This window comes from Salegentibacter salarius, assembly GCF_900168265.1.
GTDB lineage: Bacteria > Bacteroidota > Bacteroidia > Flavobacteriales > Flavobacteriaceae > Salegentibacter > Salegentibacter salarius.
On sequence record NZ_FVZF01000005.1, the window covers coordinates 57,672 to 115,342 of the forward strand.

General features: G+C 36.9%; 56 protein-coding genes (2 of these 56 cut by a window edge). 19 read left to right on the forward strand and 37 right to left on the reverse strand.

Going from position 1 to position 57,671, the window contains the following annotated elements:
- Positions 1-317, reverse strand: partial view of a S9 family peptidase gene (locus tag B5440_RS04600; protein WP_070055168.1) — the start only. Its footprint begins 1,555 nt before the window's first position; the window shows 317 of its 1,872 coding nt (coding positions 1-317); the start codon lies at positions 315-317; its stop codon lies off the left edge, out of view.
- A 143-nt stretch (positions 318-460) separates the two neighbouring features.
- Here B5440_RS04600 and B5440_RS04605 point away from each other — a divergent pair, with 143 nt between their 5' ends.
- On the forward strand, positions 461-871 hold the full coding sequence (locus B5440_RS04605) for a VOC family protein (RefSeq protein WP_232756045.1): 411 nt from the start codon (positions 461-463) through the stop codon (positions 869-871).
- Here B5440_RS04605 and B5440_RS04610 read toward each other — a convergent pair.
- The gene (locus tag B5440_RS04610) at positions 868-1,680 is read right to left on the reverse strand and encodes an HAD family hydrolase (RefSeq protein ID WP_070055170.1); all 813 of its coding nucleotides are present in this window, start codon (positions 1,678-1,680) and stop codon (positions 868-870) included. The genes B5440_RS04605 and B5440_RS04610 overlap by 4 nt on opposite strands.
- 232 nt (positions 1,681-1,912) lie before the next feature.
- Between B5440_RS04610 and B5440_RS04615 the strand changes: the two genes are divergently transcribed.
- Together B5440_RS04615 and B5440_RS04620 are read left to right on the forward strand one after the other, a co-directional pair.
- Positions 1,913-4,393 carry a TonB-dependent receptor gene (locus B5440_RS04615; protein WP_070055171.1) on the forward strand — a complete coding sequence of 827 codons (2,481 nt, stop codon included), beginning with the start codon at positions 1,913-1,915 and terminating at the stop codon, positions 4,391-4,393.
- 158 nt (positions 4,394-4,551) lie between these two features.
- Positions 4,552-5,676, forward strand: coding sequence for a PepSY-associated TM helix domain-containing protein (locus B5440_RS04620; protein WP_070055172.1), 1,125 nt, complete (start codon positions 4,552-4,554; stop codon positions 5,674-5,676).
- A gap of 93 nt (positions 5,677-5,769) precedes the next feature.
- Here the strand turns inward: B5440_RS04620 and B5440_RS04625 are convergent, their stop codons facing one another.
- From B5440_RS04625 to B5440_RS04675, 10 genes are all read right to left on the reverse strand, one after another.
- Positions 5,770-6,573 (reverse strand): DUF481 domain-containing protein, encoded by an 804-nt coding sequence (locus B5440_RS04625; RefSeq protein WP_070055173.1) that lies wholly within the window; start codon positions 6,571-6,573, stop codon positions 5,770-5,772.
- 59 nt (positions 6,574-6,632) lie between these two features.
- Positions 6,633-6,917 carry a sll1863 family stress response protein gene (locus B5440_RS04630; protein WP_070055174.1) on the reverse strand — a complete coding sequence of 95 codons (285 nt, stop codon included), beginning with the start codon at positions 6,915-6,917 and terminating at the stop codon, positions 6,633-6,635.
- 67 nt (positions 6,918-6,984) lie between these two features.
- Positions 6,985-7,398, reverse strand: coding sequence for a hypothetical protein (locus tag B5440_RS04635; RefSeq protein WP_141728146.1), 414 nt, complete (start codon positions 7,396-7,398; stop codon positions 6,985-6,987).
- 75 nt (positions 7,399-7,473) lie between these two features.
- A complete protein-coding gene (locus B5440_RS04640) occupies positions 7,474-8,358 on the reverse strand; it encodes a mechanosensitive ion channel family protein (protein WP_070055176.1) in 885 nt (294 codons plus the stop codon).
- A gap of 1 nt (position 8,359) precedes the next feature.
- On the reverse strand, positions 8,360-9,130 hold the full coding sequence (locus B5440_RS04645) for a transporter (protein ID WP_070055177.1): 771 nt from the start codon (positions 9,128-9,130) through the stop codon (positions 8,360-8,362).
- A gap of 71 nt (positions 9,131-9,201) precedes the next feature.
- The gene (locus B5440_RS04650) at positions 9,202-10,461 is read right to left on the reverse strand and encodes a hypothetical protein (protein ID WP_070055178.1); all 1,260 of its coding nucleotides are present in this window, start codon (positions 10,459-10,461) and stop codon (positions 9,202-9,204) included.
- Positions 10,440-11,606 (reverse strand): hypothetical protein, encoded by a 1,167-nt coding sequence (locus tag B5440_RS04655; protein WP_070055179.1) that lies wholly within the window; start codon positions 11,604-11,606, stop codon positions 10,440-10,442. Before B5440_RS04655 ends, B5440_RS04650 begins: the two co-directional genes overlap by 22 nt.
- A gap of 495 nt (positions 11,607-12,101) precedes the next feature.
- A complete protein-coding gene (locus tag B5440_RS04665) occupies positions 12,102-13,103 on the reverse strand; it encodes a helix-turn-helix transcriptional regulator (protein ID WP_070055181.1) in 1,002 nt (333 codons plus the stop codon).
- A gap of 12 nt (positions 13,104-13,115) precedes the next feature.
- Positions 13,116-13,472 (reverse strand): phage holin family protein, encoded by a 357-nt coding sequence (locus B5440_RS04670; RefSeq protein WP_070055182.1) that lies wholly within the window; start codon positions 13,470-13,472, stop codon positions 13,116-13,118.
- A 66-nt stretch (positions 13,473-13,538) separates the two neighbouring features.
- Positions 13,539-14,171 (reverse strand): SanA/YdcF family protein, encoded by a 633-nt coding sequence (locus B5440_RS04675; RefSeq protein WP_070055183.1) that lies wholly within the window; start codon positions 14,169-14,171, stop codon positions 13,539-13,541.
- A gap of 126 nt (positions 14,172-14,297) precedes the next feature.
- Here B5440_RS04675 and B5440_RS04680 point away from each other — a divergent pair, with 126 nt between their 5' ends.
- Entirely contained in the window at positions 14,298-14,930 is a 633-nt protein-coding gene (locus B5440_RS04680; protein WP_070055184.1) for an NAD(P)H-dependent oxidoreductase, read from the forward strand.
- On the opposite strand, the gene ribB is transcribed toward B5440_RS04680, so the two are convergent.
- The 12 genes from ribB to B5440_RS04740 form a co-directional block, all read right to left on the reverse strand.
- Positions 14,927-16,075 carry a 3,4-dihydroxy-2-butanone-4-phosphate synthase gene (ribB, locus tag B5440_RS04685; RefSeq protein ID WP_070055185.1) on the reverse strand — a complete coding sequence of 383 codons (1,149 nt, stop codon included), beginning with the start codon at positions 16,073-16,075 and terminating at the stop codon, positions 14,927-14,929. The two genes, B5440_RS04680 and ribB, sit on opposite strands and share 4 nt — an antisense overlap.
- A 30-nt stretch (positions 16,076-16,105) precedes the next feature.
- Positions 16,106-17,554 (reverse strand): LptF/LptG family permease, encoded by a 1,449-nt coding sequence (locus tag B5440_RS04690; protein ID WP_079711072.1) that lies wholly within the window; start codon positions 17,552-17,554, stop codon positions 16,106-16,108.
- 1 nt (position 17,555) lies between these two features.
- Positions 17,556-18,197: an outer membrane lipoprotein periplasmic chaperone LolA1 gene (locus B5440_RS04695; protein ID WP_070055230.1), complete on the reverse strand. Its 642-nt coding sequence runs from the start codon at positions 18,195-18,197 to the stop codon at positions 17,556-17,558.
- 16 nt (positions 18,198-18,213) lie between these two features.
- Entirely contained in the window at positions 18,214-20,586 is a 2,373-nt protein-coding gene (locus B5440_RS04700) for a DNA translocase FtsK (protein ID WP_070055187.1), read from the reverse strand.
- 193 nt (positions 20,587-20,779) lie between these two features.
- Positions 20,780-21,142: a diacylglycerol kinase gene (locus B5440_RS04705; RefSeq protein ID WP_070055188.1), complete on the reverse strand. Its 363-nt coding sequence runs from the start codon at positions 21,140-21,142 to the stop codon at positions 20,780-20,782.
- Positions 21,142-21,642: a thiol peroxidase gene (gene tpx / locus B5440_RS04710; protein WP_070055189.1), complete on the reverse strand. Its 501-nt coding sequence runs from the start codon at positions 21,640-21,642 to the stop codon at positions 21,142-21,144. The genes B5440_RS04705 and tpx overlap by 1 nt, the downstream gene beginning before the upstream one ends.
- 132 nt (positions 21,643-21,774) lie before the next feature.
- Entirely contained in the window at positions 21,775-22,023 is a 249-nt protein-coding gene (locus B5440_RS04715; protein WP_057480713.1) for a DUF6952 family protein, read from the reverse strand.
- Positions 22,004-22,318: a thioredoxin family protein gene (locus B5440_RS04720; protein WP_057480714.1), complete on the reverse strand. Its 315-nt coding sequence runs from the start codon at positions 22,316-22,318 to the stop codon at positions 22,004-22,006. The genes B5440_RS04715 and B5440_RS04720 overlap by 20 nt, the downstream gene beginning before the upstream one ends.
- Before the next feature lie 22 nt (positions 22,319-22,340).
- Entirely contained in the window at positions 22,341-22,979 is a 639-nt protein-coding gene (locus tag B5440_RS04725) for a peroxiredoxin (RefSeq protein WP_070055190.1), read from the reverse strand.
- 185 nt (positions 22,980-23,164) lie between these two features.
- A complete protein-coding gene (nhaC, locus tag B5440_RS04730; RefSeq protein ID WP_070055191.1) occupies positions 23,165-24,652 on the reverse strand; it encodes a Na+/H+ antiporter NhaC in 1,488 nt (495 codons plus the stop codon).
- 134 nt (positions 24,653-24,786) lie between these two features.
- The gene (locus B5440_RS04735; protein ID WP_070055192.1) at positions 24,787-25,368 is read right to left on the reverse strand and encodes an outer membrane beta-barrel protein; all 582 of its coding nucleotides are present in this window, start codon (positions 25,366-25,368) and stop codon (positions 24,787-24,789) included.
- A 103-nt stretch (positions 25,369-25,471) separates the two neighbouring features.
- Positions 25,472-26,674: an aminotransferase class I/II-fold pyridoxal phosphate-dependent enzyme gene (locus B5440_RS04740; RefSeq protein WP_070055193.1), complete on the reverse strand. Its 1,203-nt coding sequence runs from the start codon at positions 26,672-26,674 to the stop codon at positions 25,472-25,474.
- 157 nt (positions 26,675-26,831) lie between these two features.
- Here B5440_RS04740 and B5440_RS04745 point away from each other — a divergent pair, with 157 nt between their 5' ends.
- From B5440_RS04745 to lpdA, 9 genes are all read left to right on the forward strand, one after another.
- A complete protein-coding gene (locus B5440_RS04745) occupies positions 26,832-27,290 on the forward strand; it encodes an Lrp/AsnC family transcriptional regulator (RefSeq protein WP_070055194.1) in 459 nt (152 codons plus the stop codon).
- 415 nt (positions 27,291-27,705) lie between these two features.
- Positions 27,706-29,013: an aspartate aminotransferase family protein gene (locus tag B5440_RS04750; protein ID WP_070055195.1), complete on the forward strand. Its 1,308-nt coding sequence runs from the start codon at positions 27,706-27,708 to the stop codon at positions 29,011-29,013.
- A 171-nt stretch (positions 29,014-29,184) separates the two neighbouring features.
- Positions 29,185-30,117 carry a carbon-nitrogen hydrolase family protein gene (locus B5440_RS04755; RefSeq protein ID WP_070055196.1) on the forward strand — a complete coding sequence of 311 codons (933 nt, stop codon included), beginning with the start codon at positions 29,185-29,187 and terminating at the stop codon, positions 30,115-30,117.
- 14 nt (positions 30,118-30,131) lie between these two features.
- On the forward strand, positions 30,132-30,539 hold the full coding sequence (locus B5440_RS04760) for a VOC family protein (RefSeq protein WP_070055197.1): 408 nt from the start codon (positions 30,132-30,134) through the stop codon (positions 30,537-30,539).
- Positions 30,540-30,541: 2 nt separating this feature from the next.
- On the forward strand, positions 30,542-33,289 hold the full coding sequence (locus B5440_RS04765; RefSeq protein WP_070055198.1) for an aminotransferase class I/II-fold pyridoxal phosphate-dependent enzyme: 2,748 nt from the start codon (positions 30,542-30,544) through the stop codon (positions 33,287-33,289).
- An 11-nt stretch (positions 33,290-33,300) separates the two neighbouring features.
- The gene (locus B5440_RS04770; protein ID WP_070055199.1) at positions 33,301-35,007 is read left to right on the forward strand and encodes a biotin carboxylase; all 1,707 of its coding nucleotides are present in this window, start codon (positions 33,301-33,303) and stop codon (positions 35,005-35,007) included.
- Positions 35,008-35,093: 86 nt separating this feature from the next.
- Positions 35,094-36,344: a C45 family autoproteolytic acyltransferase/hydrolase gene (locus tag B5440_RS04775; protein WP_070055231.1), complete on the forward strand. Its 1,251-nt coding sequence runs from the start codon at positions 35,094-35,096 to the stop codon at positions 36,342-36,344.
- Positions 36,345-36,509: 165 nt separating this feature from the next.
- Positions 36,510-37,868 carry an NAD-dependent succinate-semialdehyde dehydrogenase gene (locus B5440_RS04785; protein ID WP_070055201.1) on the forward strand — a complete coding sequence of 453 codons (1,359 nt, stop codon included), beginning with the start codon at positions 36,510-36,512 and terminating at the stop codon, positions 37,866-37,868.
- An 88-nt stretch (positions 37,869-37,956) separates the two neighbouring features.
- Entirely contained in the window at positions 37,957-39,363 is a 1,407-nt protein-coding gene (gene lpdA / locus B5440_RS04790) for a dihydrolipoyl dehydrogenase (RefSeq protein WP_070055202.1), read from the forward strand.
- Between the two features lie 89 nt (positions 39,364-39,452).
- On the opposite strand, the gene B5440_RS04795 is transcribed toward lpdA, so the two are convergent.
- Positions 39,453-40,091, reverse strand: coding sequence for a hypothetical protein (locus B5440_RS04795; RefSeq protein WP_070055203.1), 639 nt, complete (start codon positions 40,089-40,091; stop codon positions 39,453-39,455).
- Positions 40,092-40,097: 6 nt separating this feature from the next.
- Positions 40,098-40,592, reverse strand: a complete 495-nt coding sequence (locus B5440_RS04800; protein ID WP_070055204.1) for an RNA polymerase sigma factor — start codon at positions 40,590-40,592, stop codon at positions 40,098-40,100.
- A 218-nt stretch (positions 40,593-40,810) separates the two neighbouring features.
- Here B5440_RS04800 and B5440_RS04805 point away from each other — a divergent pair, with 218 nt between their 5' ends.
- Positions 40,811-42,118 (forward strand): NAD(P)/FAD-dependent oxidoreductase, encoded by a 1,308-nt coding sequence (locus B5440_RS04805; RefSeq protein ID WP_070055205.1) that lies wholly within the window; start codon positions 40,811-40,813, stop codon positions 42,116-42,118.
- Positions 42,119-42,416: 298 nt separating this feature from the next.
- Here B5440_RS04805 and B5440_RS04810 read toward each other — a convergent pair whose 3' ends face one another.
- A complete protein-coding gene (locus B5440_RS04810) occupies positions 42,417-42,851 on the reverse strand; it encodes a hemerythrin domain-containing protein (RefSeq protein WP_057480724.1) in 435 nt (144 codons plus the stop codon).
- 191 nt (positions 42,852-43,042) lie between these two features.
- Between B5440_RS04810 and B5440_RS04815 the strand changes: the two genes are divergently transcribed.
- The 3 genes from B5440_RS04815 to B5440_RS04825 are packed head-to-tail and all read left to right on the forward strand — an operon-like array spanning position 43,043 to position 45,416.
- The gene (locus B5440_RS04815) at positions 43,043-44,368 is read left to right on the forward strand and encodes a 2TM domain-containing protein (protein ID WP_070055206.1); all 1,326 of its coding nucleotides are present in this window, start codon (positions 43,043-43,045) and stop codon (positions 44,366-44,368) included.
- A 2-nt stretch (positions 44,369-44,370) separates the two neighbouring features.
- Positions 44,371-44,664, forward strand: a complete 294-nt coding sequence (locus tag B5440_RS04820; protein ID WP_070055207.1) for a 2TM domain-containing protein — start codon at positions 44,371-44,373, stop codon at positions 44,662-44,664.
- Complete coding sequence (locus B5440_RS04825) at positions 44,664-45,416, forward strand: LytR/AlgR family response regulator transcription factor (RefSeq protein ID WP_070055232.1); 753 nt, start codon at positions 44,664-44,666, stop codon at positions 45,414-45,416. The genes B5440_RS04820 and B5440_RS04825 overlap by 1 nt, the downstream gene beginning before the upstream one ends.
- 334 nt (positions 45,417-45,750) lie before the next feature.
- Here the strand turns inward: B5440_RS04825 and B5440_RS04830 are convergent, their stop codons facing one another.
- From B5440_RS04830 to B5440_RS04870, 9 genes are all read right to left on the reverse strand, one after another.
- Positions 45,751-46,554 carry an anti-sigma factor gene (locus tag B5440_RS04830; protein ID WP_070055208.1) on the reverse strand — a complete coding sequence of 268 codons (804 nt, stop codon included), beginning with the start codon at positions 46,552-46,554 and terminating at the stop codon, positions 45,751-45,753.
- Entirely contained in the window at positions 46,554-47,084 is a 531-nt protein-coding gene (locus tag B5440_RS04835) for an RNA polymerase sigma factor (protein ID WP_070055233.1), read from the reverse strand. The genes B5440_RS04830 and B5440_RS04835 overlap by 1 nt, the downstream gene beginning before the upstream one ends.
- A gap of 101 nt (positions 47,085-47,185) precedes the next feature.
- Complete coding sequence (locus B5440_RS04840; RefSeq protein ID WP_070055209.1) at positions 47,186-47,785, reverse strand: superoxide dismutase family protein; 600 nt, start codon at positions 47,783-47,785, stop codon at positions 47,186-47,188.
- Positions 47,786-47,884: 99 nt separating this feature from the next.
- Positions 47,885-49,096, reverse strand: coding sequence for a bifunctional alpha/beta hydrolase/OsmC family protein (locus tag B5440_RS04845; protein ID WP_070055210.1), 1,212 nt, complete (start codon positions 49,094-49,096; stop codon positions 47,885-47,887).
- A gap of 225 nt (positions 49,097-49,321) precedes the next feature.
- Positions 49,322-50,080, reverse strand: coding sequence for a DUF1080 domain-containing protein (locus B5440_RS04850; RefSeq protein ID WP_070055211.1), 759 nt, complete (start codon positions 50,078-50,080; stop codon positions 49,322-49,324).
- Positions 50,081-50,276: 196 nt separating this feature from the next.
- The gene (locus B5440_RS04855; RefSeq protein WP_070055212.1) at positions 50,277-51,332 is read right to left on the reverse strand and encodes a sugar phosphate isomerase/epimerase family protein; all 1,056 of its coding nucleotides are present in this window, start codon (positions 51,330-51,332) and stop codon (positions 50,277-50,279) included.
- 12 nt (positions 51,333-51,344) lie between these two features.
- Positions 51,345-52,484, reverse strand: a complete 1,140-nt coding sequence (locus B5440_RS04860) for a Gfo/Idh/MocA family protein (RefSeq protein ID WP_070055213.1) — start codon at positions 52,482-52,484, stop codon at positions 51,345-51,347.
- Between the two features lie 22 nt (positions 52,485-52,506).
- Positions 52,507-53,742, reverse strand: a complete 1,236-nt coding sequence (locus tag B5440_RS04865) for a nucleoside permease (protein WP_070055214.1) — start codon at positions 53,740-53,742, stop codon at positions 52,507-52,509.
- Between the two features lie 18 nt (positions 53,743-53,760).
- Complete coding sequence (locus B5440_RS04870) at positions 53,761-54,774, reverse strand: sugar phosphate isomerase/epimerase family protein (protein WP_070055215.1); 1,014 nt, start codon at positions 54,772-54,774, stop codon at positions 53,761-53,763.
- A gap of 147 nt (positions 54,775-54,921) precedes the next feature.
- Here B5440_RS04870 and B5440_RS04875 point away from each other — a divergent pair, with 147 nt between their 5' ends.
- A complete protein-coding gene (locus B5440_RS04875) occupies positions 54,922-56,625 on the forward strand; it encodes a GMC oxidoreductase (RefSeq protein WP_070055216.1) in 1,704 nt (567 codons plus the stop codon).
- A 10-nt stretch (positions 56,626-56,635) separates the two neighbouring features.
- Positions 56,636-57,280 (forward strand): gluconate 2-dehydrogenase subunit 3 family protein, encoded by a 645-nt coding sequence (locus B5440_RS04880; RefSeq protein ID WP_070055217.1) that lies wholly within the window; start codon positions 56,636-56,638, stop codon positions 57,278-57,280.
- Between the two features lie 112 nt (positions 57,281-57,392).
- On the opposite strand, the gene B5440_RS04885 is transcribed toward B5440_RS04880, so the two are convergent.
- Positions 57,393-57,671: the 3' end of a GyrI-like domain-containing protein gene (locus tag B5440_RS04885; RefSeq protein WP_070055218.1), read on the reverse strand. It continues 624 nt past the right edge of the window; 279 of the gene's 903 nt are visible here — the last part of the coding sequence; the start codon falls outside the window, past its right edge; it ends in the stop codon at positions 57,393-57,395.

Below are 57,671 nucleotides of genomic sequence, written 5' to 3' on the forward strand. Positions count from 1 at the left end.
TTGATCTCGTTACCGCCTTTATCTGCGGAATAAAGCATATTCTCTGAATTGGGAACATAATCTATAGCGAAGTAAGAATCTTCTTTAGAGTTAGTGATTTGTTGCATCTCTGCGTTTGAAATATCAATTTCAAACAGATTAAATATTCCACTTTTATCTGAACTCACCAGCAATTTATCCTCATCGGGAGAAAAATAACCTCCGGCTATACGAGTGTTTTCATAAAATTGTTCAATGGTATAATCTTGTGGTTGGGTTGTTTCCTGTGCGAGTAATGGCAGGCTGACAAAAGCCAGGAGATAAATGAATAGCTTCATAATTATAAGTTTTGGTTAGTGAGATAGTTTGATTATCAATAAACTATGCTGAATAAATTTACGTAATTTTCATTAAAATACATCAAAGAGTAATTTTTTTGTAAAAAATGAGGTTTATTGCTATTTTGAAGAAAATTTTAAGGATGAAGAATAGAAGCTCAGCAGCAAATACTTTTAAACTTAGAAAAGATCACGATACAATTAGAGTAAAAGATCTAAAAACTTCCGTAAATTTTTACAAAGATATCCTTGGGTTAGAACAAATAGATAATGGCGGTTTGGGAGACCATATTAAATGGTTTCAGCTAGGTAATAAAGTACAGCTGCATTTGGTGGAAAGCGATGCGCTAATAGAAAAGCATAAAGGTTTTCATTCCGCCTTTAATACCGAAAATCTAACAGAATTTATGGAATTGCTAAAGACTAATAATATTCCTTTTGAAAACGGGAAAGGTGAAAAAGATACGTTCACCAACCGGCCCGACGGGATCAGGCAAATTTATTTTAAGGATCCCGATGGCTACTGGATTGAAGTTAATGATAATAAAGTTTAGCTCTTTAAAGTATATTCTGCTTTAAGCAAGCCTAGCTCGTCTATAGTTTTTAAAACTCCGTTTTCGTTATTGCTGAAAGTAGTTACATATTTACTCGCGTTAATAATTTCAGGATGCGCATTTTTCATCGCATAACTGTATTTCGCGTTCTGCATCATTTCCAGGTCATTGAGGTAATCGCCAAAAACCAGGGTTTCTTCAGGAGTAATATTTAACTCTTTTTGAATTCCGCTTATAGCATTTCCTTTATTGGCGGTTATGGAAGTAATATCTATAAAAACATTAGCTGCGATGGCCACCTTATAGTCGTTTGTATATTCTTTAAAATGAGGAAAAGTGTGTTCTTCAACACCATTAAAGTTGCAAAAAGTGACTTTTAAAACGGTGTCGTCTACTTCAGTAAGATCTTCAACCTTTTCAATTCTTTTGTAGAATTTGTTGATCTCGTTAAAGAAGCTATCGTCTTTACTTTCTATGTAAGCCGAGTTTTTTCCGCATAAAACCAAATGAGTTTCTGGAAGTTCCCTTCCTTTTCGAATAAAATCCATTGCGGCTGACTTGTCTAACGAATTTACATAAAGATCTTTTCCTTTATGAACCACATGGGTGCCATTTTCAGCAAAAAAGAGCATTCGGTCTTTTATTCTATCAAACTTGCTTTCAAGGTTGTGAAACTGACGGCCACTGGCTACCGAGAACATAATTCCCTTTTCATTAAGCGATTCTTCTATTTCCCAAAAATCGGGGTGGATCTCGTGTTGATCATTCAACAAAGTTCCGTCCATATCGGTAACAATCAATTTTATCATAGCGCAAATTTAAGCGGCAAATATAAAAGATTAGTAACCGGAAGCAGGTAAGAAAAGATCAAATGTGCTTTTAGCAGTATAAATTTTTGTGATCTATTTCTTTGATACCCAAAAAGCTGCACTTTCACGAGCTATTTTTATTTAAAATAATTATAAATAAGCTTTTGAAAATTCAATTTGCTTTATACATTTGCCCGGTATTTAAAATCAATCTAAATAAAAACAAACACTAATGAAGCTTTCAAAGAACCTCATTATACTATTTCTTTTTGCTATTCAGTTTAGTTTTGCTCAAAGCACCGGGGCAATAAAAGGTAGTGTAGTAAATAGCGAGGCAAATACGTTGTCTAATGTAAATATAGAAGTTAAAGGTCTTCAAATTGGAGATGAAACCAATAACCGGGGAGAATTTAGTTTAAAGAATATTCCAGAGGGAAATTATACCATCCAGGTTTCTTATGTAGGTTATGAAACCCAAAACCTAAAGGTTAATGTACAGCCGGGTACCACCACAAAAATTCCATCTATTATTTTAATAGGGAAGCAAGAGCAACTGGGTACAGTTGTATTGAGGGGAAATGGAAATGGAAATAAGTTTACCCGAAATACCAGCGTGAGTGTAGCAAAGATGCCACTTAAAAAGATAGAGAACCCGCAGGTTTATAATAATATTACCGCTGAGCTTTTACAGGAACAGGTGATCACCAATTTTGACGATGCGATTAAAAATGCCTCGGGTCTTACCAAACTTTGGGAGTCTACCGGGCGTGGCAATGATGGTGCGGGATATTTTTCACTGAGAGGTTTTCCTGTGCAACCAACTTTGGTAAACGGTTTGCCGGCACTAACTAACGGGAGCCCAGATCCTGCAAATATGGAAAATATTGAAGTGATTAAAGGCCCCTCGGGAACTTTATACGGCAGTAGCCTGGTTTCATATGGCGGACTAATAAATATTACTACCAAAAAGCCTTATAATTATTTTGGCGGAAATATTTCTTATACCCTAGGAAGCTTCGGACTTAATCGTGTAACTGCTGATGTGAACACTCCGCTTGATGAAACCGGCGATGTTGCTTTAAGGGTAAATACTGCATATCATACCGAAAATAGCTTCCAGGATGCAGGATTTAATAAGTCTCTGTTTGTAGCGCCTTCGTTAAGTTATAAGGTAAATGATAAACTTTCGTTCTTTATAAACACTGAATTTTATGATTCTGAAAGTACCAATCCTTTAATGCTATTTGTAGATAGAGGAGCGCCACTTACAGCTACTAATCTTGAAGAATTGGGCTATAATAATGAGAATTCTTACACTAGTAACGATCTTACGGTAGAAAATCCAACCTTTAGTTTGCAGGCACAAATGAATTATGAGCTTTCAGACCGATGGACCTCACAAACAGCGGTTTCAACTGGTTCGGCTAAAGCTTTGGGGAATTATTCATATTTATACGAAACCACGCGCTTTAAGCAGGATAGGGAAGAAGTGCCCGGAGAAGTAACTAATCTTGATGAAGGGCTTATTTTTACTCGCTATATAAGCAATCAAAATTCTACAACTTTAAGCACTGATATTCAACAGAATTTCATGGGAGATTTTGAAATTGCAGGAATGCGTAACCGTACCGTAGTTGGCCTGGATTACTTTAATAGAAGAGTGATAGACAATAATACCGGTTATATTAAAAATGGGGATGTTTATATTGGAAATGCAAGTTTACAAAATGTGAACGAAAGTGTTTTCGGAATTTACGAGCCTGCAAATTATATTACAGATAATGATAGCGGAATTCTTAGTAAAGAAGCCACTGCAGGTTTGTTAGAAAATGTAAACCGAAATAACAATATTGCTGAAGAAGATATTTATAGCGCATATATTTCTAACGTTCTTAACTTTACTCCACAGCTTGCTTTAATGACCAGCCTAAGATTAGACCAGTTTGAAACTGAAACCAATAGCCAGACTGCGCTATCTCCAAAATTTGGAGTGGTTTATCAGCCAATTCTAGATAAAGTAGCGCTTTTCGCAAATTATATGGATGGATTTAGTAATGTTGGGCCAAGACAGGTGGATAACCTTGAAACGGGGGAAAGCCGAACTTTGGTTTTTGACCCGGAAAGAGCAAAGCAATTTGAGGTTGGAACTAAATTTAATTTATTGAATAATCACCTTTCGGCTACCTTAAGTTATTACGATATCCAGGTTTCTAATATAGTAATGCAAGACGCCGAAAATCCTTTTAACCTTGTACAGGATGGCGAACAATATAGCCGCGGGTTTGAAGCCAGTGTAACTGCCAGCCCTATCGAAGGTTTGAATTTAATCGCAGGATTTAGCCATAACGATAGTGAATTAACCGAATCTGATCAGGTAGATTTTCTTGGAAGAAGACCAGAATCTGCAGGGCCTGAAACTTTAGCTAATTTCTGGGTGAGTTATCGTTTTACTCGGGGAAATCTTGAAGGTTTCGGACTTGGTTTTGGTGGAAATTATGCCAGTGAGAATATGATCTTTAATCGCCAAACTGCAGGAGTCTTCACGCTACCATCGTATACTATTTTAAACACCTCTGTGTTTTATAATGTAGATAAATTTGGGATTAATTTGAAGTTAAATAACCTTACTAACGAAGAATACTATACCGGTTGGTCTACAATAAATCCGCAAAGACCAAGAAACTTTGCAGCAAGCTTAACTTATAATTTTTAATTAAATAGAATTTCCTTGGTCACCACTAAAATTGTTTTGAGTTTTGGTGGTGGCTTTTTTCTCGATAATCGAGATTAAATGCTCCAAGGCCTGCCTCGAAATTAAATTATATTTTTCAATTAAGAATGCTTCGTGAGCTTGTTCCCAAGTAGTTTTCTATGAAGAATAAAAAAGCAAAAAATAAAAGCTTTAAGAAGTTTATTGCTAAACTTCATTTATGGCTGGGACTTGGTTCCGGTCTTATTGTTTTTATAGTGGCTGTTACTGGTTGCATCTTTGTTTTTCACGATGAAATTAAAGATATCACCAGGGATTACCGAAAAGTAACTCCTGAAACTTCAGCATATGTTGCGCCTTCCAATCTTCAAAACAAAACTAAAAATATTTTTCCTGAAGCCCAACCGGGAATGGTAGTTTACCAGGGTAGTGATCGGTCTGCTTTTGTTTATTCGATGATAGATGATGAGCCGCATCATATTTATTTTAATCCTTATTCTGCTGAATTTCTTCAGAAAGAAAATCTTGAAAATGACTTTTTTCTTATCGTGGAAGATTTGCATATGCATCTCTGGCTTCCGGAGAAAATAGGAAAACAGGTGGTTGGGATCTCCACGCTCATTTTTGTTTTTATGCTTATTTCAGGAATAATACTCTGGTGGCCAAAAAAACAAAAAAACCTTAATAAAAAACTTCAAATTAAATGGAATGCAAAGTGGCGGCGCGTTAATTATGACTGGCATAGCGTAACCGGATTGTATATTTCATTAATTGCCTTGTTTGTTGCCATTACAGGACTTAGTTTTTCTTATGAATGGATGAATCACGGCCTTTATGATCTGGCAAACTTTTGGCAGGAAAAGCCGAAAGATGAATTGAATATTCAGTTTGAAGAGGCCGAATATTCTGAAAATGCTATGGATATTGCTTTAGCTAGAACCTTAAAACTAAAGCCTGAAGATGAAATGTTCTTTGTTTGGGAGCAGGGTGGAAGCGCGCCAATAACCACGGGTTCCTATCCTGATGCGCTGGATTATGACCATCAGTCAAATTTCTATTTTCATCCTAAAACCGGGGCATTACTAGAAGATCACGAGTACTCCAGCAAAAGTGCCGGGATGAAATTACAGGAAATGACCTATGGTTTACACACCGGGCAATATTTTGGGATTACCGGTAAGATTATCGCTTTTTTTGCCAGCCTGTTTGTGGCCGCACTACCCGTTACTGGTTTTCTTATTTGGTACGGTAGAAGAAACAAAAAACAAGCAGCTATTAAAAAATAGAACAAACTTTTATTAAGAATTAAATTGGTAATTCTAGCTAAAAATAATATTCTATAAGTAGTATAAAAAAATTATAAACCTGATTCAGATGGCTTAAAAGGAGATGGTTACTCCAAAGTTAACATCATGAAATAAATTATCAATAGGCACTATTGGTGATGAATCATAGATATTTTGATATAGAAATCTTAATCCTAAATATTGTGTAAAATTGTAGGTTAGTTCAAAACTACTTGCCAGCCTATAATTTTTGAATGGCGAAGAATAGGTAGGTTGGTAATAGCCGCTAATATCCAGATCGAATAAATCACCGAGATTTTGTTTTAAACTTATATAAGAATTACCTCGTACCTTATTTACTTCAATGGGAGATAAGTTTAGCGGCAAGAGCTTATCTTTTACACCGGAGTAGTCCCAACGCTCAAATTCGTATAAACTACCAATACCAAAAAACAAAGCAGTCTGTTCTTTTACAATGGCTCGCCATCTTAAGTTTAAGCCAGCTGCATATTTTCTATCCAGTCCTCTTACTTCATTCCAATGCATCTGGTAAAAAGGTTCCAATGCTATCTTTTTGCTTTGCAGATTCATATATTCTAAATATAAAAAACCACCACTCATTAGGCTTTTATCACCAAAAAAGCTGTATTCAATTTTATTGGCGATAGTAAAGGCATGATTTTTTATTCGAATTGAAATATCTGCCGTATTTTCTATTTCAAGAAATTCTTCCTTTAAATTTCTAAATCTAAAACTTGGCGTGAAGTTCCCTTTTACAATTTGTGCTGTATCTATTACTACATTAAAATTCTCTGTATGCAATACCTGGGAAAATAATTTTTGCTGTGAGCCAATAGCACAAACAAAGAATAGAAAAGTAAATAGCTTTTTTTTCATTTTTTGGAATTAATAAAAAAGCAGGATTAAACATTTTAAGTTGAAGCCTGCTTATAATTTTAAGCGAATAAGGATTTTAATTTATCAAATCCCTCTTTAAAAGAATCTGAAGCAGATGAGAAAGCCTGTTTTACTTCTTCCCATTTCTCTTCAGATGCATTTTCTAAATCTTCATATTTAGCTTCCAGGTCAATTTTTTTGGCTTCCAGGTCTCGCAGCGTTTCATCATATTCCGCTTTTGCATCTTCCTTTGCAGCTTCTCTTTTAGCTTTTAATTCGTTAATTTTAGCAGAAACCTCATCTATAGATTGTTTTGCTTTTGCTTTAAATTCTTCTTGATTCATTTGTTTAATATTTATGTGTTATTTCCTACTCTTACAGCTTTTCGGATGACGCTTTATTAAAATTTTGCTAATTTTTTTCAGGAACTAATAGGGTAGCTCTTGTAATTTCGGTCCCAGATGGAAGGCAATTTCCTTCTTCATTTTCTGCGGTTATAAAAACTTCTACCGGTTGGTAAGGAAATGAAGCTTTATAAGTAGATTTTTCAGCATTTTCCTGGGTAAAGTGACCTGCGTTTCTAACCACCCCGGCCTCTGAAACTGCCCATATAACATATAATTTTTTTGGAGGTTCTAATCTTTCTGGTGCAGCAAGGTTATTAGCTTCTATTGTAACTTCGTAGTTTGATTCTCCTTGTTTTTTAATTTCTGCAGAAATATCTGCGGCAGGAGCAACTTTAGAAACAGGAAACTTAATAGTTTCTGAACAGGAAGACATTGTAGCCAGGATAAAAACGATTGATAGCAATTTTATAAATTTCATATTAGTTATATTTTAGTTGACGATAATGGTTCTACTTGATTTTATTAGTTTTATTTAATTAAATATTGGTTTTTTCTAGTTGTTATCTTCTTTCTGTATGTTGAGATGCAAAGAATTTGAAGCATCATAATTTTTTAATTCAAGAATGGAGGCAGGTAAACTAAAACCTTGTGAAACCAGTGCTGCGATTACGTTATTCATCACCTGGGAGCGAATGCTATGATGTACCGATCGTTTTGAAGTGCTAAAGGTGTCTACCCAAAATTTTACATTTATATTTATAGTGTTTGTAGCCAATTCACTAATAATAATCGCTGGTTTTTTGTTTCCTAGCAAAACTCCATCTACCTTATTTACTGTTTCTAGGATGTTTTTAATGGCCTCTGTAGGATTATTTTCGTAGGCGATACCCAGTGTGAACTCATAGCGTAGAAATCCGTCTAAAGTATAATTAAACAACGGGTTTTTTAGAATGATAGAATTTGGTAGAAAGACATCTTTCCCATCGGGAGTTTTAATAAGAGTTTCTCTAATGTTAATATCCTTCACAAAGCCTTCAATACTATTTACTTCAATTAAATCGTCTAATCTAAAGGGACTTTTAAAAGCCAGGATAATTCCTGCAAGAAAATTTTCTCCAATATCTTTTAGAGCAAAACCTATTACAAAAGTTAAAAGACCTGCTCCTGCTAATACCTTATTCGTAAAATCATCTAAGCCCAGTAGGTATAGGGTTATTAAAATGATAATGGACTTAAGTGTAAATCCGGTAATTTGAGAAATAAAAGTAGCGGTAATATGGTTGGGTGATTTTTTTATTAAACGCAGTCTTATTTTTCGCTTTATAAAATTGGCGATAAAAAAACCAACAATTAAAAATAAAATGGTGAAGGCCAGGTTAAGATAGTTTAACCTAAAATATTCTAAAATATTATTGTAAAAATCACTTGTCTTTTCCAAATTATTCAGTTTTTGATTTAAAGACTCTCCAGCTTATACCTGTACTCACAAAATAGTCGGTTACATTTTGATTATCTCCAAACCCGGCAAAAAGATCTACAGAAACGTTGTTGTTAATTAGGTAACCTAATCCTGTATCGAACCTGGTTTGGTAGACCGATTGGTTTACCTGGCCATAATTTTCTATAAATCCACTAAGCTGTTTGTAGATGGGAAAACCAAAATTAATTACATATTTTCCGGTTGGTTTGGGATCATTGCCGCTATAAGATAAAATCCAGTTTGTGGCTAGGCTCATATTTTTTGGCAAACCCCAATTGGCCACAAAAACCATAGCCGGTGCTAAATACTCACTTCCAAAATCATCAGATATATTAGGTAATTTTAATCGCATCTGGAATGCTGTAGCAGGAAGCCATTCTTTTTGATCATTTATATTTACCCGAAATCCTAAATGTAAATTACTTAATCCTTCCAGGCTCCTGGTGTTATTATTAAGCTCAAATTCCTGGTATTTATAGTCAATAACCGCACTAAGTTCTACTCTTTCTAAAACACCATACCTAATAACGTTATTAGAAATAAAACCTTCGGGTAAATTTGCTTCTGAAGTGCCAAAATAGTCAAGCCCCTGTTGAAATTGCAGCACATTAGAACCTACGGTAAACGCGCCAATAGACTGGCCGGGCCTTCCGGTTCTAATAGTTTCATTAAATTGTCCAAAACAATAAGTTGATAGTATAAGTAATAGAAAAGTAGTTAAGTTTTTCATTGATTAGTTTGAGATGTGATTTTGATCATCGAGTTCTATATGTCTTGAATTTTATCCCGAACTTGTTTTGTTCAATTTAGGGTTTTTAATTTTCCTCCTAAATCTACATAAAATGTTATTTCAACCCTGCGTTCGCTGTTTACAATTTTATTTGAAGCAAAGGTATCGGCAAAATTTTGCAAAAATATTTTATTTAAAGGTAAAAATTCGGCTACGGTATCTTTAATGTAATCCAGTCGGGAATTAGTGATCTTTTTATTCACTATAGTATTTCCGGAAACATCTGTATAGCCCGAAAGTATTGCTTTTTCAATCGATTCGTTTTGTGCTATTTCTCTGATCCTTCCCATAATATTGTTGCTGGGTGTTGTCTTACCCATATCATAATATGCTGTTATTAGTACCGAATCAAGTTCCCTGGCTTGTAACGCCGGTACCTGAACAGTTTTATAAACCGTATCTGTTTTTTGAATTGTGTCCGGTACAGAGTTTAACTTTCTACGCAGTTGCCTAATGGTATCGTTTTTAATATTAAGCTCTTTATATATTGCTTCTAAATTGGTGTTTTCTCCAGAGGGTACTAAAATTTCCTTTACCTCATGAACAGTGTCTGTTAGTTGTGGCCTTTTCTCATCTAATATGAGTTGCTTTTGTAATTGCCGGATTATCTCATCTTTCTCCCTAAGTTCCTGATAAAGAAATTCTTTATCCCCAGCTTGAATTTCGTCTTCCTGAATTCTTATAGTTTCTTCAAGAAGGTAGATACTATCCTGTTTTTGCTGCAAATTTTGAAGCGATTGCAGTTTATCTTTTCGCTGCTTTAAACTGTCTGTTTTTGTTTTATAGACAGCATCTCTACCATTTTTTAGCTGCTCTCTTAGTTGAGATATGGTGTCCTTTTTATTCCTAAGACTATCTAGAACCTCGAGATGGTTTAATTTTAGTTTGATAAAGCTATTATCTGTATCATTAACAGGATATTGCTGTAGCATACGAATTTCTAAATGCAATAACTGCAAAGAATCAGACATATCGCCAAGTCGTTCTCTAACTTGCTTTAGATATTGATTTTCTGCAGGAAGATTAGATAAAATCGACTTCCGGGATAAGTTTACCAGGGAATCTATTTCAACTTTAGATATTGAAATTTCTTTATTCTCTAAAATGCTGTCGCTTAATTTATTGCCATTGGGTTGTGCTGCCATAATTGGCGCGTAATCCTTATCTACATATAAACCGGCATAATTTATTTTCTGAACATTGCAAGCGGTAATTGTTGCAGCAATTAGAATTATTAAACCAATTACTTTTATTTTTTTATTCCTAACCATAAATCAAGTTCTAAGGCTAATCCAGCCGTTGGTAAAATAGATAAATTATTAAAGTCTTGTGTTCCTTTCTCTCCAATTATTAATACTCCTGCATTAAAGCGAGCCACTTTAAAAAATCTGAAACCAAGCCCTGTGTACAACGGTAAGTCTATTCCTGGGGTTACATATTCTGTTCCTTCAGCATCTACAACAGGTTCCAATAAAACTCCTGCAGAAAAACCAAAAGAATCTAATACACGAGATTTTGTTGCCAGTCTACTCTTATTATTAAAAGGAATGGTTAAGCCAATTCCTGGGGTAAAGTCTACATTTTCTGCTGAAGTGTTATTGATATCTACCGTTTTACTCCAGGCATACATACCAAAGTTTATAGGCAGGGTAAAAACTTCCTTATCGGTTTTAACAGATTTAATATTAACTTGTTTGTGATGTTGTACAAGTTCGCTATTAAAGAAAGGGGCAAGTTCAGAGCTAATTAATGCCACCAGGTGATCTACCTTTTTTGCAATAAGTTGGTTTGTAAGCTCATTTTTTTCATCTCTATTAGATTGTTTGAAAAGCCTGTTAAATTTGAAATCACTTTGTTTCTTTAATTCCTGAAGCACTAAAGAGGATGGTGCTTCTATTGGAATTAAGCTTTTTGATTCCTGGTATTTTAAGGATTCATGAATTAGATCTTCTAATTCATTAAAAACATTTTTAGGTTTATTTACAACCACATTTTTGCCGTCAAAATAAATATTGTTCATTAGGAGGAAGCGTATGCGATTCTCTAAATTACTTAGTAGTTTATTTTTTTGTGCCCGGTTTAAAAGCTTATAAGTAATAATTTCGAAATCATATTTTGTATTAGATTTTAAGACGGGAGGAATAACAATATTAAAAGTTTCTGAGGTATTGCTTTCAATCCTGTTCCATACATAAGAATCTAAAATATAATCTTTGTCTTCATAAAAGATATTAACCTTAACCAGTTCAATATCTTTCCCGGTTTCGCCTACTATTGTTAGGCTTTCATCAAAGGGGACTTTTGGATTATTGTAAAATGTTCCAGATTCAAAATCAATCTTCACACTTCTTTCCTGGCTAACAGAGGCGGTAAAGCTTAAGACAGTTAATATAGTAGATAGTAGTAATTTATTCATATTTTTAATCAATTGTAGAGTTGCATTTTAAAAATTCTTCATTAATAAAATTTAGTTGTTCGGTTTTTTAAATGATAAAAACGGCTTATTTACATTTAAAGCTGGGTATTATTATTTCTGTCAGTAGCTAATCTTTTTAAGATGGAAAAAAGTAAACCGCCAGATACAGCTCCCAGTATATAAAGTAGAATACTAAGAAATGATAAAGGTAATTCCAGGTGCCAACTTAAAAAAGCTAGATTCACCGTTTCAAGATTTTGAAAAGCAAAAATTATAGCTGCTGCTATCAGGAGTATTAATAAAATGGATTTTACGAAACGCATATTAAAAAATTAATGTGAATACCTTGTTATGCAGGTTTAAATACTTTTTAAAATTGAGAGTTGGGGGAGAATTAATAATAAAATATTTCTGATGGTGTAAAAATACAACAGATTAGATGCTATTTAATTATTTAAGTAAAATTTCATCTAATTAAGAGCTAAAAACAACTATTCAAGAGTTTTTATACTTGCTGGGCGTAGTTCCAAATCGCTCTTTAAACCTGGTGCTGAACATTGAAGTACTCTTATACCCACAAGAATATGCAATTTCTTTTACATTTAATTCCCCCTTATCCAGTAAGGCTTTAGCTTTATTTAATCTTTCTGTTCTCATAATTTGGGTAAAAGTCTTACCGTACAATTGTTTAAACCCGGTTTTAAGTTTTGTGCTGTTTGTACCTATTGCACGCGAAATTAAAGATAGGGTAAGTTTATTATCAAGGTTTTCATGAATATAATCTTTAGCTTTTTTAATAATAATGATATCGTGTTTTCTTAAAACTTTTGGATTATAACCCTCGTTTTTTTCCTGCTTAAATTGCTCAGTTTGGAGCCATAATAATTCCAGGGCTTTAGATTCTAGAAAAAAACGTTTAACGATACCTTCTTTTTTGGTTTTAATAATTTTTTCAATAGTATCAGCAATATTCAGCGTATAAAAGCTATGGTAAATAATATGGCTATCCATTTTTTTATTCATCAATACATCGCCAATATCCTGTGGAAGACTAAAAATATCTGATTTAAAATCTATTGAAAAGCTTTTGGTCTCTACTTGTAAAAACAGGATTTCTACATCTTTTTGGGCTGGAAAAGTAAAAATTTGGTCCTGTTGATCTTTGGCGGCTACCATGCAAGAATAATTATCTGTGAGCCTATAGCGTATGCTTGCAGAAACGGTATGTATTAATTCTCCTTTTTTGACAAAGAAAAACCTCAGGTAATTGTTGTTATCCTCTTCGAACTCAAACTTAAGTAGCGAATTAATATCTCCCTTTAAAATATTGAAATTAAATCCCTTATCAAATTCAAAACTTTTAAGAGATAAAACTCCAGCAGGTTTCGTAAAATAACTAAAGTACTCGAAATCGTCTTTGGAAAATTCTGTTTTTAAGGTTTGGTTTAAAGCCTGGTGAATTCCTTCAGCATTATTACGTTTTATTTTAATTTTCATCTTGTCTTTTGCCTAAAATAAAATCGCATCTACGATGGCACCAACAATGGCGATAAAAACGGCAAGCCACAGCGAAGGAAGAAAACCTTTTGTTTTAAAATCATCACTAAACTGATCGGCTATTTCAATAATGATAGCATAGGCAATGACCCGGGTGATAAAGCCTAGTCCCAGAAAATAAAAAATTCCGAAGGTTGCGACATTTAGTAATAAAGTAAGCACCCAACTTAATAAGAAACTAAGTACCCCAATAATAAGCGCTACAATAATAGCTGTTTTGAAGCCCTCGAGTTTCACTTTAGGCATCATATTGGCTGCGGCGAGTAAAACCAGAGCATCTATAACGATATGCACTATCCACTGAAGCATAATTTTTTTGGATTTATGGTTAGGTTACTTAAAGATAGAAAAAAATTGCTAAAAACTTGAGCAATTTTAATCAGGCTGTTTTTCCAGTGTGGTAGGTTGCTGGTTAATAATAAGCTCCCAAATAGCTTTAAAATTAGCCAATTGTTCCCGGCGTTTAATTGTTTCAGAAGAAGTATATGCTACAGGAGCAGCTTCTAAACCTTTATATTCAGCATCCAGGTTTTTAGCAATATAAAGACTTCTGGGTAAATGAAATTTCTGAGTAATTACGATAGCGTCTTCAATTTCAAATACAGTTTTAGCTCTAAACATACTGTCATACGTATCAAACCCGGAATGATCTAAAATAATATCTTCAGGAGGGACACCTTTTCTTTCCAGATGATTCTTTATCGAATTTACTTCGTCATAATCATCGGTTCTATGATCACCGCTTATTAGAAAATTTTCAATTTTATTTTGTTTGTAAAGTTGGTAGGCAGTTTCTACACGATCCTCGAGAATAGGTGATAATTTTCCGTCTGAATGTACGCTCGCTCCCAGAATTATTCCTGTTTTAGCTGAAGGAATTTCTGAAATTTCAGAATAAATAAGATTAGATGTTTCTTTTAGGATATAAGCTTCTAACCCAAATATAATGAGGATACTTAAAATAACGAAAAGTGAAAAAGCAAGGATTAGTTTTTTAAAAAACTTCATAAACTGCGCCGATTATAACACGAAGATAAAGAATAATAGTTTACCTATATGTTTAATTTATTGTGGATGCTTTAGGCATTAAACCTTATTGTTTACCTTTGAAAATCTTAAAATAAGAATTAAAAAATGAGCAATATTAAAGCTTTACAATGGCGTTATGCTACCAAAAAGTTCGATCCAAATAAAATACTTTCTGAAGAGAAAATAGACATTCTTAAAGAAGCTTTTAACCTCACCGCAACTTCCTATGGTTTGCAACCTTTAAAAATGGTTGTGGTGCGCGATAAAGAGTTACAGGAAAAGCTAAAAAGCGCTTCCTGGGGGCAACAGCAGCTAAATACGGCCTCACACGTTTTGGTAATTTGTATTGAAAAAAAAGTAGATAAGCATTTTATTGAACAATACTTTAAACGGGTAAAGCATATAAGAGAAACTCCAGATGAGGTTTTAGATCCTTTTAAAAAATCTTTGGTAGATAGTTTTGAATCAAAAGCTGAAGAAGAGGTGCACGCCTGGGCGCTAAACCAGGCTTATTTAACCCTGGGAACGCTTTTAACCGTTTGTGCTACCGAAGAAATTGATGCCTGCCCTATGGAAGGCTTTGAGCCCGATAAATATGATGAAATTCTAAATTTAGAAGCTCGTAATTTAAAATCGGTTTTGGCCTTGCCTGTAGGTTATCGAGCCGAAGATGATATGTTTTCTGAATTTAAAAAAGTGCGAAGACCACTTGATGATGTGATCATTGAAATTAACTAATAGTTTACGTATCGCGTAATTTCCAATCCGTAGCCAATCATTCCAACACGTTTGGTTTGCTGGGTATTTGAAAGTAATTTGATTTTATGAATTTCCAGGTCGTGTAGAATCTGTGCGCCTATACCAAAATCTTTATTATCCATATTTATTGGCGGAGCTTTTACTTCGCCTTTTTTCTGGCGTTCTTTTAGTTCGGCCAGACGAGGTAGAAGGTTCAAAGACTGCCTTGCAGGATTTATAAAAACAATAGCGCCGCGACCTTCTTCGTTAACTGCCCTAAACATATTATCCAGTTTTTTATCGGCATCATTGGTAAGTGTGCCCAGGATATCGTTATTAACCAGGGTAGAGTTCATACGAACAAGAATTTCTTCATCGCTTTTCCAGCTTCCTTTGGTTAGTGCAAGATGAACCTGCCCGTTTGTAGTCTGGCGGTAAGCTCTTAATCTAAATTTTCCAAAACGAGTTTCAAGATCAAAATCTTCTTTCTTTTCAATTAAAGAATCGTGTTGCATCCTGTAAGCAACCAGGGCTTCAATAGAAACAATTTTAAGATCAAATTTCTGGGCAACCTCCATTAATTGCGGAAGCCTTGCCATAGTTCCATCCTCATTCATAATTTCTACAATCACTCCTGCAGGCTCAAAACCGGCAAGTCTTGCGAAATCTATAGCAGCTTCGGTATGCCCGGTTCTTCTTAATACCCCGCCTTCTTTTGCTTTAAGCGGAAAAATATGCCCGGGACGGTTAAGGTCTGTGGGATTGGTTTCGGGATCTATGAGAGATTGTATGGTTTTAGCTCTATCTGAAGCTGAAATCCCAGTGGTAACACCTTTGCCGCGTAAATCTACAGAAATGGTAAACCCGGTTTCCATAGGATCGGTATTGTTGCTCACCATCATTTCCAGTTTCAGGTTCTTGCAACGTTCTTCGGTAATAGGGGCGCAAATGAGTCCGCGACCGTGAGTGGCCATAAAATTGATCATTTCCGGAGTCACCTTTTCGGCAGCGGCAACAAAATCTCCTTCATTTTCCCTGTCTTCATCGTCTACCACAATAATCACCTTTCCTGCACGAATATCATCAATCGCTTCCTGAATGCTGTGAAGTTTAAGGGTGTTTTGGGTAGTTGTTTCCTGAGCCATGTTGTGTGTTATTTTGGGCTGCAAAGATATTTAATCTATTTTTCTTTTCGGCTTAATAATACCAGCTTTTTTAAGGCCTTTCCGTATAGGTTCGGTAATAGTATCAAAAGCAAAAAGACCCTGATCGGTAGTGGCCCGGTAAGTAAGATAAATTCCCAATGGCAGCATAATTAAAGTGGAAAGCCAGGTAGCCCAAAACGGACTAATACTGCCATCTTCTGCACTGTTTTTAGCAAATATTCCTATAAAGTGATAGGTTAGAAAAAGTAGAATTGCAACCACCATTGGTAATCCCATTCCTCCTTTTCTAATAATTGCGCCTAATGGTGCGCCTACAAAAAAGAGCACTATACAGGCAGCAGCTAAAACGTATTTTTCGTGTAATGCTATCTCAAATTTATTAAGTTGCTTGGTTGAATTCTTTAATTCAGATTTTTTAATATTAAGATGCGAAAGTGCCCCATTTACTGAGCCGATCGATAAGTTGACAATTTGTACCGCCTGGTAAGTGTCATATTCTTCAAGGATGGTATTTTCTATTTCCTTAATAGAATCTGAAGGATTTAAATTCACCGCAATATTATCAAAATCTGTACGCTGGTACATATTTTCGGTTAAGGCTCTTTTCTTTTCATTATATGAAGTAGTAAAGGAATCTATACTCTGGCGGAGTTCCGAAATATTCAGCATTCCCTGGGTATTGCTATAACTTTCATCTTCCAGGTCTACATTATTAAAATCAGATAGATCCAGGTTTATCGTATATTCTTCAAAATAGCTTTTTGCAAAAGGTTTATCCCTTCTTTTGGAATAATCTGAAGGTTGAATTTCATCGTAATAATTACCGTCTTTCAGGATAAGGGAAAGTACATCAGAATCTGTACTTCCAACCAATTCTCCTTCTTTGGCTTTCATTACGGTAAAATTTCCGCTGCGATTTGTTTTTTTATGAATAATCACATCGGTAAGATATTGACCGTTATCGCCGCTTTTATCTTCAACTTTAATATTTATAGTTCCAAGATCGTTAAAAACGCCTTCGGTAATAGCCATTGCCGGTTTTAACTTGGCAATATTTTTCCGAAGATTTATGGATTTATATTCTGCGGCCGGAATTACATTATTTGCAAAAAAGAAGGCGGTGACACTAACCAGTAGAATAAAAACGGTTAAGCTGCGCATTGCCCGTTGCAGGGAAATCCCTGAAGATTTCATAGCTGCAAACTCATAATTTTCGGCAAAATTACCAAAAGTCATTATGGAGGTAAGCAGGATGGTTAGCGGTAGAACCAGTGGCACCAGTTTAGGGGAAAAATAGAGAAGGAATTTCAGAATAATTTCTGTATCCAAATCTTTTCCCGCCAGTTCACCTATGTACAACCAAATGGTTTGGAGTACAAAGATGAACATAAGAATTATAAAAACTGAAAAAAATGTTTTTAAGTAACTGGTGAGTATGTACCGGTCTAGTATTTTCAACTTAGTCTAATCTATTGATGTAAAAATCTTCGTAACGAGCTTCTTCAAAAGTAAAAAGGTTTTTAGCCAGCTCCTGGTCGGTTTTAAAGCTTTTTACGGTAATAGTAATTTTTGTATCGTTATCCTGGGTTTGGATAAGGTTATAAATATGTTTGGTTTGGTTATCAATCCCCAATAAAATATTCTTAACCTCGGCATTGCTGTCTTTAGGAGTTAATTTTACGTATTGAATATTGCGACCATTTACATTTTTAGCAACGTCCATTTCGTAGTTATAACCTTCTTCATAAAAGCTGAACATTTTTGAAGGGGTTATATTATTTTCTTCCTCTTCCACATAGGTAGAGATATTAATCTCCTCATCTTCCGGAATTATAGTGTAGACTTTCTTCCCATCAAACATTTGGGTAGTTCCCATCAGGTTTAATACATATTTTTCTCCTTTAATGCTAACATCGCCACGAGTTTCCTGGTTTACGTTGGCAGCATTATTTTGAAGGCTATATTTAAAATCGATCACCATATTGTCGTAGGTTTTAACCTTAGAAGAAACTTCGTTAAGAAGGCTTTCAGCTTTTTTAGAATTTTGAGCTTGCAAGCCTATGGTGAAAATAGCGAGCGTAATAAAAATTAAATTTTTCATTTTAGTAATTAGGTGTTTATTCTTCATTTAATAATTGATCTAAGGCTGCAAGATCTGTCACTAAAACCTGCCTGGCTTTACTGCCTTCAAAAGGTCCTACAATTCCCGCCGCTTCTAATTGATCTATGATCCTGCCGGCGCGGTTGTAACCAAGTTTTAATTTACGTTGCAGCAAAGAAGCCGAGCCTTGTTGAGCGGTAACGATCACTTCAGCTGCTTCCCTAAAGAGTTTATCTCTTTCACTTACATCTATATCAACACCTGTGCCACTATCATCTGCTTCGTAGGCAGGAAGTTGGTGTGCTTCCGGATAAGCTTTTTGAGAACCTATAAACTCTGTTATCTTATCAACTTCGGGAGTGTCTACAAAAGCACATTGTAGCCTTTTCAATTCATTTCCCTGGGTAAAAAGCATATCTCCGCGACCAATTAGCTGATCTGCGCCCTGGCCATCTAAAATAGTTCTGGAATCTATTTTTGAAGTTACTCTAAAGGCAATTCTCGCCGGGAAGTTAGCTTTTATAATACCGGTAATTACGTTTACCGAGGGTCTTTGGGTAGCAATAATTAAGTGAATACCAATTGCACGGGCTAACTGCGCTAAACGGGCAATAGGGGTTTCTACCTCTTTCCCGGCAGTCATAATCAAATCGGCAAATTCATCTACGACCAGAACAATATAAGGTAGGAATTTATGGCCCTCTTCCGGATTTAATTTTCTTGCTTTAAACTTAACATTGTATTCTTTGATGTTACGAACCATCGCATTTTTAAGCAGTTCGTAGCGATCATCCATTTCAATACACAAGGAATTTAGTGTATTAATTACCTTGGTATTATCAGTAATAATTGCGTCACCTGAATCTGGCAGTTTTGCGAGATAATGGCGTTCAATTTTATTAAAAAGCGTAAGCTCTACTTTTTTAGGATCTACCAGTACAAATTTTACTTCAGCAGGATGTTTGCTATAGAGTAGGGAAGTAAGAATGGCATTTAATCCAACCGATTTACCCTGACCTGTTGCACCGGCCATAAGCATATGCGGCATTTTTGCAAGGTCTACCACGAAGGTTTCGTTAGAAATAGTTTTTCCTAAAGCCATTGGTAATTCCATCTCAGCATTCTGGAATTTAGGTGAAGCAATCACCGAACGCATCGAAACAATGGTAGAGTTTTTATTGGGAACCTCTATACCTATAGTCCCTTTACCCGGAATTGGCGCAATAATCCTAATACCCAATGCCGAAAGGGAAAGCGCAATATCGTCTTCCAGGTTTTTAATTTTTGAAATTCTAATCCCTGCTTCGGGTACAATTTCGTATAAAGTTACCGTTGGGCCAACCGTAGCTTTAATTTGGGCAATTTCGATTTTGTAGTTTTTAAGCGTGTCTACAATACGGTTTTTATGTTCTTCCAGTTCTTCCTGGTCTACCGTAATACCGCCACCATATTCCTGGAGCAATTCCAGGGTAGGAAATTTATAATTACTTAATTCTAAAGTAGGATCAAATTCCCCAAAATCTTTAACGATCTTATTGCTGATCTTATCTTCTTCTACTTCTTCTTCCTCGGTGGTTTCTACTTCCATTTCCACTTCGCCACTATCTTCTTTCTTTGCGGGTTTAGGCGAAGGAGAAGGGATTTCTTCTTTTGGAGGTGTTTTTTCCAGTTTTATTTCTGCGGAAGTTTTTTCGGCAGGTTTTTCTTGTTTTGGCGCAACTTGTTCTTTCCAGTCGGTTTCTTCTTCGGTAGCCGAAATTTCTTCTTTATTTGATTGAAATTCTTTGTTTAGGCTTTCTTTCTTAGACTTCACAAAACCGCCAATCAATTCGGGGGTTAATTTTAATCTTAAGCTTAAATAGGCAATAAACAGGAATAACATTAATAAAATAGTTCCGAAGAAACCTAAATAATCCTGAAGAAAATCGTTCATTTCATAACCTATTCTTCCGCCTAATAGTGGATTTTTAGCAGCAAAAAAACCGAAGAAAATAGCTAGCCACAACATAATTAAAATTCCCCAAAACCAGGATTCCCTTAGTTTGGTAGATTTTACGCCAAGAAATAAATGAAATCCGCTGTAGCTTACCAAAATTGAAAAGATAAAAGCGGCAACGCCAAATCCTTTATACATAAAAAAGTCGCTAACTGAAGCGCCAAATTTACTTAGCCAGTTTTTGGTTTCTACTTCGCGATTTGAGAATTCACCAAGCGTGCTTTGGTCTACCTCCCAATTGAATAAAAATGAGATGAATGCGACACTTAAAGCCAGGCCGAATAACATTAAAAAACTACCTAAAACTACCTTTTGTTGCCGGTTAAGTTTGAAGGAAAATTTAGTCGACTTTTTCCCGGTGTTTGTTTTAGTCCTGGTTTTCTTTTTGGCCATAGATGATTTGAAGGATTTTGAGCAAAAATACAAATTAGCCCCTTCTAAAATAAAGAAAATTGACTTCAGTTTAGAGGAGGTTATTTTATAAGCTTAAACGTTCAAATCTAAGCAATTATTTTTTGAGAAGTAACGCTTCAAATAATTCAGAATTTAAGTGCCTTAGGTTCTGAAAGCTAGACTATAATTTATTTTAAAAAATGTAGGGAAAGTAAATAAATGCTCCAATAATTACCGCGATTATAGCTGCTATAAAAACCGCTCCCGCCGCAATATCTTTAATATGGCCAATCTTACTATGAAAATCTGGATGCACAAAATCTGCCATAGCTTCCAACCCGGAATTTAAACCTTCAGCAGTCATCACCAGGCCTATGGCTACAAACTGAAACATCCATTCGGTTTTCGTGATTTCAAAGAAATAGCCGGCAATACACATGATTATGGCAAGCACAAATTGCACCTGTATACTCTGCTCGTGTTTTAATAACAACCAGGCTCCTTTAATGGCATAGCCGCCTCCTCTTATTCTTTTTCCGAGGAAACTATCCCGCATTATAACAGGGTTTTAAGTGCAGCAAGATAATCTGGTTCTTCACCAATCTCCGGAACTTGTTGGCTATGAATAACGTTTCCGTTTTCATCTAATACAATTACAACCCTGGAAAGCAAAGCCTCAAAAGGACCATCCATAATTTCCAGGCCGTAATCTTTTCCGAAGTTTCTATCTCTAAAGTCAGATAGGTTGATGACATTATCTAAACCTTCATCATCTACAAAACGTTTTTGAGCAAAAGGTAGATCTCGTGAGATACAAAGCACGACCGTATTTTCAAGTTCTGTAGCACGTTCGTTAAACTTTCTTACAGAGGTTGCACAAACCCCGGTGTCTATACTTGGGAAGATATTTAAAATAACGCGCTTTCCTTTAAAATCGTTTAAAGTTGCGGTACTAAGATCAGATTTAATAAGTTCAAAATGGGGAGCTCTTTCGCCTTTCTCGGGTAGGCTACCATAGGTGTTTATTTTTTCACCTTTTAATGTTATTTGCGACATGGATGTTTTCTATTAAATTGGATTGATAAATTTAGAACATCTGTTTTAGGGATTTACTAAAATTATCATAAAAACAAAGGGCTGCCTAAATATAAGGCAGCCCTCTTTAAAATATAATTAAAATGCGATTTTCTAACGGTCTATAGAACCAACTACTTTTTGCATAAAGTTATTACAGGCATCTTTTTCTGGCGTTCCACCATCAATAGAATGCTTAACTTCTACAGCTCCGCATAGATTCGAGATCAATTCACCTATCACATCCATTTCCTCGTCTTTTACCGAACGATGTTCCGTATAACTTTCAAGTACTTCTATGGTATGCTCCAATTTTTGAGCTTCGTTCTCGCGTGCTAAATGTTTAATTACTGGTAACTTCATTTACTAGGTCTTTTAGAGGTTCAAATTTGTTAGTTTGCACCTGATTAACGAAACTTCCGTTTTTAAAAGTGGCAAAAGTTGGTAGGTTATCTACCTTGGCCAGTTTTCTGGATTCCGGATATTTTTCGGCATCTACCATCAAGAACGTTGCGTTCTCATTTTCTGAAGCTAATTTCTTGAATTTAGGCTTCATTAATCGGCAGTTACCGCACCATCCGGCCATATACTGTACCACAACGGTTTCGTTATCTGAAACTATTTCGTTTAAATTATCCTGTTCTAATTCTTTTATCATAACAATCTCTTTCCCTTTTTTCTTAGTTTAAGCTTAGGTAAGAAGCAACTCCGTCTCTATCGGCATTCATTGCGTCTTTACCTTCTTCCCAGTTTGCAGGACAAACCTCACCTTTTTCCTGTACGTGAGTGTAAGCATCTACAAGTCTTAAGAATTCTGCTACGTTTCTACCTAATGGCATATCGTTTACACCTTCGTGAAAGATTTTCCCTTCCTCATCAATAAGGTATGTAGCACGGTAAGTTACGTTGTCTCCTTCTAGAGTAAGATCTCCGGTTTCTTCATCATAAGATTCTCCGGTAATATCTAGAATTCCAAGACGGGAACTTAGATTTCTGTTAGAATCTGCAAGAATTGGATATTTAACGCCTTCAATTCCTCCGTTATCTTTTGGAGTATTTAACCAGGCAAAATGTACTTCTGGAGTATCGCAAGAAGCTCCTACTACCATTACATTTCTTTTCTGAAATTCTTCAGCAGCTTTTTGGAAAGCGTGTAATTCTGTAGGGCAAACAAAGGTGAAATCTTTTGGGTACCAGAATAACAATACTTTTTTCTTGTTTTTCTGAGCTTCTTCTAAAATATTTAGTTGAAAGGTATCACCCATTTCATCCATTGCGTTTACGCTTAAGTTTGGAAACTTTTTTCCTACTAATGACATATAAATTCTGTTTTTATTGGTTTAACTTTTATTGTAATTCGAGTACAAATTTAGGGAAAGTTCTCGCTGAAAAAAGTTATTAAAATTTTAAAATACTATCTAAGAATAAGTTTTGTTTATAGGTGTTTCTAAATTGAATAGAAAACTCCTATTTAATAAGTGTAATGCCTATTATTGCTGAAATTCTAAGCCGTTTGAGTTTTTGCAGATTCACTTAATTCCTTGATTTTAATGCCGAAAGCAGCAAAAAGTAAGGTCATAAACGGACTCAAATAATTAAAGAAGGCATAACCCGCGTAACTTAGGGTTGGAACACCTAGAACACCGCTATGATATGCGCCACAGGTATTCCATGGAATTAGCACCGAAGTTACCGTTCCCGAATCTTCTAAGGCTCTACTTAGGTTTTCTGGAGCAAGGCCTTTATCACGGTAAGCCTTTGCGAACATTTTTCCCGGAACTACAATTGCTAAATATTGATCTGAAGCAGTTGCGTTTAAAGCTAAGCAGCTAAAAACTGTACTGGCGAATAAACCAAAGGTGGTATGGAATAAATTTAGCAAAGCTTTACTAATTCTAGCAAGGGCACCAATCGCTTCCATAATTCCTCCAAAAACCATTGCACAAATAATTAGCCAGATAGTTCCAAGCATTCCCGCCATTCCTCCAGAAGAAAATAGATCATTTAAGTTTTTATTATCGGTTTCTATCGCGGTATCTACGGTAATAGCCTGCATAACTCCACGGTAACCGCTAATAAAGTTAAGATCTGTAGTTCCTGCAATTTGCGCTACAATGCCCGGTTGAAAGAATAGGGCAGCGACTGCACCCAAAAGTGTTCCTAGCAATAAAGCGATTAAAGGCGAGGTTTTTTTAACGATTAGTGCAATTACAATTGCCGGAACAAGAAAAAGCCACGGGCTAATTGTAAAAGATTTCTCTATAGAGGTCAGGATCGCAGAAGTATCTGTAGTTCCCGAAGTTTCTAAATTAAAGCCGATGATGACGAAAATAATAAGTGTAATAGTAATAGTAGGAACCGTAGTTAGGGTCATATAGCGAATATGCGTAAACAAATCTGTTCCCGCCATTGCCGGAGCAAGGTTGGTAGTATCACTTAAAGGTGATAATTTATCACCAAAATAAGCTCCGGAAAGAATTGCACCCGCAGTCATCCCTACCGATATTCCCAAAGCTTCAGCTATTCCTATTAATGCAATACCTACGGTTGCTGAAGTAGTCCAGCTACTTCCGGTGGCCACTGAGATCACGGCGCAAATAATCACACAGGCCGCTAAAAATATTGTAGGGTTTAATATTTGTAGTCCATAATAGATCATGGTAGGAATAATCCCTGAAATAAGCCAGGTTCCTGCCAAAGCTCCCACCATTAGAAGAATAAGAATAGCACCGGCTGTACTTTGAATATTTCCGGCAACTTCATCTATCATTTTATCATATTCTACATTATTGAAATAACCAACAATGGCAGCGACAGCGCCACCCAATAATAAAACAAACTGATTGGAACCACTTAGTGCATCATCTCCAAACACAAATACATTAAAAGCAAGCATTGCAATAAGCGCAAAAACGGGAATTAATGCCGGCCAAATACCGAGTTCTTTATTAGTAGGAATTTGTTCAGTTTGAGACGGGTCTTGGTTTTCCATTCAGCTATGAAGTATATGATGAAACCTTTTTTAAAGGTTTTGGTTGAATTTATTTTAATCAATTTTTCACTTTCGCTTGTAATTTTACGATTTTACACGAAAATGAGCAAGTTTTGTATTAAACTATAAATTAATTAAAACCTATAACCAACCCCAAGTTGTACCCCAAAACTGGTAAGTTTTTGATGATAATCTTCTTCCTCAAAAGGAATTACCGCATATCTTCTAAAATTGGGATTTACATATATACTGAAATTATTAAACGCATATTGAGCGCCTAGGCCAAAGCCTACGCCAATTCCTGCTTGTGGGTCTACAGACTCACTCTCTGAATCTTGAAAATCCATCACCGGACCACCATTTACAAAGAAATAATCTAAAAAAGTATAATTGGCAAAAATAGGAATAGAAGTAGTTTGCAATTCTTGCGATCTAGAAGTTTCGCCCGGCCTGGGTAGCGCAGAATTAATCACTACATCGCCTTTCCAGTAGTTAAGTCCTGTTTCCAACGCTAAATTATCGGTTACTTCCAGGAGGTATCGAAATCCAAATTCATAAGAGTTTTCAACATCAGGACTGCTGGCTCCATCAAGATCTTCACCTCTTAATAATTTGCTATCAGTTATTCCAAAATACAGTCGAACTTCATTTTGGGTTTGTGAAAAAGCGCTAAGGCTAAAAAATGCAAGAAATAGGGGGAGAAATAGTTTTTTCAAAGTTTTATTTTTTGTGAATATACAAAAAAGAAGAAGTTCGGAAATACTGCCCGTAAATTAGACAGTAAATCCGAACTATTTTTAAGAATGATAAAGCTTGTAATTAATTGAAAACTCCTACTTCCTGCATACAGGATTTCATCATTTTATAAGTGCGTTCTATATCGTTATCCAAACCAATAGAAAATCGAATTAAACCGTTACTTAAGCCCATTTTTTCCTGTTCTTCTATGGGGATTTCCGAAGAAGTAGAACTACCGGGTGCACTAAAAAGTGTTTTGTAAAAACCTAAACTTACCGCCAGGTAACCCAAATTTTTCTCCTGCATAAGTTCCATCAATTCATTGGCTTTTTCCAGGCTACCAACATCTATGGTCAATAAACCTCCAAACCCATAATCTTGATTCATCATTCTTTTAAAGGTTTCATGGCCCGGATGATCTTTTAAACCCGGATAAACTGTTCTTAAGCCATCTTGCTGAAATTTCTCAGCCAGGAACATGGCATTTTTGCTATGTTGTTTAATCCTAATGTGTAGTGTTCTTAAGTTCTTTAAAACCGAAGCCGCTCGCATACTATCCATCGTGGGACCTAATAGCATATTTGCACCATCGTTCACACTGCGCAGGGCGTTGATAAACTCCTGGCTGCCGCAGGTCACACCGCCAACAGTATCGCTGCTACCGTTAATGAATTTGGTTAAACTATGAATTACCACATCGGCACCCAATTCTTTCGGACTAATGGAAAGTGGAGAAAAGGTATTATCTACTACAAAAGTAAGCTGATGTTTTTTCGCGATCTTAGCCAATGCTTCAATATCGGCAACTTCCAGCAAGGGATTGCTTACAGATTCGCAGTATAGAACTTTGGTGTCTTTGGTGATCGCTGCTTCAACCTGTTCAAGATTGGTGATATCTACAAAGGAAGTTTGAATATTAAACTTCGGGATAAAATTCTTCATAAAAGCATAGGTCCCACCGTAAACGGTTCGGCTGGAAACAATATGATCGCCGGCCTGGCATAATTGGAGCAGGGTAGAAGTGATAGCGCCCATCCCACTTGCCGCAACATTTGCGGTTTCGGTACCTTCCATTGCTGCAAGCGCCTCGCCTAAATATAAATTTGAAGGAGAAGAATGCCTGGAATAAAGGTAGCAACCTTCTGCATTTCCTTCAAAGGTATCGAACATTGTTTTTGCCGAAAGAAACGTATAGGTAGAGGAATCGGAGATTGAAGGATTTACACCTCCATATTCTCCAAAATATTGAAGATCCTGAATATTATCTGCAGGTTTATATTTCATTTTTACTGAATTTTAGGTTTATATAAAATTAAGGCTATAAAGAATGAAAGTCAATTGAATGCATTATATTCAGTGAATAAAACTATATAAATTATATTTAGTAGAATTATAATCTATATTAAGGCGTTAATTACTTCAGCTTAGAAAAATTTTCAGTATGAAATTAGACCAAAAAGATCTTCAGATCTTAAAACACTTGCAACAGGATAGTAAAATGACCAATAAGGAAATTTCCAACAAGCTGGAACTTTCTGTAACTGCAGTTTTTGAACGTATTAAACGCCTGGAAAGGGAAGGGGTTATTGCAAATTACGTGGCTCTTATTTCTCCCGAAAAGGTGGAAAAGAATTTTATGGTTTTTTGCCAGATAAAACTTATTCAGCATTCCAGATCTTATTTAACGAAGTTTGAAGCCGAGGTCGCAAAGCTTTCCGAAGTTTTGGAATGTTACCATGTTAGTGGTGAGTATGATTATATTCTAAAAGTTCTGGTAAAGGATATGGAAGCCTATCGAGAATTTATGGTAACTAAACTCACCAACCTTGACCATATAGGGAGTACCCAAAGTACTTTTATAATCTCACCGGTAAAAAGCACAACTGCTGTCCCGCTATAACTTAATAATGAAATAAGTAATTATTTCGTCAATAAATTAAACTTATGTCTAAGTAATAAGTTATATGTTAGTATTTATTTAAAATAAATTTTATTTTTTTTATGAAAAATTTAATTGCCTGAAATATATCGTTTTATAATTCTCTTTAATTCCTATTTCAAAACTCTTTAATTTATTGAATATTAATCAAGTAAAATATGTTCTAGCTCATCTTCTAAAGTGAAAATTATACAGATTTTCTCTTCATAAATCAGTTCTTAATCGCCTTTCTAATTGATTTTCAGGCTAAAAGGCGCTTAGGGTGCGAAAAAAAATGGTATATTAACAAGCAGCGAATCTAAGCCCGGCCCCTACACTATTTCTACTTAGCCCGCTAGTTTTTTGATTAAGCATTCAACTGAACAACCATTTATTTATGACTGAAGAGCAAACAAAATCTCAGCAGCTCCATGACAGGAGAAAAAATATTGTAGCCAACGGAGTTGGTGTTTTCAATACGGCCACGGTAAGCAAGGCCAAAGGAGCAATAATTACAGATGTAGACGGAAAAGAACATATAGACTTCGCCGGTGGTATAGGCGTTGTGAATGCGGGTCATTGCCCACCGCCTGTGGTAAAAGCTATACAGGAGCAGGCTGAAAAATATCTGCACACCAGTTTTAATGTAGTTACTTACGAGCCTTATATAAAACTCTGTGAAGAGCTTGCAGAAATACTTCCGCACGGCGATCATACTAAAGCGATGCTTATTAGTACCGGTGCTGAGGCTGTAGAGAACGCTATTAAAATTGCACGCCAGGCCACAAAAAGACCCGCAGTAATTTGTTTTACCGAAGCTTATCACGGGCGCACCCTAATGGGAATGAGTCTTACCAGTAAAGTGAATTATAAATTCTTTTCTGGTCCTTTTGCTCCTGAAGTTTACCGAATCCCTTTTCCTAATTTTTACAAATATCATGGCACGCAGAATATGGATGAGTTTGTGGAAACGGAGCTCAACCGACTTAAAGACAGTGCCCATAGTATGGTAGATATTGATAGCGTGGCTGCAATAATTGTAGAGCCAATTCAGGGGGAAGGAGGTTTTAATCCAATTCCTCAAAAATATATGGAAGGCCTTCGCTCATTTTGTGACCAGCATGGCGTTATGCTAATTTTTGATGAAATTCAAAGTGGTTTCTGCCGTACGGGGCATTGGGCAAGCTGGCAACATTATGGCGTGCAACCCGATATAAGCACCTATGCAAAATCTATGGGCTCGGGGCTTCCAATTGCCGCTGTACTTGGTAGAGGCGAAATTATGGATGCTGCTTTACCCGGAACTATTGGCGGCACCTACATTGGCAGTCCTGTTTGTTGTGCTGCAGCTTTAGCTACTATACAATATATGAAGGATGAAAACCTTAACGAGCGGGCGGTTTATATAGGTAAGATTATTACAGAGCGGTTGGAGAAATTCCGAAAAGAATGTCCTGAAATTGGAGATGTAAGAGGATTGGGTGCAATGATAGGGATTGAATTTATAAAAGATAATGATCCCGGGAAACCGCATACCGATTTATGCGCCAGTATTGTAAAAGGTTGCGCCGAAGAAGGCTTAATTCTTATAAGTGCCGGTACTTTTAAAAATGTTTTAAGGATATTATGTCCCCTGGTTATTACCGAAGAGCAGTTAAACAAGGCGCTGGATATTCTGGAAAACCAAATTCGAAAACATACTTAAGTTTTAAAATACCACTTGAAGTTCTATCAAAAGTAATTTTCAGGAGGATAAAGTGCGTAAAATTTTACGCATTAAAAAATATCAGCTGATCAGTTTTTTTGAAAACTTGGAAGAGATCGATCAGGAAATCCGGTGGAAATATTTTCTACGGAAAACAAGAAATAAAAATATATGAATCCATTTGCAATAGCAGGAATACAAATGAAGGTTTCCGCAGTCGCTTCTAATGTAGAAATGATGAAGCTGAAACTTGATATAACTATGAGTCTTTATCCCTGGGTAGATATGGTAGTGTTTAGCGAGTTATGTGGCTACGGCCCATTAACCCACAATGCTCAGGAGATTCCGGGAGAATTTGAGAAGGAAATGCAGGCAATGGCCAAAAAGCACGGAATTTGGTTATTGCCGGGTTCTATTTTTGAAAAAAGCGAAGGTAAGATCTATAATACCGCCACCGTGATTAATCCTGAAGGTGAGGTTGTTACGCGGTATAGAAAAGTTTTTCCTTTTTATCCTTATGAAGTAGGAGTAACTCCGGGTGCGGGATTCTGTGTATTTGATGTTCCCGGAGTAGCAAAATTCGGATTATCTATATGTTATGACATGTGGTTTCCTGAAACCGTGCGAACCCTGGCCGTGATGGGAGCAGAAGTTATTTTGCACCCAACCATGACGGGTACTATAGACCGCGATATAGAATTATCTATTGTAAGGGCTATGGCGGCTGTAAATCAGTGTTATTTCTTCGATGTAAACGGATTGGAATCCGGTGGAAATGGTAGGTCACTGGTTTGCGGTCCCGATGGTCGCGTGATTTACCAGGCAGAAGGTAATGAGGAGATCTTTCCGCTGGAACTTAATATCAATCGGGTGCGCCGAAGTCGGGAACTTGGGGTATTGCGCTTAGGGCAACCTTTAAAAAGTTTTAGAGATCATATAGGTGATTTTCATATTTATCAAAAGGGAGCTGAGCTGCCATATCTTAATTCTTTAGGACCACTTATTAAACCTACAAGATTAGACAGCCTGGCAAAATTAAAAATGAAAGAACATGAATACGAACCACCGGAAAACCCTACAGGATATAAAGGATTTGGAGGATAATTAAAAACAGCACAATGGGAGGAACAACGAGAAGAAAACAAAAAGAGGATACACCTGTAAAAGATTTTATAAGCTGGTTTGAAATTCCCGCAATCAATTTTCAACAGGCGGTAGACTTCTATAATCGCATCTTTAAGATGGATATGGAAACCCAATTTGACGGGAATTATGCCATGGCATTTTTTCCGGCCGAAAAAGGTATTGGGGGAGCTATTGTTACCGGTCCAAATTCTATTCCCGGTGTAATTGGTCCTTTGCTTTATCTCAATGCCGGTAAAGACCTTAATCGTATTCTTAAAAGAGTTGAACCAGCAGGAGGCAGGGTTGTAATGACCAAAACCTTAATAAATCCGGAGTCTGGACATTTTGCCATTTTTATTGATTCTGAAGGAAACAAACTAGCCCTACATTCAAAAGATTAATTATGCCAGAGAATAAAATAGACAGTTCACATTACTATAATATCGCTCAATTTAGAGTAGAATCCTGGAATGACTTAAAAAATGAGTCGACCAAACTTTATTCTTCCCCTCGCGGTTCAGAAGACGAAAAATTATATAAAAAGAATCTTCGGAAATTATTAAAAGATATTGAAGGAGTAGAGTGTTATTTTGCTTTTCCGGGTTTGTCTTGTTTAGAGTCGCTGCGGGCAATGTTAGACAGGCATGAGCATACCGCGCTTTCCAATAAAATTGCTGAGATTACCAAGAACCTGGTAAGTGACAGGTATAGAAGTAATCCAGATTTCCTTGAAGATGATGATCCAACCGTTGAAATAAGCGATAAAGGGGATCGCGCTGAAGTTTCCAGGAAAACTTATTTTGAAGTGATGTTCGTAGAAGATGTTTCTCATGCAGAAGATAGTAAACTAAGGCATGATCTAAAAGAACTTAGGCTTTCTAACGAGCAATTTGCGTATGGGATTGTGGTGCAACGTTCGTTTGAAGATGCTTTGATCGCGCTTCAGTTTAATTACAATATACAGGCGGTAGTAATTCGATATGCACCTCCGTACCATTCCAAAAAGATCACTCCGGTGATCAAACCTTTTATTCAGAATATTCTAAAATTAGATTTCGCTTCCAGGACTCCAAAGGAATTAGGACCAATTTTGGGTATGATAATTAAGAAATTCAGGCCAGAACTGGATACCTATTATGTAACTGATACCGCTTTAGGGAATTTAAAAGACAGTACTTTAAAAACTTTCAGAAGAATATTCTATCGGGCTGAAGATTTGCAAGAACTTCACCTAACTATTATAAGAGGAATAAGTGAGCGTTTTGAAACTCCTTTTTTCTCGGCTTTAAAAGATTACAGTAAGAAACCTACCGGGATTTTTCACGCAATGCCAATTTCCCGAGGTAACTCGGTTTTTAAATCCAGATGGATCAACGATTTCGGGAATTTTTACGGGCGGAATATGTTTTTGGCCGAAACATCTTCCACCACCGGCGGATTGGACTCTCTGTTGCAACCAACCGGTTCACTAAAAAAAGCGCAGCAAAAAGCCAGTGAAGCCTATGGTTCCAGAAACACATATTTTGTAACCAATGGTACTTCTACGGCTAATAAAATTGTAGTGCAAGCCCTGGTAAAACCAGGCGATGTGATCTTAATTGATAGAGATTGCCATAAATCTCATCACTACGGACTCGTTTTGGCAGGAGCTTACCCGGTTTACCTGGATTCTTATCCTATAGAAGAATATTCTATGTATGGAGCAGTTCCGTTGGAGCAGATCAAAGAAAAATTATTGCAATTAAAAAAGGCAGGAAGGTTAAACCTCGTGAAAATGCTTTTACTTACCAACTGTACTTTTGACGGCCTGGTTTATAATGTAGAAAGGGTAATGCAGGAAATACTGGCTATTAAACCAGATATGATTTTCTTATGGGATGAAGCCTGGTTTGCTTTTGCCGGTTTCACTTATAATTATAAGCAGCGTACAGGAATGTTTGTGGCCCAGAAATTATGTGATAAATACCAAAGCAATAGTTACCGCGAAGAATACAAGGCCCATATTAAAAGCCTGAAAAAGAATGAAATTCCCAGATTACCAGATCCTGATAAGGTGAAAATTAGGGTGTATTCTACTCAAAGTACGCATAAAACACTCAGTAGTTTCCGGCAGGGCTCCATGATACATATCTGGGATGAGGAATTTCGAAAAAAGAGCGAGAATACCTTTATGGAGGCTTATATGACGCATACTTCCACTTCCCCTAATTACCAAATGTTGGCTTCGCTGGATGTTGGTAGAAGACAGGTGCAATTTGAAGGTTATGAGTTGGTGGAAAAAAGTATAGAATTGGCGATGGTGCTAAGAGCCAAGATCAACGATCATCCCAAGCTTAAGAAATATTTTGATGTATTAACCATCAGTAATTTTATCCCTCAACAACATCGAAAATCAGGTATTAAGGAATATTATAATTCTAACGATGGTTGGAACAGGATGGAAGCCGCCTGGGAGCAGGATGAATTTGTGTTAGATCCTACCAAAATTACTTTACACATTGGTAGAACAGGGGTAGATGGAGATACTTTCAAAAATAAATATTTGATGGATAAGTTTAATATTCAAATTAATAAAACCTCCAGGAATACGGTTTTATTTATGACGAATATAGGAACCACCAGGGGAAGTGTAACTTATTTGACCAATGCCTTGTTAAAGATAGCCGATGAGTTAGATGAGGAATTTAAAACGCTTAGTGAGAAAGAGGGCAGGAACCGTAAAGACCGTATAAAATCCTTAACCGAAGATTTTCCTCCATTACCCGATTTTAGTTATTTCCACCATTCTTTTCAGGCCGTTCCGGGTGTGCCGGGAGGAAATATAAGAGAAGCTTTTTTTCTCGCTTATAATGAAGAGAATTATGAATATATGCCACTAACAGATTGTTTGCCGGCGATGGAAGAGAATAGGATACTTGTGGCCTCTTCTTTTATAATCCCTTATCCGCCGGGATTCCCCGTGCTTGTACCGGGGCAGGTGGTGAGCAAGGAAATAATAAGATTTCTTACTGCTTTAGACGTATCTGAAATTCACGGCTACCGGGCAGATCTTGGTCTTAGAGTTTTCAGGGATAATGTGCTTAACCGGCAGAAAACAGTGAGTTCAATGGGCTCTATGGGAAATAATTCTAAGAAAAAATTACTAACCTAAAAAACTAAATTATGGAATCTAAGAAACCAAAAGCGTCCAATAAAAAGGGAGCTGCTAATAAAAAGAAATCAGCAATTAAAACAGGAACTGACAGAACTAAAATTCCAATTACAGGAAAAGCTCATAAAGCTAAAGAACAGGGTGGTTCCGCAGAAAAGTCAAAGAAGTCAACCTCAAAATCGCCTGTAAAGAAAAGTCCGGCCAAACGGAAAACCTCGTTAGCTTCCAAAAAACCATTGGTCCAAAAGAAACCTCAAAATACTTCAGTATCTGAATTAAGTGGAGTTTCCGATATCCGAAGGTCTTTTCATAAAAATGAAGAACCCCTTTACTTTATAAGTGCGACCAATTTTAATCTTCTGGGAGCCGATGAATGGATAAAAGGTTTTAAGTTCATTACCTATATCGAATGTTTTGATGGTTTACATCCAAATGTATTTTCTCCAAAAAATGAGATCCCACACGATGATTTTGAAGGTATTGAAGATATTAATAATTATCTATTACAACATCCCGAAGTTCAGGACTATCTTAAAACAAGATCTGTAGACGGGAGAGCCGGGAAAGCAATGTTTTTGATGTTCAATGAGAAAACTGAAGTGCTTGCAGAGAAACTCGGCTTGGAAATTATGTTTCCCACCGCTGAAATGCGAACTTTCCTGGATAATAAAGTAAACACCAATCGTATTGCAGAAAAAGCAGGGGTAGCCTGCGTGCCATACGTTTTGACCAAAATTGATAGCTACGAGCATTTAAGAGAAGTTTCTAAACATCTTAGCAACGATTTAGTTATACAAACTCCGTTTGGCGATTCCGGCCATACCACCTTCTTTATCTCTAACGAAGAGCAATATGATAAACACGCAGAAGAGATCGAGAAAGAAGAGGAAGTTAAGGTAATGAAACGTATTCGTTGTAGGGGTTCTGCTATAGAAGCTTGTGTTACCCGTCACGGAACAATTGTAGCACCGCTAATGACAGAATTGGTAGGATTTAAGGAACTTACACCTTATGAAGGTGGATGGTGTGGTAACGAAATTTACCCTAATGCATTTACTCCCGAGCTAAGAGAGAAAGCAATAGAATACACCCAATTATTTGGAAACCAGTTGCGGGAAGAAGGTTACAAAGGCTATTTTGAATTAGACTTTTTAATAGATCAGGATAATGGGGAGATCTATTTAGGCGAATTGAATCCAAGAGTTACGGGCGCAAGTTCTATAACCAACCACGCCGTGTTTGCCCTGGCAGATGCACCTCTATTTGTTTTCCATATTTTAGAATGGATGGATATAGATTATGAACTTGATATTGATGCTATAAATGATCGCTGGGCACGCCAGGAAAATATAGATGGCTGGAGCCAGTTAATTGTGAAGCATACCGAAGATACCATAGAATACGTTACAAAGGCACCAAGTTCAGGAATCTATAGAATGTATGATACCGGGCATATTCAGTTTGATAGAATGGATACGCACCGTAGAGCAGTAGAGAATGAAAATGAAGCTTTTTTCTTACGAATAAGCAGAAAAGGTGATTATCTATACGAAGGAGCCGATATGGGAATATTGGTAAGTCGTGGTCGTATGATGACCGATGATTTTAGACTTAATAACAGGGCAAAACATTGGATTAAGGCCATTAGGGGGCAGTATGCTTCAGAAGTGGTAGAGGATAAAAAGAAACCAAAACTATCAGGAACTTTAACTAAATAATATGCTGGATTTTAGAAAGTTCAAAGCAAATTAAAACTATTTTGCGAAACCTTTCTAAGAGAGGCGATTATTTAAAATTTAAATTTATGCAATTACATTTCAATGCTATTTCCGAACCCGGCAAACCGGGAACCAAATGGCAAAGATTATATAAAACTCACTGGCCGGCTTATAAGAACTGGCTTAATTCTAAAGGGACGGTTAATTATCCAGACCTAAAGACTTCGCAGGCAGCACTTAAAAAATATATGCCGGAGATGTGGCCTACTTATCAGCGTTTGTGCAAATTAGCAAAAGGTGATAAGGTAGCGGCACGTTTTTTAACGGGTTTTCAGCCGCCGGCTTATATAAGTGGCTGTTCACAGGCGGTTACCACCGGGAAGGATATCCAGCTAGTTAGAAATTACGATTTTCATCCAGATCTCATGGAGGGCACACAATTGCTCACCTGCTGGAATAAGAAGAAAGTAATCGCCACCAGCGATTGCCTTATTGGAGCTGTAGATGGTATGAACGATGGTGGCCTGGCTGTTTCTCTAACTTTTGGAGGAAGAAAAGAAGTAGGAGTAGGCTTCGGTATTCCTTTTATTCTGCGTTATGTGTTGGAATTTTGCAGTAATGTTGATGAAGCTGTCGCGGCTTTAACTAGGATTCCCTCGCATATGTCTTATAACGTCACCGTTGTAGATAAAACAGGTAAATTCAAAACCGTTCAACTGGCGCCAGATAAAACTCCTGTAATTACTGATGCCTCTTTTACTACTAATCACCAGGGAATTATAGACTGGCCGGAAAATGCTGCTTTTAATAAAACGCTGGAAAGGTCTTCTTTTCTGAAAAAGATGCTTTCAGTTAAAAATGTGAATTCAAATCAGGTAGCTGATGCCTTTCTAAAGGCACCACTTTACAATACCAAGTTTAAGGAAGGTTTTGGAACTCTATTTACCTCTGTATATCGCCCATTAGAAGATAAAGTTATACTTCGCTGGCCGGGAACTTCGGTAGTGCAGACTTTCGATGATTTCCAGGAAGTATATAGACTTATAAATTATAAACAGGCTAAAGTTGCACCAGAATTGTGGAAACAAGAAGTTGTGGAAACCATTAAAACGGTAGAAGATCCTTTCGAAGAGCAAACTGTGCAAAATGTGGAATGGCAGGAGACTCTAACTGAAATTATGGTAAATGCCATGGCCCAGGCTCATCCGTCGACAAATGAACAGGAACTTGAAAAATTAAGAGGTGAAATAATTGATAATGGAGAAGTATCCTGGCAGGCAGTAGCCGGCTTTTGGAGTAAAATGGGTTCGGGATATGCTGATAGTTGGACAAGTTAAACGGCAGTAATTTTTTTCTAAAAGCCGTAAAAAAAGGAAAAAATTATCCAATTATCATCCTGAACTTGTTTCAGAGGCTGCTCCGAAATTTATTCGGAGATCTAACTTGTTGGAGTTCCTCAGGCCTTTTTGCCAATTTTCAACAACTATTTAAAATAAAACACAATGGAATTTTATAGCGTAAACCCTTACAGTGGGAAGCAAGTTGGAAAATATACGGCACAAACCAGGGAAGAAACAATAAAGGCTCTGGATCAATCTGGAGAAGCTTTTAAAGACTGGAGTAAACAGCCGCTTTCTTACAGAACCGAACTTTTACAAAAAGCTGGGCAGGTATTAAGAGATAAGCTGGAGGAATATGCCAAAATGATCACCCAGGAAATGGGAAAACCAATTTCTGAATCTAGGGCTGAGGTTAACAAGTGCGCCTGGGTTTGTGATTATTATGCTGAAAATGCTTCAGATTTTCTTCAGCAGGAAGAAATAAAAACTGATGCAACTCATAGTTATGTAAGGCACGACCCTATAGGAAGTGTTTTCGCCATTATGCCCTGGAATTTCCCATTCTGGCAGGTTTTTAGGTTTGCTGCTCCTACACTTACCGCCGGCAACACCGGTATTTTAAAACATGCGCCTAATGTTTTTGGCTGTGCTTTAATGATCGAAGACGTTTTTAAAAAAGCAGGTTATCCGTACGGAGTTTTTCAGAATTTAATTGTGCATCACGATCAAACTGAAATGATCATTGCGCACGATGCCGTTCAGGCGGTTACCCTAACCGGAAGTGAAGCTGCGGGAGCTGCAGTAGCACAGCTTGCGGGCAAATATATTAAAAAAAGTTTGCTGGAATTGGGAGGCAATAATTCTTTTATTGTCTGGGAAGATGCAGATATTGATCAGGCTGTGAAAACTGCTCTAACCGCCAGGATGCTAAATTGCGGACAGAGCTGTATCGCAGCGAAGCGCTTTATTCTGCTGGAAGGAATTTACGATGAGTTTGTTTCTAAATTCAAGGCTGCAGTAAGCGAATTAAAATCTGGCGACACTATGGATGATACTACGCAGGTTGGTCCGCTTGCCAGAAAAGATCTTGCAGATCAACTTCAAAGTCAGGTTAAAAGGTCTGTTGAAAAAGGAGCCGAATTACTACTTGGAGGGGAGCAGAACCAATGTTTCCATCAGCCAACTATTTTAGGAAATGTAAAACCGGGAATGCCCGCTTTTGATGAAGAGACCTTTGGCCCGCTTGCAGCAATGATAAAGGCAAAAAATATTGAAGAGGCTTTTGAACTTTCAGAGAAATCAAAATTTGGATTGGGAACTACGGTTTTCACAAAAAATATTGAAAAAGCTATGCAGATGGCTGATAAGGTTAGTGACGGCGCCTATTTCGTTAATGAACTGGTAAAATCAGATCCCAGGCTTCCGTTTGGTGGAACTAAGCGATCTGGCTATGGACGCGAGCTAGCAAAAGATGGAATGATGGAGTTTGTTAATAAGAAAACAGTTTATGTTAAAGCCTAAAGCATAATTTTTTCCGCATTGGTCATTGCCACGAATAGTTGTACTTTTGTGTTTACTTTGTTCAAAAATCAACACAAAAAATAAAATTATGAGTAAATATGATGTTGCAGTTATAGGTTCTGGCCCTGGAGGATATGTGGCCGCTATACGCTGCGCGCAACTGGGAATGAAAACTGCTATCATAGAAAAATATTCAACTTTAGGAGGAACCTGCCTTAATGTTGGTTGTATTCCAAGTAAAGCTTTACTTGATTCTTCTCACCATTACCACGATGCCGTAAAACATTTTGAAGAACACGGGATAGATATTCCGGGTGAGGTAAAAGTAAACCTTGAGAAAATGATGGAGCGTAAATCTTCAGTAGTAAGTCAAACTTGCGATGGAGTAAAGTTCCTGATGGATAAAAATAAGATTGATGTTTTTGAAGGCGTAGGATCTTTTAAAGATAAAACCCACATCAATATTGAAAAAAACGATGGTGAAACAGAAACTATTGAAGCTGCCAAAACGATTATCGCTACTGGTTCAAAACCGGCAAATCTTCCGTTTATCGAGCTGGATAGAGAACGAATAATTACTTCTACCGAAGCTTTAAAATTAAAGGAGATTCCTAAACACATGGTAGTAATTGGCGGTGGTGTAATTGGTTTGGAATTAGGTCAGGTTTACCGTCGTTTGGGAGCTGAGGTTACTGTTGTTGAATTTTTAGACCGAATTATTCCTACCATGGATGCTGCACTTTCAAAAGAACTTCAAAAGGTGCTTAAGAAACAAGGTGTGAAATTCCATACTTCTACCAAAGTGAAATCGGTAGAGCGTAAAGATGATGAAATCATTATAAAAGCTGACGATAAAAAGGATAAAGAAATTGAAATAAAGGCAGATTACTGTCTTGTTTCTGTAGGCCGTAAACCTTTTACCGATGGTTTAAATGCTGATGCTGCGGGAGTAAAGGTTGATGACAAAGGCAGAATTGAGGTGAACGAACATCTGCAAACCAATACAGATAACATTTATGCTATTGGTGATGTGGTAAAAGGCGCGATGCTGGCTCATAAAGCCGAAGAAGAAGGAACTTTTGTTGCTGAAACTATCGCCGGTCAAAAACCACATATTGATTATAACCTAATTCCGGGTGTTGTTTATACCTGGCCTGAAGTTGCTTCCGTAGGAAAAACCGAAGAACAACTTAAGGAAGATGGCGTTAAATATAAAGAAGGGAAATTCCCAATGCGTGCTCTTGGACGTTCCAGAGCAAGTGGAGATACAGATGGATTTGTAAAAATCCTTGCCGATGAAAAGACCGATGAGGTTTTAGGCGTGCACATGATTGGAGCCCGTACCGCCGATCTTATTGCTGAAGCTGTTACTGCAATGGAATACAGAGCATCTGCTGAAGATATAGCAAGAATGAGCCACGCTCATCCAACTTATGCTGAAGCCGTTAAGGAAGCTGCTCTTGCTGCTACCGATAACCGTGCACTTCACGTATAGGCGATTTTAAAATTAATCTTATAAAAAAAGTGGCTGTTTGAAATTCTATCAAACAGCCACTTTTTTATATTTATAAGAAATCAATTATTCTAAATCTCCAATTTCTTGAGTTCTTTATAGTTTCTATTTAATCTTCTTAGTAGAATTCCGTAAACCACTCGGTAGAATAACCATATCAAGCCGAGGAAAACAGCGAGACCACCAATCATAATTCCGGCAAACATTAGCCACTGGAGCGGAGTAAAACTATATTTCTCCATATCATCCACTACGGTGCTTGAGGTGTGATAATCCATCATAAAATAGGTGTAGATCAAAGCTACCAGGGCAGTGGAAATTAAAATATAGCCTATATAATATTTAACAGTTTTCTTTGTGCGTAAAATGTTTTTCATCAATTCAGCCGCATTATCTGTAGCAGATATTTTTCGGTAATTTTTATAAAAGCAATAGATAAAGAAAAAGGTGATGGCATAATTAATTACATAAGTTGCCACGGTAAATTCTTTTAGGTGAATTTGTTCCATCTCTTCCCAATATTCATGATCTGCCATAAAAATATTTATGACTCCCCAGAATAAAAATTCAATAATACTAATTACAAAAATCCACTTCACTATAGAAGATGAGCGCTTCCACAGCATTTGGTAAATTTGGTCGTAGGAAAGATGCGGAAGGCTGCCTTCTCGTTTTTTCCAGTCTTTTTTTAATAAATCCAATCCATCCATTATTCACTACGGATTTAAAATGTTCTTTAATTTTGTTTTTACCCTGTTCATCTTCACTCTTGCATTCACTTCAGTAATACCAAGGGTTTCAGAAATCTCCCTGTAATTTTTATCTTCGAGATATAAAAAAACAAGGGCCTTTTCAATATCATTTAATTCTTGAATTGCAGAATACATCACTTTTAATTGCTGCTCAGTTTCATCGTCATATTCCTCCGCCTTTATCTTAAAATCTACCGTATCAAAATCCTGAGTCGGTATACTTCTCTTTTTCTTTCGGTATAAAGTAATCGCGGTATTAAGGGCAACACGGTACATCCAGGTGCTAAACTTTGCCTCGCCTCTAAATTTTGGGTAAGCTTTCCAGAGCTGAATGGTAATTTCCTGAAAAAGATCGTTATGCGAATCTTGATTATTCGTATAAATACGGCAAATTTTATGCGCAATATTCTGGTGCTTTTCCAGGTTGGTTACAAACTGATGTTCTAATTCCTTATTCACAATAGTTGGTTAGCACTTATATGTAGCGCAAGTGGTTGCAATGTTACAAAAAAGTATAAAGTATCGTTAATGCACCCTTATTTTTTCAGGCAAAGCAGGAGAAAACTTAAATTTGGATAAATTCCTTTAAACCGGGAATTGAATATTAAAAAGGATACTGTACATTAAACTTAAGTTTAAAATATTCTAAATCTCGATTATCGAGTAAAACCAAGCGTATGAATATTCCAAGAACAAATTTACCGAGAGTCGTTATTATTGGTGGCGGTTTTGCGGGAATGGCGATAGTGAGAAAGTTAATTGGCGAAGATGTCCAAACTGTAATTTTAGACCGGCATAACTATCATACTTTTCAGCCCTTACTTTACCAGGTATCAACCTCTGGGCTGGAGCCAGACTCTATTGCCTATCCTATGCGTAAAATTACACGTAATAGTAAGAAATGTCTTTTTAGGATGGCCGAGGTGAAATCTATAAATGCCGAAAAAAGCTTGATTGAGACCTCTATTGGAGATTTGATCTACGATTACCTGGTGATTGCAACCGGTTCTAAGACTAATTTCTTCGGAAATAAAAGTATTGAAAAGAATGGTATGTGGATGAAGACCGTACCGCAAGCATTGAATATTCGTAGTTTGATCCTGGAAAATTTAGAACAGGCGGTAATTACCGATGATCCCGAACTAAGAAAAGCATTGCTAAACTTTGTTTTAGTAGGAGCAGGCCCAACAGGAGTGGAGCTTAGTGGCGCCATTGCCGAACTTAAAAACCATATTGTTCCGAATGATTATCCTGATATAAATCCAAATGAGATGAATATTCATCTCCTGGAAGGTCTGGATAGAGTGCTGCCTCCAATGAGTGAAAAATCTTCAAAAAGAGCCCACGAATTTTTGGAAGAGCTAGGAGTGAAAATTCACTTAAATACCATGGTGGAAGAGTATGACGGCCATTTGGTAACCACCAATACCGATCTTGCACTAAAAACCGAAACCTTTATTTGGGCAGCTGGAGTAACGGGTGCGCCGGTAAAAGGTCTAAATGCCGAAGCAATGGTTGAAAAGGCGAATAGGTATGAGGTAAATGCTTTTAATCAAATTAACGGTTATGATAATATTTTCGCCATTGGTGATATTGCCTTAATGCAAACCGAAGATTACCCAAAGGGCCATCCAATGGTTGCCCAGCCGGCAATTCAGCAAGGGAAGCATCTGGCCAGAAATATTATGAACATCGTAGAAGGTAAAAAACTTGAACCTTTTAAATATAAAGATAAAGGAACTATGGCCACGGTAGGAAGAAACCGGGCAGTAGTAGACCTGGATAAAGGCTCCTTTGGCGGATTTTTCGCCTGGTTTATCTGGATGTTCGTGCATCTTTGGTTCCTTATTGGCTTTAGAAACCGATTGGTCACCTTTTTTAACTGGCTTTATAATTACTGGAATTACGATAAGGCCGCCAGGCTAATTATCAGGCCTTTTAAAGGTTATGAAAATCAAATGAAAGTTGATAAAGAAGAGATATAAATAGTAATCAACTTCGGAGCAAGCCCACGAAGCATAATTTTTGGAAAATATAATTTGATTTCGTGACAAGCCTAGCAGCATTTAACCTCGATTATCGAGTAAAAAGAGACTGTCTGAAAAGTTTTAAAACCGTCATCCTGAATTTATTTCAGGATCTAACATGTTGATAATTAAAGAACATATTAGAAGCTGAAACAAGTTCAGCTTGATGAGAATAAACTTTTTCCGACAATCTCTTTTCTTTAGCCTGAATCCCTTTTTTAATTTAGCCCGGAAGCTTATTTATTAGCCTTTCCAATTACCTCATCTTCTTAATTTCCTTATTATAGTCTGAAGCGAGCGAAGTCTTTTGGTTATCGGTTAATGCTTTTCCTGCCATTTGAAAAACTTCCTGTTCTTCTTCATCTAAATGATGAATTACCTTATGTTCAAGCTCTTTGGCTATTTTTAGCCAGTTTGAAGCGTCCATTTCAGTATCTTCCAGTTGCTCTATAAGTTCATCCATCTCGTGGTGTTCTGCAACACTATGCCTGGCTTTTTCCTGGGTAAGGTCTTTCTTGATCAGTGGGATATAAAAATGCCTTTCTTCGGCATCAGCGTGAATCTTCAATTCATGTTTTAATTGCTCAAAGATCTTTTTGCGCTCCTGAGTATCACCATGGGTTTCTACCAGTTTGGCGACAAGGTTTCGCTGTATTTCATGTTCCTGGCGTAAAGCTTCAAAAATATTCATAATTTAGGTATTGGTTAAGCTTCTAAAATATTGATTTATATGTTAAGGAAAATTTAAACCAGAGTTTTTCGTAAGCAGTTTAAATCGGTTCTAAAGAATTTAACGGTTCAGTTTCGTTTTTCTACAATTCAGAAATATTAATTAGCAATGAAGACTACTTTCACGCATCTTAGCTCTATAAATAAAAATCGATGAAATTCTTTCTGAAAATATTAAAAATTAGTCTTGCGATTACCATTCTCATTATTGGTTTAGAATTGCTCTTTGGAGGTTTTGAGCTCGAAAAATTCTTGAATTTTGAAACCTGGTTCATATTTTTCGCTTATAGCTTTATTCTTACGCTAATAAATGGAAGTTATTTTTGGTGGTTTGGCGCTAAAATAGGTTGGGAGAAAGCTACTTTAAAAAAGGTACTGGTAGGGGCGTCTGGTGCTGTAGTTGTAACTTTAATAGGGTATTTCTTATGCCGTCTGTTGCACTACGTGGTTTATGACGGAATTCCACTTCAGGAATTTATAATTAATGAAAAGATGGCTTCCTATCTTTTTCCTTTACTTTTTACAACCATCATCTCTTTGTTTTTTCATCTTATTTATTTCTATAAAGCTTTACAGGAAAAGAAAGTAAAAGAGCAAAAAATAATAGCGGGCACTGCTTCGGCTAAATTTGATGCGCTTAAAAATCAGTTAGATCCACACTTTTTATTTAATAGTTTAAATGTGTTAAGTGCGCTGATTGATGAAAACCCCGACCAGGCACAAAAATTTACCAGCGGGCTTTCCAAGGTATATCGTTATGTATTGGAGCAGAAGAATAAAGAACTTGTGGATTTGGAAGAAGAATTAAAATTTGCGAAAACTTATATGGATTTGCTGAAAATGCGGTTTGAAGATGCGATTATTTTCAATTTCCCCGCCAAATTAAAAAATCCCGACGCCAAGGTTGTTCCACTTTCACTTCAGTTGTTATTAGAAAACACCATAAAACACAATACGGTAAATTCTGAGAATCCTTTAGAAATAACCATCGTGGAAGAAGACCGAAACCTGGTGGTGCAAAATAATGTTCAGCCAAAAGAAATATTGAAACGGGGGAGTGGGGTTGGACTTTCTAATATTCAGCAACGCTATCATTTACTTACCGATAGAAAAGTTGAAATCTCTAACACCAACCACACATTTAGGGTGAAACTACCACTCTTAACTAAGATTGTAAAAATGGAAAAACAAGCACCGGTTTATGCCAAACAAGACGCTTATTTACGAGCCCAAAAGCAGGTAAAAGCAGAGCGCGATTTCTATGGAAATTTAACTTCTTACTTAATTGTAATTCCTGTTTTAGGCTTATTTAATTATCTCACCTACGGCGGATTCGTTTGGGTTGTTTTCCCAGCAATTGGCTGGGGAATAGGTGTGTTTTTTCACGGGTTATCTGTATTCAATTACAATCTTCTACTCGGTAAAAACTGGGAAGAGCGTAAAATAAAGGAACTAATGCAAAAAGATAAAACTAACTAATTATGGAAACTTCAGAAGACAAATATCTACAAGCACGGGAGCGGGTTAAAGAATTACGTGAATTTTATAATCACTTATTCTCCTATATTATAGTGAATATATTCCTGGCCGGGATCAATTACTATTCAAATCAATGGGCGTATCCCTGGTTTTTATGGGTTGTAGGCGGTTGGGGAATTGGTTTAGCCTTTGATGCGCTAAAAGCCTTTAGGTTGAACCCTATGTTCGATAAGCGATGGGAAGAACGCAAGATCCAGGAATATATGGAAAAAGAAGAAAAACAGCGCTGGGAATAATGGAAGTAGTAATTGTAGAAGACGAAAAGCCTGCTGCGCGCCGTTTGCAACGAATGCTGAAAAAACTGGATTTAGAAGTGAATACCATGCTGCATTCGGTTAATGAGGGAATCGCCTGGTTTAAAGAAAATCCTGAACCAGATCTTGTTTTTCTTGATATTCAATTGAGTGATGGCATTTCCTTTGAAATTTTTGAGAAGGTAAAAATCAATAGCGCTGTTATTTTTACCACAGCTTATGATGAATATGCTCTAAAAGCATTTAAGCTGAATAGTGTTGATTACTTACTGAAGCCCATAGATGAAGAAGAATTGCTAAATGCAGTGGCAAAATTCAAAGAAAATTACCTCAAAAATTCTCCACAAATAGATTTTAATGCCTTTAGAAAAATCCTGGAAACAGGAAATAAACCAGATTATAAAATCCGTTTTACGATTCAGGTTGGCCAGCATTTAAAGATTATCCCTGCTAACGAAATTTGCTGTTTTTATTCTGAAAATAAGGCATCGTATCTAACTACTACTTCAGGGAGAAATTACCCGGTAGATGTTTCGCTTGAAAACTTAGAAAAGGATCTTGACCCCGAGAAATTCTTCAGAATTAATCGAAAATCTATTGTGAACATTGACTGTATAGAAGATATTATTAGCTATACTAATAGTCGCTTAGAGGTTAAAGTGAAAGTGTTTAGTGAATTTCAGTTTATTGTTAGTCGGGAGCGAGTGCGAGACTTTAAAAACTGGATTTCTTAGGCTGAAAAGTTAAAATTGTCGCTAATAAAAACCGCGGACCGATTTTCTACGTAAATATCTATGAAAAGTTGGGTAACTAAAAGCAGATTCGTTTTTATTAGCCCCCTGGTTTTCCGAATTTTATTTTTTTGGTTGGTTATGTGAAGGTTTGCTGTAATAATTATGGCAGACCTTCATTTTTTATTGGATAATCAAGAATAAAATGTTCCTTAGTCTATCCAAACAAAAACAATCTTTTCTAGAAATTAAAATATATTTTCCAGGCGGGTTTTCCTGGCAGTTGTATAAATAGTTAAATTACCTGGAGTAAAAGCTATCTGTGATTACGCTATTGTTAGGGTGCAGCTACAGTTCCTAAAACGTATAACTGATCCATTGTTGGAGTTTCACTACCACCTTCAGGCTCTAAGGTAATTCCAAAAGCTTCAGATTGGTTCTGGTTTTCAAGACTAAAAACCTTATTGTCATCGGCTTCAAAATCAGCCAGCAAACCTATGCTGGTAGGAGTAAGTGGTTGCATGGTAAGTGACCAAACCTGGTAAACTTTCCCTCGGGGAGGTTCGGGTAGATCTTTTGCATCTATATAAGCGGTATTCTCTTCGGTATTCCAATAAACGGAAGCAAAGGCTTCAGGAGCTACCTGCTGACCTTTTAGCGGGATTCGCTGTACGTTTCTATTTCTTATAACCGCAAGTAGTTCTTCTGCTTTTTCCGCATCCTCACGTGCGTTAGCGATTTGTTCTTCCATTTGAATATTTCTGGCATTGGCAGCTTGCAAGTCTTCTCTTAGTTCGTTGGTTCGGTTAAAGAAAACGAAAAGACCAATAAGCAATAATAAACTTGCTGCCCAACCGGAATAAGTGATCCAGTTTATGGTTCTAACCGGAGTCGCAACCGGAGCGGTAGTTGTAGTTGGTTTGCTTAATTTCTCTTTTATTGAAGCAATTAAGTGTTCGGCATTATTTGGTGCCGTAGCAGCTGAAAGTGTAAGCAATGCTTTTTCTATTTCTTCTACTTCGGTTTTAACTTCAGGATATTTTTTAAGCACACGGCTTACCTCACGACTTTCCTTTTCAGAAAGCGCTCCATAAACATAAAGTTCAAGAATTCCAGACGATATGTACTTTTGAATATCCATTATTTAATTACCATTGCTCTTAATTTATCGATACAAATTCTATTGCGGGTTTTTACAGTTCCCAGCGGCATGTCTAATTCTTCTGAAGTTTCTTTTTGCGTATAGCCTTTAAAAAAGAGGTAGTCTATTAATTTTTTACAAACCGGCTTTAAGGCATCAATATATTTTTTGAGTCCTATTGAATCTACAGCTTCAGAGAAATTAGTTTTAGACTCTAATATATCTACGAAGTTATCGGTCTTAAGGTTTTGTTGGTCGTTTTTAAAATCTTTTGATCTTATTTTGTCAATAGAAGCATTTCGGGCAATATTCAAAATCCAGGTAAAAAATCGGCCTTTATCAGAATTATAGCTTGGCGCTTTATCCCAAATTTTTAAAAACACATCCTGGAGCACTTCTTCTGCAATCTTTTCGTCCCTAATTATACTATAAATAATTCCGTAGGTGCTTTCTGAATACAAATGGTATATACGTTCAAAGGCACGCTCGTTACCATTTTGAAGTTCTAAAATTAAAGCATCTTGTTGCATAAAAAAATGTGGCTTGCGGAGTAAAAGTATGTAAATATAGAGCCTGAAAAAAATAAAAAGCGGCATTTAGCCGCTTTTTATTAAAATTTATGTGAAAATGATTACATTTTTATAACTCCACATCCAACTCTAGTACCTGCAGCACCAGAAGGTTGAGAAGTATAGTCGTCCACACCGTCATGTACAATTATAGCTTTTCCAACAATATTTTTGTTTTCGTCGTCACAACCTATACACCAATCATCGGTAGTCATACTAACAGTTCCTTCTCCATTGGCATCCACTTCAAAGTTTCCAATATCACCTTTATGGTAACCTTCAGCATCACCCCATTTCCCATGCTTTTCGTTGGTTGGATTCCAGTGGCCACCTGCAGAAGTTCCATCTTCAGCCGAGCAATCTGCTTTCTGGTGAATATGGATCGCGTGCTGACCTTCAGCTAAACCTGTAATTGTAGCTTCCATAGTAACTTTGCCATCTTCTTGAGTAAAAGTTACTTCTCCACCCAGGTCGCTTCCGCTTTTTGGTTCTAAAGAAACAGTGATCTCTTTAGTTTCTTCTTCTTTTTCCATACTGTTGTCCATCTCAGAATTCATTTCTGTTTCGGCAGCATTTTCAGTATCGTTTTCTTTTTTGTCGTTTTTACAACCTATTATAAATAATGAGGCGCAAAATACTAGTGATAAACTTATTCGTTTCATAATCTGGATTGGTTTTTAGATTTAACATTACTAAATTAATCGTATCCCGTTGTATAGCCAAAGATTTAAGGATAGGTTAACAAACACCGGGTTTCAGTTTTAGATTAATTTGGTTTTAATGTTTGTGGCTGAAGTTAAACTTTTATGAACAGGGCAACGATCTGCAATTTCTAGCAATCGTTTTTTCTGTTTTTCGTCTAAATCGCCATAGAGTTTGATCTCTCTTTTAAATGTATCAATTTTAGAATTACTGTTTTCGCAATCCTCGCAGTCTTTTTCATGTTCTCTGGAGTAATAAACGTGCGTTTCCACATCTTCCAATGGCCATTTCTTTCGTTTAGCATACATCTGAAGCGTCATAGAAGTACAGGAAGCCAACCCGGACGATAAAAACTGATAGGGAGTAGGGCCGTAGTCTTTTCCGCCGGCGCTTATCGGTTCATCGGCCAGGAAAGTATGATTTCCAGCTTTCATTCTTGTAGTAAAAGCATCTTCTTTTTCTAAGCCTGCTACTACATCGGCATTAGACTCCGGAATTTCTTTATTCGGAATTGTTAAATAACGGGAAGCCCAGGTTGCAATCACGTTACCGGCATAAGCAGCATCTCCTTCAGCAGCTAAAAGGTGTTCTGCTCCATCTAGCGAAACAAAACTTTTAGGATGTCTTGCGGCAATGTATAATTCTTCGGCATTTTTAATACTTACAATATTATCTTGCGGCGAATGCATTATTAAAAGTGATTTTCTAAGTTCACTTAGGTAAGGTTTCAATTCATGCTGGTCAATATCTTCTAGAAACTGTTTTTTGATTTTAAAACTTCTTCCCCCAATATTTACTTTTGCTTCCCCATTTTTTTCGATCTCGTCTACGTTATTTTCTATTAAATGCTGAACGTGGGCGGTAGTGGAAGGGGCGGCAATAGTTGTAACCGCTTTAACCGATTCTATTTCCTTTGCAGCAAATAAAACCGCGGCACCACCAAGGGAATGTCCAATTAAAAGGCTTGGAGCTTTAAATTTATCTTCCAGATAAGTTGCTGCAGCTAGAAGATCCTGGATATTTCCAGAAAAATTACTGTCAGCAAAATCACCTTCACTTTCTCCCAATCCAGTAAAATCGAAACGTAAAACTCCGTAGCCGTTTTGCGCTAAGGTTCGACTTATATTTTTAGCGGCAAAGAAATTTTTATTGCAGGTAAAACAGTGTGCAAAAAGAACAAAATTATGCGGATCCTGGTTTAATGGAAGTTCCAGGTAACCCGATAAATCATCCCCATTCTTATTTTTGAAATTTACTTTTTCGGTTCTCATAGCTTAACTTTTACTCGATAATCGAGGTTTAATTTTCCGAGACTTGCCTCGAAATCTAAAAATCTTTCCATTTAATGCTTCATGGACTTGCCGCGAGGTATTTTATTAAATGTACAAATTGTTTAGCGCAAGTGCCAAAACAAAAAAGCCGATTAAAAGATCAGAAAATATTTTGACGATATCCCCTAATTTTTAATCAGCTTTTTTATAAAATTTGGATCAGGTTTATTGCAACTCCTTTATTTTAATATTTCTAAACCATACTTTGTCACTGTGGTCTTGCAATGCAATATGGCCTTCTCTACTTTTTCCGAAATCTTCCCAATCTTTAAACTTCGAGTTTTCTACCAATTTACTCCATTCTTCTCCGTGAACCGGGAATTCGTTGATTAGAGTTCCATTTAAACGAACTGAACCTTTATTGGTTTTATGATTAATTCGTATTACCGTTTTGTTCCATTCGCCGGCATTACGGGTTTTATCTTCGCTTGGCGGCATCATATCGTAAAGTGCGCCGGCCTGTCTAACTTCACCGTTTTTAGCATCTGGATGTAATTTATTATCTAAAATTTGAATTTCAGGCCCGGTTAAATAAGGTTCAGAAAACTCTTCACTTTCCTGAACTCCCCACATAATTCCGCTGTTTCCTCCTTCTGAAATTTTCCACTCCAGGGAAAGTTCAAAATTAGTATAGGTGTTTTCTGAAATAAGGTTTTCTGTACTTTCACGTTCACCTTCCGCCGGAGTAAAAGCAATAACACCATCTTTTACCTGCCATTGGTCTGAAATTGAATCGGCGTTAAATGCTTTCCAACCTTCAAGGTTTTCGCCGTTAAATAGTTTGTTCCAATTATCTTCGTTACTGGCCATTGCGGTAGTATCTTGAGCAGTACTGGCTTCCTCTGCCTTATTTTCTTTTTTATCAGATTTACAGGCGGAAGCTATTACTGCAGCCGTTACTAAAATTAAAATATTTTTCTTCATTTACTTTTGATTTTTACCCTTTAGCGGGAATTTATCACGTGTAATTATTAATTTAATCGTGATCTTACGTCCAGCATTTTGCTGGTTTTACTCGATAATCGAGATTGAATGCTTCGAGGCTTTCCTCGAAATCAAATTGTATTTTTTAATAATAATGCTTCGTGAGCTTGCTCCGAATTAGGTTAATCTAAATATATTAATTAATTCCTAAGATTCGTTTTAATTTTTGTTCGTCTATTTCACTACCGGCAAAATCATCAAATTTCTTTTCGGTAGCTTCAATAATATGACTTTGGATAAAAGGTGCGCCTTCACGGGCTCCCTGGTCTGGAGATTTAATACAGCATTCCCATTCCAGAACTGCCCAAACATCGCAACCGTATTCGGTTAATTTAGAAAATATAGTTTTAAAATCTACCTGGCCGTCTCCGGGATGTCTATAACGCCCGGCGCGATCTATCCAGTCTCCATAACCGCCAAAAGAACCTTTTTTTCCGGTAGGATTAAATTCGGCATCTTTTACGTGGAACATTTTTATGAATTCGTGGTAGTGATCTATATAGGAAATATAGTCTAATTGTTGTAGCACGAAGTGGCTGGGGTCATACAATAAATTTACTCGTTTATGGTTATTGGTTGCTTCCAGAAAACGTTCAAAAGTTACGCCATCATGAAGATCTTCTCCTGGGTGAACTTCGTAGCAAACATCTACACCTTGTTCGTCAAATTCGTTTAAAATAGGAGTCCAGCGTTTTGCGAGTTCCTGGAACCCCATTTCAACAAGACCTTCCGGCCTTTGTGGCCAGGGATGTGCGGTATGCCAAAGCAGTGAGCCGCTAAAAGTACCGTGTACGTCTAAGCCAAAATGCCGGCTGGCGCGGGCTGCACTTTTCATTTGGTCCACGGCCCATTCGGTTCTCGCTTTTGGATTGCCTTTAACTTCATCTGGCGCGAAATTATCGAACATGGTATCGTAAGCTGAATGCACTGCAACAAGTTGACCTTGCAGATGCGTGCAAAGCTCAGTAACTTCTAACCCGTAAGATTCTACTTTTCCTTTAATCTCCTGGCAGTAATCTTTACTTTCACCGGCTTTTTTTAAATCTATTAAAGCCGACTCCCAGGTTGGGATTTGAATTCCTTTATATCCTAAATCTGCTGCCCATTTGCACAACCCATCCAAACTGTTGAATGGCGCTTTAGAATCCATAAATTGTGCTAAATAAACCGCAGGTCCTTTTACTGTTTTCATCTTGTTAAAATTTTATGCGTCTAATTTTATCCAAACATTTCCTTTGGCGTGAGAGGCTACAACTTTCTCAATAAAGTTCATTCCGCGTATACCGTCTTTCATTGTTGGGAATTCTGCGGGATGATATTTTTCACCATTAATTGCTTTTGCAACTCCTTTATAGATATTTCCCATAGAATCGAAAATCCCTTCCGGATGTCCTGGAGGCAATTTTGTTCCGTCTAAAGAAAGTGCCGAATTATATTCATGCCCGGGTTTTAAAACTTTAAGCGGTTGCCCGTCTTCTAGCTTATAAAGGTAATTCGGATTTTCCTGCTCCCATTTTAGGCCGGCTTTTTTTCCGTAGATCTTAACGGCAAAATTATTTTCCTCTCCGGTAGCGATCTGGCTGGATCTAAGTACTCCTTTTACATATTCTGAAAAACGAAGCAACACAGTACCGTCCACATCCATTTTATTATCTGAATACACATAATTTAGATCTGCTAAAAGTTCCTTTACTTCCAAACCTGAAACATATTCTATCATATCAAAAGCATGCGTACCAATATCACCAATACAACAGCTGATTCCTCCTTTTTCAGGATCAAGACGCCAAATACTGTTTCTTTCATCTTTATCGTGAATAATAGGATTTATCCATCCCTGGTAATATTGCACGTCTATTTTTTGAATTTCACCAATCTCGCCCGCCGCGATCATTTCTTTCATTTGGCGAATCATTGGGTAACCGGTATAAGTATAAGTTACCGCAAAGATGGTTTTAGATTTATTGAGGGTATCTTCAAGAATTTTAGCTTCTTCGTAAGAAGTGGTCATTGGTTTTTCACAAATCACGTTAAAGCCATTTTCCAAAAGCTGCTTTGCCATAGGGAAATGCAGGAAGTTTGGCGTAAGTATAGAAACAACTTTTATGCGCTCATCTTCCGGCAATTTTGCTTCTTCAGCAATTAAATGGTCCAGGTCTTTATAAACCCTATCGGTACCAATCCCTAATTCCTGAGCGAATTTTTTACTCTCTTCATGGTTGGGATTAAAAACCCCACCAACAAATTCAAATTTATCGAACATAGAAGAGGCCACGCGGTGTAAGATCCCGATAAGGGAATCGCCGCCACCGCCTAATACTCCTAATTTTATCTTTTTACCCATAATTTTTTAATCTTTTGCTTGGTTATATTTCAATATCCTTTTTCGCGATATCTTCATTTTTGAAGAAAATAGCAAATATTATCATTACCACAAAGGCAAAACCTGCCGGAACTATCCATATTTGTTGCCAGTTGTGTGTACCATCTGCGTTTAAATAGAGGTCACTAATTTGTCCTGCTACCCAGAAACCAATTAACATTCCCACCCCATAAGTGGCGAGAGTAATTAAGCCCTGTGCCGCACTCTTAATTTTTGGTCCCGCTTTAGAATCGGTATAGATTTGCCCGGAAACAAAGAAAAAGTCGTAACAAATTCCGTGAAGTGCAATTCCCAGAATTAGCATATAAACTAATTCGCCGGCGTTGCCATAAGCAAATAGTAAATACCGAAGTACCCAGGCTAACATACCGGCTAATAAAGTAATTTTAAAACCGAATTTCTTAAAAAAGAAAGGAAGTAATAAGAGGAATAATGCTTCAGAGATTTGCCCTATAGACATCATAAAAGTAGGATCTTCCATTCCAACTTCAGAAAGAAACGGGTTGGCATTTTGATAGTAAAAAGCTAATGGAATACAAATTAAAACCGATGAAATAAAGAACATCAAAAAGTTTCTTCCTTTAAGTAAAGCAAGCGCTTCCAGACCTAAAATATCAGATAAGGTTACTTTTTCTCCTTTACTGCTTGGCGGGGTTTTAGGTAAGGTAAAACTAAATAATCCTAAGACTGCAGAAGCAGCCGCAGCCATTAAAAACGTATATTTAAGCATTCCTTCTTCTCGCGCCATAGCAGAATCCCATCCAAATACCAGGCTAATTACCACTCCTGAAACAATCCATCCCAGTGTTCCAAAAACCCTGATGCTGGAAAACTGTTTAGAAGGATCTGTCATTTGGTAAAAGGAAATTGAATTTACCAATGCCAGGGTAGGCATATAAAGAATCATATAGCCTAAAACGAAAGGATAGAAATTAGTAAAATCTTCTGATTGAAACATCATATAAAGTAAAACCGCTCCTACGAGATGAAGAAATCCTAAAATTCGTTCGGCATTAAAAAAGCGGTCGGCAATGAGACCAATAAGAAAGGGAGCGATAATTGCTCCCCAGGATTGTGTTGAAAAAGCCATCCCGGTTTGGGCACCGGTAGCACTTAAATTTTGCCCTAAAAATGTTCCTAAAGTTACAAACCATCCGCCCCAAATAAAGAATTCGAGGAACATCATGGTTGATAGTTGAAATCTGGTTAAACTTTTCATTATCTACTCTAGCTTCTCTTAGTTATTATTAGTGTTTAGCTCGCTGCCAACTTCTATTAAAAGTTCTTTGGTTGCTTCAATACCTTCTTCTGCCGATAAATTCTCACCTTCATATTCTACACCCACAAAACCGGTATAACCCGCATCCTGTACAATTTTAAGGATTCTTTTATAATCTAGTGTAGTTTCTTCGCCTTCTTCATTAAAAGCGTAAGATTTTGCGCTTACGGCTTTTGCATAAGGCATCATTTCTTTTATACCCTGGTATTTTGGATACTCTTCAATACACTTTGCTTCCCAGCGTTCTCCACCTTCTCTTTTAAGACAGAAATTTCCAAAGTCGGGAAGGGTACCACAGTTTTCCATATTTACATCTTTAATTACTTCTACCAGTAATTCAGCGTTGGAAGAAAGGTAACCGTGATTTTCTACAAGAACATTTACATTTTTTTCAGCTGCATATTCACTAAGAGCTTTTAAACCTTCGGTAGCCGAAGTTTTCCACTCCTCCGGCTCTTCACTTCCAAAAAGATTTACACGTATAGAGTGAGCTCCCAGAAAACTGGCGGCATCTACCCATTTTTTATGATTTTCAACGGCTTCTTCACGTTCAGCTTTGTCAGGGCTGGCTAATTCCCCTTCCCCATCTATCATAATTAAAACATTCTCTACATTAAATTCTTCACTTTTAGCTTTTAAAGTATCCAGAACCTTCTGCATTGCTTCTTCCGGGTTTTCTGCTTTTTTAATTTTTTCAGCATAAAAAGCGCTAACATATTCAATACCTTCAAAACCCATTTCGTTTGCTTTTTCAGCAAAATCCATAGGATCTAACTCCCCGGCGAAAATAGGCCTGTTAAGCGACCATTGGGCAAGAGAAAGTTTAAAGAACGGCTCTGCATCTGCCTCGGTTTTAGTTTCAGATATATCAGTATTTTCTTTTTCTGATTTTTGGTCTTTACAGGAATAGATTCCGAGGAATAAAAAAAGTATGAGTGAAAGGGAGAAAATTTTGGTCGGTGTAATTTTCATAAAGTGAATTTTAGTTACTGGAATGTGTTGTTACTGATATTTTAGAATCTTAAAAGTATACTTTTTTTTAAAGAAGCAAAATTATAACCTTAAATTTATATATTTGGAAGGATTCGATTAACTAAATTATTAATTAACTACAAGACAGTGAGCAATTATTATGAAAATGACACTTATGATGCTATAGTCGTAGGTACAGGAATTAGCGGCGGTTGGGCCGCAAAAGAGCTTAGTGAGAAAGGATTCAAAACACTGGTTCTAGAACGTGGGCGTATGGTAAAACATATTGAAGATTATCCTACAATGAACGATGATCCCTGGGATTATAAGTTTAAGGGACAACTAACAAGGGAAGAGGAGAAACGTCAGCAAAAACAATCCCGTACAGGTTATACTACGAATAAAGCAAGTGCGCATTGGTTTGTAGACGATATTAAACATCCCTATAATGAAACTAAAAGATTTGACTGGATGCGTGGTTACCACGTAGGTGGAAGATCTATAATGTGGGGAAGACATAGCTACCGCTTAAGTGATCTGGATTTTGCTGCAAATAAGAACGATGGTCACGGTGTAGATTGGCCAATTCGCTATAAAGATATCGCTCCCTGGTATGATTATGTAGAATCTTTTATTGGAGTAAGTGGTGAGAATCTTGGTTTAAGCCAATTGCCTGATGGAAAGTTTCTACCGCATATGCCTTTAAATTGTGTGGAAGATCATCTTAAAAAAAGCATGGCCGAAAACTTTACTGATGGGCGAGTGCTAACTGCCGGAAGAGTTGCACATCTTACAGGAGATAAGGAATTTGAAGGCCGTTCAAATTGTCAGTTTAGAAATAGATGTATTCGCGGGTGTCCTTACGGAGGCTATTTTAGCAGTAATTCTTCTACCTTACCTGCAGCCGAGCGTACAGGTAATATGACTTTAAGACCAAATTCTGTAGTTCACGAAGTAGTTTACGATCCTGAAACCAAATTAGCTACCGGTGTAAAAATCATTGATGCGGAAACTAAAGAGGAAATAGAATTTAAAGCAAATGTGATTTTCCTTTGTGCTTCTGCCATTGCTTCTACAAGTATCCTTATGCAATCAAAATCTGATAGATTTGAGAACGGAATGGGGAACGATAGTGGGGAATTAGGACATAATGTAATGGACCATCATTTTCGTGCAGGAGCTTCAGCTAAGTACGATGGCTTTGAGGATAAATATTATAAAGGTCGAAAACCAAACGGAATTTATTTGCCTCGATTTAGAAACTTAAAAGATGGCGATAATCTTGACTTTAAACGTGGATATGGTTACCAGGGCGGTGCCGGTCGTGGAGACTGGAGCGAAACTATTGCTGAAGCATCTTATGGTAAAGAACTAAAAGAAGCTATAGTGAAGCCTGGAGGATGGACTATGGGCCTAATGGGCTTTGGTGAAACCTTGCCTTATCACGAAAATAAAATGACTCTGGATTATAATAAAACAGACGAATGGGGCCTTCCAACCGTAACTTTTGATGCTGAGTTCAAAGAAAACGAGCTTAAAATGAGAAAGGATATGGTAGACCAGGCTGTAGAAATGCTGGAGAAAGGTGGTTTTAAAGATATTAAACCTTACGATTATTTGGGTGCTCCGGGTCTGGGAATTCACGAAATGGGAACAGCCCGAATGGGTAGAGATCCAAAAACATCGGTTTTAAATGGTAATAACCAGGTGCACGCAGCTCCTAATGTATATGTTACCGATGGTTCGTTTATGACCTCTGCTGGTTGTCAAAATCCATCTTTAACCTATATGGCTATGACGGCAAGAGCAGCAGATCACGCTTCTAAAAATTTCAAAAAATCTAACGCCTAAAATTAGAATTATGAACAGAAGACAGGCATTAAGAAACATAGGACTTGGAGCTGGGGCCATTATCGTAGGCCCAACTACCTTAAACCTTTTACAAAGCTGTAAAAATGATCCTACCTATAACTGGGAACCTACATTTTTAAGTGCATCTAATGGTTTTGCGTTAAAACAGATTTTAGAGGTAATTATTCCCAAAACTGAAACTCCCGGAGCCGAAGACCTAAATATTGCTGAATTTATAGATTCCTATATGCAAGAAGTAGCTTCTAAGGAAAGACAGGATAAATTCAAACAATCTGCAGATGCATTTTCAAGAGCATTTAAGAATGAATTTGATAAAGAAGAAGGAGAAGGAAGTCCTGAAGAATATGACCAAATGGTGGCCAAATACTTAAAGGCTACTCCTGCTGAAATGGATGAGATTGCGAAACGAAATACCGAAACTCAAGATCCACAGGATAGAGATCTAAAAGTTACTTTAGATGCAGATGCCGGTTCCCTGGCTTATTTACAGGAGGTACGCAATATGGGAATATGGGCATATAAAACCAGTGAAGAGATCGGTGAAAATGTAATGTGGTATGATCCGGTTCCCGGGGAGTATATTCCTTGCGGACCAGTAGATGAATTAGGTGGAGGTAAAGCTATGTCTCTTTAATCATTATTTAAAACTTAAATCGCATTACTGAATAATTAAGCCCTCACAGTTTCATTCTGTGAGGGTTTTTTGATTTTTAAAATCAGAGTTTAGCGTGTTTTTCTTTGTGTTCTTATTCGGCAATAGGAAGGTATATATCTGCCTGCCATTGCGATTCATCCCCTCCCATTTGAGGATTATTCTGAAAAACCTCCAGGATATTCTCAGTTTTCACTGCAATATTATTTTTTTCTGCATAATCTATTAGATGCATCCAGGCGTAATGGGAAAACATATAATTTCCGTAATAACTGGCTTTTAAGGTTTTTTCCGCAGGAATATTTTTAATCTTAATAATAGGATGTGCCGGATATGATCCCATTTTTACAATAGGAAAACAGAAATTAAAACT

Coding starts and splice junctions, on each gene's coding strand:
- B5440_RS04605 (WP_232756045.1), top strand. CDS start 461: ATGAAGAATAGAAGCTCAGCAGCAAATACTTTTAAACTTAGAAAAGAT.
- B5440_RS04610 (WP_070055170.1), bottom strand. CDS start 1,680: ATGATAAAATTGATTGTTACCGATATGGACGGAACTTTGTTGAATGAT.
- B5440_RS04615 (WP_070055171.1), top strand. CDS start 1,913: ATGAAGCTTTCAAAGAACCTCATTATACTATTTCTTTTTGCTATTCAG.
- B5440_RS04620 (WP_070055172.1), top strand. CDS start 4,552: ATGAAGAATAAAAAAGCAAAAAATAAAAGCTTTAAGAAGTTTATTGCT.
- B5440_RS04625 (WP_070055173.1), bottom strand. CDS start 6,573: ATGAAAAAAAAGCTATTTACTTTTCTATTCTTTGTTTGTGCTATTGGC.
- B5440_RS04630 (WP_070055174.1), bottom strand. CDS start 6,917: ATGAATCAAGAAGAATTTAAAGCAAAAGCAAAACAATCTATAGATGAG.
- B5440_RS04635 (WP_141728146.1), bottom strand. CDS start 7,398: ATGAAATTTATAAAATTGCTATCAATCGTTTTTATCCTGGCTACAATG.
- B5440_RS04645 (WP_070055177.1), bottom strand. CDS start 9,130: ATGAAAAACTTAACTACTTTTCTATTACTTATACTATCAACTTATTGT.
- B5440_RS04650 (WP_070055178.1), bottom strand. CDS start 10,461: ATGGTTAGGAATAAAAAAATAAAAGTAATTGGTTTAATAATTCTAATT.
- B5440_RS04655 (WP_070055179.1), bottom strand. CDS start 11,606: ATGAATAAATTACTACTATCTACTATATTAACTGTCTTAAGCTTTACC.
- B5440_RS04665 (WP_070055181.1), bottom strand. CDS start 13,103: ATGAAAATTAAAATAAAACGTAATAATGCTGAAGGAATTCACCAGGCT.
- B5440_RS04670 (WP_070055182.1), bottom strand. CDS start 13,472: ATGCTTCAGTGGATAGTGCATATCGTTATAGATGCTCTGGTTTTACTC.
- B5440_RS04675 (WP_070055183.1), bottom strand. CDS start 14,171: ATGAAGTTTTTTAAAAAACTAATCCTTGCTTTTTCACTTTTCGTTATT.
- B5440_RS04680 (WP_070055184.1), top strand. CDS start 14,298: ATGAGCAATATTAAAGCTTTACAATGGCGTTATGCTACCAAAAAGTTC.
- ribB (WP_070055185.1), bottom strand. CDS start 16,075: ATGGCTCAGGAAACAACTACCCAAAACACCCTTAAACTTCACAGCATT.
- B5440_RS04695 (WP_070055230.1), bottom strand. CDS start 18,197: ATGAAAAATTTAATTTTTATTACGCTCGCTATTTTCACCATAGGCTTG.
- B5440_RS04700 (WP_070055187.1), bottom strand. CDS start 20,586: ATGGCCAAAAAGAAAACCAGGACTAAAACAAACACCGGGAAAAAGTCG.
- B5440_RS04705 (WP_070055188.1), bottom strand. CDS start 21,142: ATGCGGGATAGTTTCCTCGGAAAAAGAATAAGAGGAGGCGGCTATGCC.
- tpx (WP_070055189.1), bottom strand. CDS start 21,642: ATGTCGCAAATAACATTAAAAGGTGAAAAAATAAACACCTATGGTAGC.
- B5440_RS04715 (WP_057480713.1), bottom strand. CDS start 22,023: ATGAAGTTACCAGTAATTAAACATTTAGCACGCGAGAACGAAGCTCAA.
- B5440_RS04720 (WP_057480714.1), bottom strand. CDS start 22,318: ATGATAAAAGAATTAGAACAGGATAATTTAAACGAAATAGTTTCAGAT.
- B5440_RS04725 (WP_070055190.1), bottom strand. CDS start 22,979: ATGTCATTAGTAGGAAAAAAGTTTCCAAACTTAAGCGTAAACGCAATG.
- nhaC (WP_070055191.1), bottom strand. CDS start 24,652: ATGGAAAACCAAGACCCGTCTCAAACTGAACAAATTCCTACTAATAAA.
- B5440_RS04740 (WP_070055193.1), bottom strand. CDS start 26,674: ATGAAATATAAACCTGCAGATAATATTCAGGATCTTCAATATTTTGGA.
- B5440_RS04745 (WP_070055194.1), top strand. CDS start 26,832: ATGAAATTAGACCAAAAAGATCTTCAGATCTTAAAACACTTGCAACAG.
- B5440_RS04750 (WP_070055195.1), top strand. CDS start 27,706: ATGACTGAAGAGCAAACAAAATCTCAGCAGCTCCATGACAGGAGAAAA.
- B5440_RS04755 (WP_070055196.1), top strand. CDS start 29,185: ATGAATCCATTTGCAATAGCAGGAATACAAATGAAGGTTTCCGCAGTC.
- B5440_RS04760 (WP_070055197.1), top strand. CDS start 30,132: ATGGGAGGAACAACGAGAAGAAAACAAAAAGAGGATACACCTGTAAAA.
- B5440_RS04765 (WP_070055198.1), top strand. CDS start 30,542: ATGCCAGAGAATAAAATAGACAGTTCACATTACTATAATATCGCTCAA.
- B5440_RS04770 (WP_070055199.1), top strand. CDS start 33,301: ATGGAATCTAAGAAACCAAAAGCGTCCAATAAAAAGGGAGCTGCTAAT.
- B5440_RS04775 (WP_070055231.1), top strand. CDS start 35,094: ATGCAATTACATTTCAATGCTATTTCCGAACCCGGCAAACCGGGAACC.
- B5440_RS04785 (WP_070055201.1), top strand. CDS start 36,510: ATGGAATTTTATAGCGTAAACCCTTACAGTGGGAAGCAAGTTGGAAAA.
- lpdA (WP_070055202.1), top strand. CDS start 37,957: ATGAGTAAATATGATGTTGCAGTTATAGGTTCTGGCCCTGGAGGATAT.
- B5440_RS04795 (WP_070055203.1), bottom strand. CDS start 40,091: ATGGATGGATTGGATTTATTAAAAAAAGACTGGAAAAAACGAGAAGGC.
- B5440_RS04805 (WP_070055205.1), top strand. CDS start 40,811: ATGAATATTCCAAGAACAAATTTACCGAGAGTCGTTATTATTGGTGGC.
- B5440_RS04810 (WP_057480724.1), bottom strand. CDS start 42,851: ATGAATATTTTTGAAGCTTTACGCCAGGAACATGAAATACAGCGAAAC.
- B5440_RS04815 (WP_070055206.1), top strand. CDS start 43,043: ATGAAATTCTTTCTGAAAATATTAAAAATTAGTCTTGCGATTACCATT.
- B5440_RS04820 (WP_070055207.1), top strand. CDS start 44,371: ATGGAAACTTCAGAAGACAAATATCTACAAGCACGGGAGCGGGTTAAA.
- B5440_RS04825 (WP_070055232.1), top strand. CDS start 44,664: ATGGAAGTAGTAATTGTAGAAGACGAAAAGCCTGCTGCGCGCCGTTTG.
- B5440_RS04830 (WP_070055208.1), bottom strand. CDS start 46,554: ATGGATATTCAAAAGTACATATCGTCTGGAATTCTTGAACTTTATGTT.
- B5440_RS04835 (WP_070055233.1), bottom strand. CDS start 47,084: ATGCAACAAGATGCTTTAATTTTAGAACTTCAAAATGGTAACGAGCGT.
- B5440_RS04840 (WP_070055209.1), bottom strand. CDS start 47,785: ATGAAACGAATAAGTTTATCACTAGTATTTTGCGCCTCATTATTTATA.
- B5440_RS04845 (WP_070055210.1), bottom strand. CDS start 49,096: ATGAGAACCGAAAAAGTAAATTTCAAAAATAAGAATGGGGATGATTTA.
- B5440_RS04850 (WP_070055211.1), bottom strand. CDS start 50,080: ATGAAGAAAAATATTTTAATTTTAGTAACGGCTGCAGTAATAGCTTCC.
- B5440_RS04855 (WP_070055212.1), bottom strand. CDS start 51,332: ATGAAAACAGTAAAAGGACCTGCGGTTTATTTAGCACAATTTATGGAT.
- B5440_RS04860 (WP_070055213.1), bottom strand. CDS start 52,484: ATGGGTAAAAAGATAAAATTAGGAGTATTAGGCGGTGGCGGCGATTCC.
- B5440_RS04865 (WP_070055214.1), bottom strand. CDS start 53,742: ATGAAAAGTTTAACCAGATTTCAACTATCAACCATGATGTTCCTCGAA.
- B5440_RS04870 (WP_070055215.1), bottom strand. CDS start 54,774: ATGAAAATTACACCGACCAAAATTTTCTCCCTTTCACTCATACTTTTT.
- B5440_RS04880 (WP_070055217.1), top strand. CDS start 56,636: ATGAACAGAAGACAGGCATTAAGAAACATAGGACTTGGAGCTGGGGCC.